This window comes from Helcobacillus massiliensis, assembly GCF_014191425.1.
Taxonomy (GTDB): domain Bacteria; phylum Actinomycetota; class Actinomycetes; order Actinomycetales; family Dermabacteraceae; genus Helcobacillus; species Helcobacillus massiliensis.
In genome coordinates, this window is sequence record NZ_JACHWP010000004.1 from 57,672 (window position 1) to 114,582 (window position 56,911).

Below are 56,911 nucleotides of genomic sequence, written 5' to 3' on the forward strand. Positions count from 1 at the left end.
ACAGTGTGCGGGCAGTCACTGCGGATTCGCGGATGTTGAGCAGTGCCACGAACACCGCGACGATGATCGGGACGACGATCCAGGTTCCGGCAGGAAGATGCAGGCCGAGCTCGGACAGCATGGCCTCGAAGAAAACCGCACATGCGCCGGCGATGCAGGCGGCGAAGAACAGGTATGTGCCGAGCAGGGCGAAGCCGCCGAAGAACCCAGCACGTGGTCCAAGGGTGACTCCTGCGAGTGCGTACACGGAGCCGGCATGGGTGACGTAGCGAGTGAGCCGAATGAATGCATAGGCGACGAGCAGTGTTCCGATGAAGGACACCACGAACGTGAAGGGGACACCTTTGCCCACAAGACCCGAGACTCCGATTCCGTTGAGGCTCATAGCCATGACCGGCCCCATGAAGCCGATGGAGATGGCGGAGACCTCGAGCGGAGAGAGCTTTCGGCGTGTGGAGAGTTGGCCTTCCTTGCCTGTTTCTGACGTCTGGGGACTTACCGATGATGCATGAGGCGCAGTTGTTCGGGTTGTTGGACGCTCTCGGTGAGCGCTGACGGATTCGGACATGGTGAGGGCCTTTCCGATGGACGGCGGGGGCGATGACTGCCCTGCCGATGGGGTCCGCGTTCGTGAGTGTAATGCAGGTTACATAAAGTGCCGGACGATGGCTAGTGGTGTCATGAATATTTCGGAGTCTGGTCGGCGGGGATGCGGGGACGGGACCGGTACCCTCGAAGGCACGTTGTGCAGGCAGGAGGAGAAGCGAATGGGCGCAAGTGACGGCGCTATGACGGGTGCCAGCGAGGACGGCGCCGCCGGAAGCAGCACCCGTAGCGTTGCTGAACATATCCGGAGCGTGATGCCGGATCTGACGCCGTCAGAGCGCAGCATCGCTCGCGCGCTGCTTGCCGCGTACCCAACGTTGGGGTTGGACACGGTGGCGAGTTTGGCAGCTCACGCGAAGGTGTCCGCTCCGACAGTGGTCCGCTTTGCTCGTCACCTCGGCTTCGACGGTTTTCGCAGTTTGCAGCGCGCGTTGCGCGAGGAATTGGCAGTGAAGAACCAGTCCAACCTCTCGCAGGCTGAAGCTCGAGGGGGCGAGCGGACCACTTTTGACCATGCGCGAGATGCCTACTTGACGGGCATAACCAGCACCTTTGCGGACAATGATCCGGCTGAGCTCGAAGCCGTTGTTGGCCTGTTGGCGGACGAGGGACGGCCCCTGCTCGCCGTGGGGGGTGCGTATTCAGGTGCGGTGACACGAACGCTGATTGCCCAATTGGCGCCAGTGCGGAGGAACGCTCGGGTGCTGGAGCCTCATGTGATTCTGTCGTCAACGGAGATGGCGGACGCTGCTGATCGGGGAGTCCTCGTCGTTGCGGATGTTCGTCGTTACGACCCTGAACTTGCCAAGCTTGCCGAGGCGGCCCATGGACAAGGGATCACGGTGGTTCTCCTGACGGATCCGTGGTTGTCGCCGATCTCCGCTTTTGCAGAGCGGCTGTTGACGGCGTCAGTAAAGGCTGCTGGGCCTTCCGATACCTTGGTGCCGATGTTGGCACTGGTAGAAGGCGTCTGTGAGCTGGTGGTGGAGGCGCGCGGAAAGTATGGCCTGGAACGTCTGCAGAGGGTTGAACAGCTCCGCTCCCATCTCGCGTGACCTCCCCACGCCCCGCGCTGATCCCGGCCCCGTGGGGTCCTCTTTTCGTTCCGGCCCCCTCCTTCCTGACCTTGCCCTGGGCGGGTCACGGTGCCCGGGCCACGGACCGTGTGCACTTTCCGACCATAATCGCCCTCCAACGCGCTGAATCCCGCGCTGCAGGGGTTTTTCGGTCGGAAAGTGCACGGCCGCTCTTCTCTCGCCAGCTTCGCGCCTCTCGCCCGCCCCTTCGGCCGGGACGGGAGGGCAGGAACCGGGCACCCCCTGGGCCGGGACGGGAGGGCAGGAACCGGGCATCCCCTGGGCCGGGACGGGAGGGCAGGAACCGGGCATCCCCTGGGCCGGGGGCGCGGGCGCGGACGACCCTGGCATGCGGAATACTGTTGGCATGTCTGAGCGTGAGTCACCGAGGCCTGCCCCGCCGATCTCCCGCCGCGCCGCACCGAAGCTCACCGATGCCCGCAAACGCGAACTCGCCGAGGCGTACCTGACGCAGGGCGCCGCCTACGATGCGCTGCGCCCCGGCTATCCGGACGCGGCCCTCGACCTCCTCGACGCCACCGCCCCAGACTCTTCCCGAGCCGCTGAAAGCCCGGCGCTGAGCCCGAGCCCGGCCGCCGCCCCAGACCCTTCCCGAGCCGCCGGCACAGCCCTGGACCCCGCAAAGCGCGCGGTCGACCTCGGCGCCGGCACCGGCAAACTCACCACCGCCCTCCTGAACCGCGGCTGGTCCGTGACGGCGGTGGATCCGAGCGCGGCGATGCTTGAGCTCATCTCCGACCCGGCACCCGGCCCCGCCTCCCCGGCCCACTCTGACCGTCCCGCCCTCACCCGCGTCACCGCCCCAGCCGAGGCCACGGGCCTGCCGGACGCGTCCGCCGATCTCGTGGTCGCCGCGCAGGCATGGCACTGGTTCGACTCGGCCGAAGCGACCGGGGAGGTCCTGCGGATCCTCGCGGCCGGCGGCACGCTCGGCCTGATCTGGAACACCCTCGACGTGACGATCCCGTGGGTGCACCGCTACTCCCGGATCATGCACGCCGGGGACATCCTGCGCGAGGGCTTCCGCCCCGAGGTCGGCCCGGGGCTCACACTGACGGGCCAGCACGTCATCACCTGGGAGGATCCGCGCAGCACCGACGAGATGATCCGGCTCGCTCTGACCCGCAGCTATACGGCGACGGCGGGGGAGGAGCGCCGGGCGCGGGTGCTCAGCAACCTCGACTGGTACATCCACGACCACCTGGGCCACGAACCCGGCTCCATGGTCGGCATTCCGTACCGCACGGACCTGTTCCTGTACCGCCGCGCCTGACCCGCCGGGTCACTTCAGCGCGATGCCGGTGACCTCCCAGGCCTTCTTCTCGGTGGAGTACTTCAGCGACACCGTGACCTCGCCCTTCGAACCGGGGTTCACGTGGCCCTCGTACTGCGGGTCGTCGATGAGAATGGACTTCTTCTCCGTGAACGGCGATGTGACCGTCGCGGTGTGGGAGGCGGTGGGGTCCCCGTCGGCTTTCTTCACTTCGGCCTTCGGGTCGGTGAGGGTGATGTCGCCGCCCACAACCCAGCCGCCCGCCTGGTGCAGCTGCGCGGAGTTCTGCATGAAGGCGCCGCATTCCTTGCATTCGGGGGCGATGATCTCGCCCCACTGGGAGACGTCGCCGGTGGCGATCATCGGCGGATAGGCGGCGAAGAGGTAGTCGGTGGTGGCGAGGGCGCCGGCGTCGGTGGGCTGCGACATGGCGGCGGGCGCGGCGGGCTTCTTCGTGGCGGTCGGCTTCGGCTGGGACGCCGGGTCGACCTTCTTCCGGCCGGCGTTCGGGTCGGCACTGGGGTCCTGCTGGCCGGCCTGCCCGCCCTGGCCGGAGCCGCTCGGGTCAGCGGGGGCCGACGGGTTCTGCTCGCCCGACGGGTCCGCGCCGCCGTTCAGGTTGGAGAAGCCGACGAGGCCCACCGGCACCACGAGGGCGAGGGCGCAGATGAGGATCACGATGCGCTGGGCTGATTTGCTCACTGCACCACAGTAGCGCCCGCAGGAGCAGGACAGGAGCCCGGGTTCCGCTGCCGGGGGCGTACAGTATCGCGGTGCACAGAATAGAATCAGCGTCATGACGCTCGTCCGACTCATCGCAGCGCACGCCCGTCTGTACCTCTCCTTCGTCATCGCCGTCATCGTCCTGCAGCTGGTTGCTGTGCTGGCGGCCCTGTACCTGCCCACGATCAACGCGGACATCATCGACGACGGCATCGCCCAGGGCGATGTCCCCACCATTTGGCGCCTCGGCGGCTGGATGCTGGCCGTCACGGTGGTGAACATCCTCGCGATGGTGGCGGCCAATTGGTGCGCCGCCCGCGTCGGCATGAGCGTGGGCCGGGACCTGCGCTCCGCGGTGTTCCACCGGGTGCAGGGGTTCTCCCGCCGTGAGATGGGCTCCTTCTCCACGGCGTCGCTGATCACGCGGTCCACGAACGATGCGCAGCAGGTGCAGATGCTCGTGTTCTTCGGCCTGAACTTCATCGTGCAGGCCCCGATCACCGGCATCGGCGGCGTGGTGCTGGCGCTGAACCAGGAGCCCGGGCTCGCGTGGCTGATCGCGGTGATGGTGCCGGTGATGCTGCTGGTGATCGGCGGCATCGTGTGGAAGAGCGTGCCGCTGTTCCGGCAGATGCAGGAGCGGATCGACGAGATCAGCCTCGTGCTGCGCGAACAGATCACGGGCATCCGCCCGCTGCGCGCATTCGTCCGCGAGGACTATGAGCGCTCCCGGTTCGAGGAAGCGAACCTCCGCTATGACCGGGTGAACAAGCAGGTGGGCAACCTGATGGTGCTGATCCAGCCGACCATCATGTTCCTGCTGTCGTTCTCCTCCGTGGTGGTGCTGGCGGCGGCGGCCGGCCCCGTGGACCGCGGGGAGATGCAGATCGGGTCGATCACCGCGTTCATCGCGTACCTGATCCAGATCCTCATCGCGGTGATGATGGCGACCTTCATGACGATGATGATTCCGCGGGCGATGGTGTCCGCGGAGCGCATCACGGAGGTGCTGCACACCGAACCGGCCGTGCATCCGCCGTCGGCCGACGAGATCGAACGCCCCCTCGACCCGGCCGACGGGACCCGCCAGGCCGACGGATCCGGCCCCGCCGACGGGGCCCGTCCCGCGGACCGGGTCACCCTCGAGTTCGACGACGTCTCCTACACCTTCGACGGCGCCGACCGCCCCGTGCTGAACCGCGTCTCCTTCACCGCCCACGGCGGACAGACGGTCGCGATCATCGGCGGCACCGGCGCCGGCAAGAGCACCCTGCTCGGCGCCATCACCCGCGCGTTCGACGTCACCTCCGGCGCCGTCCGCATCAACGGCGTGGATGTTCGCCGCGCCGACCCCGCGATGATGGACCGCGCCTTCGGGTACGTCCCGCAGCGCCCGTACCTGTTCTCCGGGACGGTGCGCTCCACCGTCGGCTTCGGCCGCGACGGCACAACCGACGAGGACATCTGGCATGCGCTCACCGTGGCGCAGGCTCGGGACTTCGTGGCGGCGATGCCGCAGCAGCTGGACTCGCCGATCTCCCAGGGCGGCACGAACGTGTCCGGTGGGCAGCGGCAGCGCCTGTCGATCGCGCGGGCGCTGGTGGGCCGGCCCCCGATCTACCTGTTCGACGACTCGTTCTCCGCGCTGGACCTGAGCACGGATGCGCGCCTGCGGGCGGCCCTCGAACCGGAGACGCGGGACGCGCTGGTGGTGATCGTGGCGCAGCGCGTCTCCACCATCGTGGACGCGGACCTCATCCTGGTGCTGGACCACGGCGAAGTGGTGGGCCGCGGCACCCACGAGGAGCTCATGGCCGACAGCGCCACATACCGAGAGATCGTCGAATCCCAGGGCGGGATCGACGGCGCAGGCGAGAGCGAAGAGGTGCGCGCATGAGCGCCGACGAGAAGGACACGACGCGGGGCCTGCGCCCGGGCCAGAAGTCGAAGAACTTCCTCCCCTCGGCGAAGCGGCTGCTCGGACAGATGCGGTCGGAGCGCCCCATGCTGATCGCCGCGATCATCACCGCGGTCGCGTCGGTCGCGCTCGCGGTGGTGGGCCCGAAGATCCTCGGCCGCGCCACGGACATCATCTTCTCCGGTGTGATCTCCAAGCACCTGCCGCCGGGCACCACGAAGCAGCAGGTGATCGAGCAGGCCCGCGCCGCGGGCAACGAGAAGTTCGCGGACATGCTCGGCGGCATGGAGCTGAACCCGGGCCACGGCATCGACTTCTCCGTTCTGTGGGCGGTGCTCGGCCTGGTGACGGCCCTGTATGCGGTGTCCGCGGTGCTGAACTGGCTGCAGGGCATCCTCCTGGTGCGGGTGGCGCTGCGCGTGGTGAAGCGCCTGCGCCGGCAGACGGAGGAGAAGATCCACTCGCTGCCGCTGTCGTACTTCGACCGCACCTCGCGCGGTGATGTGCTCTCGCGCGTCACCAACGACATCGACAACATCCAGCAGACCCTCATCCAGACCATCGGCGGCATCGTCACGAGCCTGCTGACGGTGATCGGCACGATCGCGATGATGCTGTGGATCTCCCCGCTGCTGACTCTGATCGCGATGATCGTGATCCCGCTGGCCGGTGTGATCACCGCGGTGGTGGGCAAGCGCGCCCAGAAGCTGTTCGCTGAGCAGTGGGATGCGACCGGCAAGGTCAACGGCGAGGTGGAGGAGGCGTTCTCCGGCCATGACGTGGTGTCCGTGTTCGGCCGGGAGAAGCAGATCGCCGACGAGTTCGAGCGGGAGAACGCGGAGCTGTTCCGCGCCAGCTTCGGCGCCCAGTTCGTGTCGTCGCTGATCATGCCGCTGATGATGTTCGCGGGGAACCTGTCCTATGTCGCCGTCGCTGTGGTGGGCGGTCTGCGCGTTGTGAGCGGCCAGCTCACCCTCGGTGATGTGCAGGCGTTCATCCAGTACTCGCGGCAGTTCACGCAGCCGCTGAGCCAGCTGGCGTCGATGGCGACGATGCTGCAGTCCGGTGTCGCCTCCGCGGAGCGCGTGTTCGACCTGCTCGACGAGCCCGATGAGATCAGCGACGCCGCCACCGCCGAACTCGCTGCCCGCGCTGCGGTGTCCGCGCCGGCTGCGCCTGCCCCGTCGGCCACCGGCGCCGAGGCGGGGGAGGGGCCGACGGGCTCCACTGCGGTCACCGCCCTGGACGCCGACACTGCCCCCGCCGACCAGGTGGGCCGCGGCCGGGTCGAGTTCCAGCATGTTGCGTTCTCGTACGCGAAGGACCGCCCGCTGATCACGGACCTGTCGCTGACGGCGGAGCCGGGCACCACGGTCGCAATCGTGGGGCCGACGGGTGCCGGCAAGACGACGCTCGTGAACCTCGTGATGCGGTTCTACGAAGTGGATGCGGGCCGGATCCTGTTGGACGGCGTGGACACCCGCGCCCTGACCCGCGCGGACCTGCGCTCGCGCACCGCGATGGTCCTGCAGGACACGTGGCTGTTCGGCGGCACCGTGCGGGAGAACATCCGCTACGGCCGCCTGGATGCGACCGACGCCGAGGTGGAGGCCGCGGCGAAGGCGGCGTGCGCGCACGAGTTCATCATGCAGATGCCCGGCGGGTACGACTGCGTCCTGGAGGATGAGGGAACCACCGTCTCTGCGGGGGAGAAGCAGCTGCTGACGATCGCGAGGGCGTTCCTCGCAGAGCCCGAGCTGCTGATCCTCGACGAAGCCACCTCGAGCGTGGACACGCGCACGGAGGTCCTGGTGCAGGAGGCGATGAGCCGTCTGCGGTCGGGGCGCACCGCGTTCGTGATCGCGCACCGGCTCTCGACGATCCGCGACGCGGACCTGATCCTGGTGATGGAGCACGGTAACATCGTGGAGCAGGGCGACCACGACTCCCTGATGGCCGCCGGTGGGGCATACTCACAGCTGCACCGCTCGCAGTTCGAAGCGCCCGCCGTTGACCTCGACGAGCAGGAGGCCGCCGAGGAGCCCGACCACGGGCCGGCCGGTGACACCGCCGCGGCCGCGGTGCCCGGCAGCGTCGAGGACCCGTCGGCCGGTGGGACCCCGACGCCCGGAGCCGGTCCGGGCCGCGCACCGGAAGGGGACTGAGCCGTGCAGTCACTGGTCGGATTCACCAACAGCACCAACCTCATCGAGGTGCAGCTGGTGCTGGCCTCGTTCTTCTTCTGCTCCCTGATCGGCATTGAGCGGCAGGTGCGGCAGAAGGCGGCGGGCTACCGCACGAACGTGCTGGTGGGAATGGGCTCGTGCGCGTTCACGCTGATCTCCGCGTACGGCTTCGCGATGGTGCTGGGCAATGATGTGACGCTGGACCCGTCGCGCATCTCAGCGCAGATCGTGTCCGGCATCGGCTTCCTCGGCGCCGGCGTGATCTTCAAGGGCCGCAACGTGGTGCGCGGCCTGACCACCGCCGCGACCGTGTGGGTGTCCGCCGCGGTCGGCATGGCGTGCGGCGCCGGCATGCTCAGCCTCGCCGCCGTGGTGACGTTCCTGCACCTGTTCACCCTGTTCGTGGTCGCGCCGATTGTGAAGCGGATCCCGGACCCGGACCGGAAGCGCCAGCTGTTCGTCTCCTACCGCGACGGTGAGGGCGTTCTGCGGGATGTGCGCGCCACGGCGACCGACATGGGGTTCTCCTCCTCCATCATCTGCTCGCGCCGCATCGATGATCCGAACGGTCGGCGCATCGACATGGACATCCAGTTCCACGGCCAGCGGCCGCAGCAGCACCTGATGGCGCCGCTGATGGAAGTGGATGGGGTGCTGCAGGTCAGCATCGGCACCGACTCCGAGGGCAACCGCGACGACGACGAAGCCGACTGAGCGTCAGCTCAGAGGAGGTCGCCTTCGGCGAGGGCGAGCAGGTTGCCTTCGGTGTCGAAGAACCGCTGGCCACGGCTGCACAGCGCCAGGTGGACCACACCGCCCACCAGTTCGCCGCCGTGGCGGGTGACGGCGTCGGAGGCGGCGTCGAGGTCGTGCACCCCGATCACGAACTGCGGGAAGTTCCACCCCTTATGCCGGTTGTACGGCTGCTGCGTCATGGCGCGGGCGGGGCGCTGCTGGGCGACGCCGTCGATCCCGGGGGAGCCGGGGCCGGTGGTGATGCCGTAGAGGGGGCTGCCGTACCACTCCGTCCAGTCCTCGAAACGCCAGTTGAACAGGGCGGTGTAGAACGCGCTGAGCCGGTCGAGATCGTGTGCGGAGAGGTGGAAGCGGGCCACGCGGTTGATGGAGCTGTTCGGCCTGGGAGCGGGCCGGGGAGGGCATTCACAGGTGTGCGAGGCGTGCTCGGAGCACGGCAGATAGTGGGTCATCACAGGTCCGCTCCCTCAACCAGGATGAGACCGTTGCCGTCCGGGTCGCGCAGGCGCTGGCCCCGCGGGAACGGTTCCACGTCGACCAGGTCCCCATCGGGGACGGCCCCGTTTCGGATTGCGATGCGCATCGTCTCCTGAATGCTCTCCACAGCGATCATCAGGTGCGAGAAGTCGATGGCGTCTTCGGGCTCGGACTGGGTCTTGAACAGGTCGTGCCGGGGGATGAGGACTCCGTCGACCCCGGAGGTGCCGCTGCCGGTGCGCACACCGAGACAGGGAACGGTCGAGTACTCGGACCAGTCCTCGAAGGTCCAGCCGAACACTCGGGCGTAGAAATCGGCGAGGATCCGTGGCTCGTCAGCGAGCAGGATGAACCGCGTGACACGGTTATGGGCGTTGCGCGCTGTGCCGGGGTGCGTACTGTTCATGGTGCTCTCGCTTCAGAAGCGGATCGATGGGCGTTGTGTCGATCCTGGCAGAGCCGACCGCCCGTACCCCCTCATTCGACCGCAATGTCCGAAATCGGGGACGCCATTCACGCTGTGGGGCGAGATCGACGATAATCTGTGTCACCCATCCCACACCGGCGTGGCAGCCATGTCGAGCGCTTCGCACCGATCAGTCGGCGAAACCGCCTGCTCAGGCCATGTGCGGCCCTCAGATCGCGACCAAAGTCCCGATTGGGCGCGCCGTCGGCCCGCGCCGGCCTCCTGCGCCGCCCGCCCCGTTGACAGGAGAGCACCGTGCCCCACCGCCCAGCCACAGCCCCGCTGCGCGAGCTCACCGCCGACGCCCTGGTCATCGGCCATGGCCTCGCCGGCCTCGCCGCCGCCGCTGAGCTCGCCGATGCCGGCCGCAGCGTGGTCCTCCTCGACCAGGAGGGCGAGCAGGACCTCGGCGGGCAGGCGTTCTGGTCCTTCGGCGGCCTGTTCATGATCGACACTCCCGAACAGCGGCGCCTCGGCGTGCGCGACAGCCCGGAGCTCGCCCACCAGGACTGGATGGGGTCCGCGCAGTTCTCCGCCGCGACGCATGATGTCCGTCCTCGGCAGTGGGCCGAGGCGTACCTGCACTTCGCGCACGGCGAGAAGCGCGCCTGGCTGCGCCAGATGGGCCACCGCATCTTCCCCGTGGTCGGGTGGGCGGAGCGCGGCGGCACCTCCGCTTCCGGCCACGGCAACTCCGTGCCCCGCTTCCACATCACCTGGGGCACCGGCGAGGGCATCGTAGAGCCGTTCGAACGGCGCGTCCGCCAGCACCGGGAGGCCGGCCGCATCCGCTTCGCCCACCGGCACCGCGTGGAGCACCTGGAGGTCTCCGGCCGACGGGTCCTCGGCGCAGCCGGGTCCGTCCTCGCGGCCGACCGTTCCCGCCGCGGCGCGGCCAGCACCCGCGAAGTCATCGGCGAGTTCACCGCCCGCGCGGACGCGGTCGTCATCGCCACCGGCGGCATCGGCGGAAACCCGGACCTGGTGCGCGCCCTGTGGCCCGCGGACCTCGCAGACATGCCCCGCCACCCCGTGATCGGCGTGCCCGCCTACGTGGACGGCTCCGGTTTGCAGGTCGCGGAGGCCGCCGGCGCGCACTGGATCAACAAGCAGCGGATGTGGCACTACACCGAGGGGATCCGCAACTGGAACCCGATCTGGCCCGGCCACGGCATCCGCATCCTGCCCGGCCCCAGCGCCCTCTGGCTCGACCACACCGGCCACCGGCTCGACACACCCGCCTACCCCGGCTTCGACACCCTCGCCACGCTGCGCCAGCTGCGCGAGCGGGGCGGTGAGCACTCCTGGTTCATCATGACCCGCGCCATCGCGGAGAAGGAGATCGCACTGTCCGGCAGCGAACAGAACCCGGACATCACCGGGAAGTCCTGGGCGAAGGTCGCCCAGCGCATCAGGCCCGGCGCACCCGACCCGGTGCAGGCGTTCCTCGACCGCGGGGAGGACTTCGTGCAGGCCACCGGCCTGGAGGAGCTGATGGATCTCATGGAGCCGCTGAGCGACGGGCCCCTGGACCGCGCTGCGATCACCGCCGCCGTTCATGAGCGCGACAACCAGATGGTGAATCCGTATGCGAAGGATCCGCAGGTGGTGGCGATCCGGGGTGCGCGACGATTCCTGGGGGATCGGCTCGTGCGCACCGCGTCCCCGCACCGCCTGCTGGATGCGTCGGCCGGCCCGCTGATCGCGATCCGCCTGCACACCCTGCTGCGCAAGACCCTCGGAGGTCTGGAGACCGATCTGGGCGGGCGCGTGCTGGGGGCCGACGGGGCCGTGATCGACGGGCTCTACGCCGCCGGCGAGGCGAGCGGGTTCGGCGGTGGCGGCATGCACGGACTGAATGCGCTCGAGGGGACGTTCCTGGGCGGGTGCCTGTTCAGCGGACGTGAATCCGGTCGCTCTGCGGCCCGCGACATCGCCTGATCGGGGCGCGCACTGCATAGACTGCCGACGCAACGAAAAACTATGCCACCAAGTGAATGACTATGTGGCGATGTTGGCAGGAGAGAAGCGGTGCCCCACCCCACCATCACCGGTGCGTCCCCATCGCGCCGCGCCCTCATGCGCGGCCTGATCGGCGCCGCCGTCGGCCTGCCCGCCGCCGGGGCCGTCACCGGCTGCACCACCGCCTCCGTCACCCTCGCGAAGGAGACCAACGCCGTTCCCGAGGTGGACCTCAGCCCCATCGCCGAGGTCCCCGAGATCGCGGCCCTCGTTCCGGAGCACATCCGCTCCAAGGGGACCCTCGTCAACGGCTGCGCCGCGAACTACGCGCCCGGTGAGTTCCTCTCCAACGGTGAACCCGTCGGCTACGACATCGACGTCTTCAACGCCATCGGCCGAGTCCTCGGCATGGGAACCCGCACCGACAACGCCGTGTTCGCCCAGATCATCCCCGCGATCGGGTCGAAGTACGACCTCGGCATGTCCGGCTTCACGATCAACGCCGAGCGCCTCGCCGCCGTCAGCATGATCTCCTACTTCGAAGCCGGCATCTCCTACGCGGTCGCGACCGGCAACCCCTACCGCATTGATCCGTCGGCCCTGTGCGGCACCACCCCCGCCGTCCAGGTGGGCACGTACCAGGAGGAGCTGGTGCGCGCCGCGGACCAGGAGTGCCGCGATGCCGGCGCCGACGGGCTCCGCATCCTCGCCTACGAGTCCAACAACGACGCGGTCACCAACGTGGCCGGGAAGAAGGCGGACATCTTCATCGCCGATTCCCCCGTCACCTCCTACGCCATCGCCCGCTCCCGCGGCACCCTGGAGCAGATCGGGGACATTCAGGAGTCGGCGCTGAACGGGATCGCCGTGGCGAAGTCGGAGCCGGAGTTCGCCGAAGCGGTACGAGCCGCCGTGCAGCACCTCATCGACTCCGGGCACATGCTGCGCATCATGCAGGCGTGGGGCACGGAGTCCGGCATGATCGACAACGCCGAGATCAACCCCGCAGACGCCGGATGACTATGCACCGCCCGGGGCCGCACCACCGGCCCGCAGCCTCCCGACCCGCCACCGACTGGAAGTGACCACCGCATGACCACCCCCGAGCAGGCGCCCGCTGATCGCGCCGGGACCGCCGACGCGATCCCCGGCCGCATCCGCGCCCGCGAAGCAGCCCGCCCCGGCACCTGGATCGCGGCGGTGATCGTCGCACTGATCGCCGCCGCACTGATCAACTTCCTCATCACCAACCCCGTGTTCGAATGGGGCATCGTGGCGCAGTACATCCTGGATGTGAAGATCATCCAGGGCGTGGGCTGGACGCTGCTGCTGACGTTCACCTCGATGCTGCTGGGCACCGTGGTGGCGCTGATCGCCGCGGTCATGCGCCGCTCCGATAACCCGGTGCTGCGCCTGGTGAGCTGGGTGTACATCTTTGTGTTCCGCGGCACCCCCGTGTACACGCAGCTGGTGTTCTGGGGCCTGTTCACGGTGATCGTGCCGAAGATCGCGGTGGGTGTGCCGTTCGGGCCGGAGCTGTTCTCGTTCTCCACCCGCGACTACTTCACCGGGTTCCTCGCCGCCGTCCTCGGCCTCGGCCTGAACGAGGGCGCGTACCTCGCGGAGATCGTCCGCGCGGGCCTGGGGTCGGTGAACCGGGGGCAGACCGAGGCGTCGAAGGCGCTGGGGATGTCGAATTCGCTGATCCTGCGGCGCATCATCGTGCCGCAGGCGATGCGGGTGATCATCCCGCCGCTCGGCAACGAGACGATCGGCATGCTGAAGACCACCTCACTGGTGCTGGCGGTGCCGTTCACCCTGGACCTGACGTTCGCCTCGAACTCGATCTCCACCATGCTGTTCAAGCCGATCCCGCTGCTGATCGTGGCGGCCCTCTGGTACCTCGCGGTCACCAGTGTGCTGATGGTGGGCCAGTTCTACCTGGAGCGGTACTTCGGCCGCGGCTTCGATGACCGTGCCCCCTCCCGCTCGCGGCAGAAGAACATCAACCGCGCGAAAACGACCCCGAAGGACCCCCTGCCCCAGGTGGAGCTGTGATGACTGAGAATCCCAACACCCCCGCTGCGTCCGAGCCGCAGCAGCGCCCCCTGGTGGAGCTGCGCGGCGTCCACAAGGAGTTCGGCTCCCTGCCTGTCCTCAAGGGCTGCGACCTGACGGTCCGCGAGGGCGAGGTGACCGTCCTGATCGGCCCGTCCGGCTCCGGCAAGTCCACCCTTCTGCGGTGCGTCAACCAGTTGGAGATCCCCACGGCCGGCGCCGTCTACGTGGACGGCGTGCTGCAGGGCTACCGTGAGCAGCCGCTGGCCGACGGGCGCCTGCAGCGTCTGAAGCCGAAGGAGATCGACGCGCAGCGCTCCCGCATCGGCATGGTGTTCCAGCGCTTCGACCTGTTCCCGCACCGCACTGCCCTGCAGAACGTGATGGAGGCGCCGGTGCACGTGAAGGGCATGCCGAAGGCCCAGGCGCAGGCGCAGGCCCGCGACCTCTTGGCTCGTGTGGGCCTGGCTGAGCGGGCCGATCATTACCCGAGCGAGCTGTCCGGTGGTCAGCAGCAGCGGGTGGCGATTGCGCGTGCGCTGGCGATGGAGCCGGAGGTGATGCTGTTCGATGAGCCCACCTCGGCGCTCGATCCGGAGCTGGTGGCGGAGGTGCTGCAGGTGCTGAAGGACCTCGCGCAGCAGGGCCTGACGATGATCGTGGTGACGCACGAGATCGGGTTCGCCCGCGAGGTCGCCGATTCGCTCGTGTTCATGGACGACGGTCAGATCGTGGAGCAGGGGCCGGCGCGTCAGCTGATCGACGCTCCGCGCTCAGAGCGGCTGAAGGACTTCATCCAGTCGGTTCTGTGAACCGCTTCGCCATCTCGTTGAAGTGCAGGCCGTCCACGAGGGGGCGGTTCGCGCCGAGGGCGGGCGGGAACGCCGTGCGCTTCCCGGTGGCGGTGAAGCCGAGCCGCTCGTACCAGGCCTGCAGTTCGGGCCGGTGGTCGAGGATGTTCAGCACCACGCCGGGGAAGCCGCGTCGGCGGGCCTCGTCCTCCAGGGCGGCGACGAGGGCGCGGCCGATGCCGTGCCCCTGGGCCGACGGGTCCACCGCGAACAGGCCGAGCTCCGGCATGTCGTGGCCGGGGTGCATCTCCAGCATGATGCAGCCGTCGATCGAATCCGCCCTCGCGCCGGTCGTCGCGGATTCGGCCGCGGCCCCGTCGGCGCGGGCCTCCTCGCCGGCCCGCCAGCGGTAGCCGCGCGCCAGGAGCAGGCGCATGGTGGGATCGGCGATGAGGGCACGGACCTCCTCGGCGTTGGTGCGGTCGCCCTCCACGAGGCCCTGCTCGGTGGTCCAGGAGCCCTCGAGCTGCAGCCGATAGGCGCGCACCACCATCGAGGCGATGGCGTCGGCGTCGCTCACCTCGGCGGGCACGATGCGGCCGCGGGGCTGCTCGCCCGCGCCGGCGGTCCCCGCCATCACTTCTCCGTCCTGCCGTCCGGCAGCAGACCCCGGTCGCGCAGGCGCGTCACCAGACCGAACCCGGTCGCGGAGCTGATCCACGGGATCCGGCGCTCAGCGAGGACGCCGCGGGCCTCGTCGGTGGGCTGGGCGTCGGGGGAGCGGCCATCACCGGCGTCCTCTGCGGCGCGGGCCTCGGCCGCCACCTCACTGGTGCCGTGCAGGGTGTGGTGGTCCTCTGCGCGCTGCTGATCATCGGCATGATCGGCGCCGTCCTGGGCGTCGTCGCGGATCTGGGTGCGCATCGCCGAGGGGTGCGGCAGCTTCGGAATGAGCGACAGCAGTGAACGGCCCGCGGCACCGACGGCGCGCAGCGGGTGCCGCCCGCCCTCGGCGAGCTGGTGCTGGTCGGTGGACAGTTCGCGGATCAGCACGGCCTTCACGTGGTCCGGGTGGGTCGCCACGAAGTGGGAATACGTCTCGGGGTCGTGCTGGCCGTCGTCACCGATGAGGATCCACTGCATGGTCGGGAACATCTCCGCCAGATTCGCCAGCGATCGGCGCTTGTGCTGCGAACCGGACCGGAAGAACCCGGTGTTGGTGGGGCCCCAGTCGGTCAGCAGCAGCGGGCCCACCGGGTAGCCGTTCTTGAACAGGAAGCGCGCCAGCACCGGTGCCACGTTCCACGCCCCGGTGGACAGATACACGAACGGCAGGCGGGTGCCGGGCGTGGTCGCGCCGATGCCGGGCACGGACCCGGCACCGGGGCCGCGGTCATCGCCCTGCGAGATCGAATAGGTGCGGCGCAGCAGCTGGTACAGCACCGGCATGCCGGGCACCACGCGGCGCGCGGTCTGCTGCACCACGAACGCGTTCCAGGCGGCGAGCAGAGGGCGCGGCAGCAGCGTCACCATGACGGTGTCGTCGATGTCGGAGACCACGCCGAGGCGCTGCTGGGAGTCGTCGATCACCGTGATGGTGGTGGTGACGGTGTTGTCCCGCAGGGCGGGACGCTGCGTCTGGTGGGAGCCCTTCGGGGCAGCCGACGGGTGCGCCGACCGCATCCGGATCTCGTGGATGCCCGGCTCCAGTTCGGCGGGGAGGGTGGCGTCGATGATGCCGGAGCGGTCCGCCACGACGGTGACCGTCTCCACGCCGGACACCGTCGGCAGATCGATCTCGACCGCGTGGTGCGCCATCGGCTGGCCGAGGAAGTTGCGGAAGCCGCGCACCGCGAGACCGCGCATGTCCTGCACCGGTTGGTCGTGGTGGTCGGCGCCGGTGCCGGCGCGGCCGTACAGGACCTTCCCGAGGATCCGCACCTGTGTGAGGGACCCGTAGCCGTCGTACGGCTGCAGGCGCGGTTCGAACCCGGCGCGATCGAGCACACGACCGACCACGCGGTTCTTCGCGTCCTCCAGGCGGGCGGCCCAGAAGGGGCGGACCTCACCGGCGCCGTCAGCGGGAACAGGGGTGGGCGTCATCGTGATGGTCGGGGCGGCGTTCTCTCAGGCAGACGGATCAGAGGGGGCGGGCCATCTTGATCCACGCGGACTTCGGGTCGTCCTCCGAGACGGTCCAGCGGTCACCGGTGTCGGTGAAGCCGAGTGCCTCGTACATCTTCACCGCCGGGTTCGACGGCGACACGTACAGCGTCACCACCGAGGCGCCGTCGTTCGCAGCCCACTCGAACACGGAGTCGGCGAGCTCACGGGCGACACCGGACTTGCGGAAGTCGGCCTGCACCCACATAGCCTGCAGTTCGCGCTCCTCCTCGGGGGAGTCCGCTTCGTGGCGGGTGGTGACAACGCCGATCGGGTCACCCTCTTCGAGGGCGAGGAACCATGCCGATTCGGCGACGCGCTCCTGCCACACCGAGTCGGGGTAGGCGGATTCGGTCTCCCAGGACTGGCCGAAGGCGTAGGGGTCGGCGCTGAGAGCGCGCAGTCGGATCTCGCGGACCCGCGGCCAGTCGGTGTCCTGGGCGTGAATGATCTCCGGCATGGGCGGCCTTCCTGGTGTTCGTGCTGGTCTTTCGTATCCCAGCCAGTGTACGGGAGAAGTCCGCGAGCACCAGGAGTTCCAGGGCCGGCAGGGTCTCTTTTGGGCATCGACTCCGTGAACACCGGACGGCGCCGGGTCGACCGGGGAGGGACGCCGAGGCAACACCGCCGGGACTTGGGGCGTCGCGCGGCGGCGGGGCGTCTGGAACAATGACCGGATGAACAGGTTCCGGGTCCTCACCGTGTGCACGGCGAACGTGTGCCGGTCGCCGGCCGCTGCCGCCGTGCTCGCAGCCGCGGTCGATGAGGCAGGGCTGTCCGACAGTGTCGAGGTCGGGTCCGCCGGCACCACCTGGGAGGCCGAGGGCATGCCGATGGATGATCGGACCGCCGCGGCTCTTCAGCGGGCCGGTCACCGCGCGGACCTGCACGCGGCGCGAACGGTGCACGTCAATGAGCTCGCCCAGTGGGATCTGGTGCTGGCGATGACCCTGAACCATCGCGAAACCCTGCAGCGGCAGGTGGAGGCGGCGCCGGAGCTGTGCGCAGGCACCGAGGTTCGGATGTGGGGAGCGTTCGATCCGGCGATGCCGGAGGGCGCCACCGGCAGTGACCTGGACGTGCCGGACCCGTGGTACGAGGATGATCCGGCGTTCGATGAGATGGTGGCGCGCCTGGAGCGCGCTGTGCCGTCGCTGCTGGACGCGATCCGCAGCCGCCTCGACTGAGCATCCCGCACCGCCCCGGGTGCGAGCCTGTGCTACTTGCGGCGCGCCCGCAGCGTCATATAGGCCGTGGTGCCGGAGACGAGGAAGCCCAGACCCACGGTGGACAGCATGATCACGCGCACCTGACCGAACCCGTTCTTCTGGGTGGCCCAGGAGTTGATCAACCGGTCGAAGGCATTGCCCTCATCGGTGCTCGGCACCGCCACCACCCCCGACGGTGCGATATCGGCGGTCGTGTCAGGGCGCGGCGCCTCAGCCTCCGCGGGCTCCTGCGGCGCGGCTGGGGGCTGGCCCGGGCCGCCGTCACCCGCGGCGACGCCCGCCTGTGCCTGGGAGTCGTCCTGATTGCGCTGGAACTCTCCGCTGCGGGCCGCCGGTGCCTGCTCTTCAGCGGCGCGCTGACGGGCCTGCTGCTCCCGCTCCTGCGCAGACAGAGTGCGCTCCGGGCTCGGCTTCGCCGCGTCCCCCTGATCGCGGGGCTGACGCTCCGGCCGCGCCTCCTCCGGCTTCTGCTTCGGATTCCGAGTCGGCGCCTCCGGCTGCGGCTCCGCCGTGGGCGTCTTCTCCGGGGCGAGCTTCGTCGGCTTCTCAGTCGGCTTGTCCGTCGGGGACTCGGTGGGCTTGTCGGTCGGCTTTTCGCTCGGCTTTTCGGTGGGGTCCGACGGGGCGGGCTTCGTCGGCGTCTCAGTCGGCTTGTCGGTCGGGTCGGACGGGCTCGGGCTCGGCTTGTCGGTCGGGTCGGACGGGCTCGGGCTCGGCTTGTCGGTCGGGTCGGACGGGCTCGGCGTGGGCGTCGGCGTGGTCGTGGGATCCGACGGGCTCGGAGTGGGCGTCGGGCTCTCCACCGGGTCGCTGTCCGGGCTGGTCTGCTCATCCGGAGGAGTCGGAGTCGGCGACGGCGACTCGATGGGCTCCGCGGGCACCAGGTCGATCCACGGGATCGAGGTCGGTTCCTCGCCGGCCGTTGAGTCGGAAGTGGACGGCGTCGGGGTTTCCGTAGGCTGTGGCGTCTCCGGTGCGCTCGTTCCTGGACGCTTCTCGTTGTTCCGCCCGCGGTCAGAGTCCCCAGAATCGCTGATCTTCCCGCTCACAGTGGGACCGTCCAGCGCAGTCGAGCGGTTCAACGATGCCTCCACTGCGGCAGCGGGCCGGTGCTCTGCAGGCCCAGGAGCCTCTGCAGAGGCTGTGGTGGGCACGACCAGGGCGCCCAGCGCCGCAGCGGACACAGACACGTGCAGGGCCGCTTTTTGGGTGCGGTGACGCGCAGCATCGTGGTTCATACGAACCCCCTTCGCGCGCGGAACGCACCGATCGTGGACGACTGCTCTACCGCTCCAGCCTAGGGGCTGGGCTCGGACATGTCACGGGGTGATGGTCTCGACCGTGCCTCAGGACACCGCCACCGGCGGCACCCGTCGGCCCCTCCGGTCAGCCCTTCAGCGCCCGATCCACCACGTCCTGCGCCGCGGCCTGCACCTGCTGCAGGTGCTCCTCGCCGCGGAACGACTCGGCGTAGATCTTGTAGATGTCCTCCGTGCCCGACGGGCGCGCAGCGAACCACGCCGACTCGGTCAGCACCTTCACGCCGCCGATCGGGCCGCCCGCCGGAGCCTCAGTCAGCACCGTCTCCACCGGCTCACCCGCCACCTCGGTCGCGGTCACGTCATCCGGCGACAGCTTCTTCAGCTTCGCCTTCGCCTCGCGATCCGCCGGCGCCGACAGGCGACCGTAGGCCGTCTCACCGAACTCCTGAACGAGCTCCAGGTAGTGCTGATGCGGGTTCCTGCCCGTCACCGCGGTGATCTCCGACGCCAGCAGCGCCATGATGATCCCGTCCTTATCGGTGGTCCACACGGAGCCGTCGCGCCGCAGGAACGACGCGCCCGCGCTCTCCTCACCGCCGAAGCCGACGGACGCTTCCAGCAGCCCGGGCACGAACCATTTGAAGCCCACCGGAGTCTCCCGCACCTGACGGCCCAGGCGGCCGCCCACCCGGTCGATCAGCGAGCTGGACACCAGGGTCTTCCCGATCGCCGCCTCCGCCGGCCAGTCCGGTCGGTTCGAGAACAGATAGTCGATCGACACCGCCAGGTAGTGGTTCGGGTTCATCAGCCCGCCGTCCGGGGTGACGATGCCGTGCCGATCCGAATCGGCGTCGTTGCCGGTGGCGATGTCGAACTGGTCCTTCTTCTCCAGCAGCGACGCCATCGCCTGCGGGCTGGAGCAGTCCATCCGGATGATGCCGTCCGCATCCAGGGTCATGAAGCCCCACTGCGGATCCACCTGCGGGTTCACCACCGTCAGATCCAGATCGTGCATCTCCGCGATCTGCGCCCAGTAGTCCACCGCGGCGCCGCCCAGCGGGTCCGCGCCGATCCGCACCCCAGCACGGCGGATCGCCTCGATGTCCACCACGTTCGGCAGGTCCTGCACATAGTGGAACAGGTAGTCGTGCTTCTGCGCTGTGTGCAGCGCCTGCGCACGCTGCATCCGCTTCACGTCCTTCAGACCGCCCGCGATGAGCTCATTGGCGCGGTCCTGGATCCAACTGGTGGCATCCGTGTCCGCGGGGCCGCCGTGCGGCGGGTTGTACTTGAAGCCGCCGTCGCGCGGCGGGTTGTGGCTCGGGGTGATGACGATCCCGTCGGCCCTCGAAGGATCGCTCGCGCCCTTGCCGCGGTTGTGGGTGAGGATCGCGTGCGACACCGCAGGGGTGGGGGTGTAGGTGCCGAGCGCGTCGATCAGCGCGGTCACGCCGTTGCCGCCCAGCACCTCCAGAGCCGTATCGAACGCCGGCTGGCTGAGTGCGTGCGTATCGCGACCCACGTACACCGGGCCGCGGATGCCCTGCTGGGCGCGGTACTCCACGATAGCCTGCGTGGTCGCGGCGATGTGGTCCTCGTTGAAGGCCGTATCGAACGAACTTCCGCGATGCCCGGAGGTTCCGAAGGCGACCCGCTGATCGGGGTTCTCCGGGTCGGGGTGCTGGTCGAAGTATGCGTCGATGAGGGCTTCGACATCGATGAGGTCGCCTGCTTCGGCGACCCTGCCGGCGCGAGGATGCATTCCACTCTCCCTAGAACGTCAGTGCTCCCTACGGTACCCACCGTCGCCGCCCTACGGTGAGCAGGGTGCACGGTATGAGACGGCCCGGCCCGGTCCCCGCGCAGGGAACCCGACCGGGCCGTCGGATGCTGTGATCAGGCAGCGGCCTTCGAGCGGCCGGCGGCGCGCACGATCATCACGATGATGCCGGCGATCAGCAGGCCCACACCCAGCAGGCCCACACCGATCGCACCGAGCAGGAGGCCACCGGCCCCCATGAACGAGCCGATGCCCACCGGGCCGATCACCATGATCGGCTCCGTGACGCCGGAGCAGGTGACCGTCATGGAGGACCCGTCCTCGGAGAAGAACGCCTGCTTCGCGGTGGAGTACTCCACGCCGCCGACCTCGCCGATCGTCTCCGTGTTCGAATCGGTCTGCGGGGCGATATCGTTCCCGTCCTGGTCAACAGCGGTGCAGGATGCGGTGGAGAGGTCCTTGGTGGCCACCGCCGGCATCACCACAGCCATGCCGTCGGTCGTGACCGTGTAGGAGCTCTCGCCGCCGGACACGGCCGAGCCGTTCACCGTGTCACCGGCGAACTGGTCCGCCATGGAACCGATCGAGTTGCCGAACATCACGAGCGACACGATGAACATGGCGATGCTCGCCAGCGTCAGCACACCGCCGATGATCGTCAGGATGATGCCCACCGGCTTCTGCTTCTTGCGCGGGCCGCCCGGGCCGCCCGTCGGCAGGCCGGTCGGGCCCATGCGGTGGTCGGGGTGCGCCGGAGCGTACTGGCCGAACGGCGAGGTGGAGTTCTGTCCGAACTGCGAGGCGGACGACTGGCGGAAGCCGTGGGCCGACGACCCGGCGCCGCTCGCCGGCGCCGAGGACCCGAACTGGGACGCGGACGACTGGCCGAACTGGTGATCCATCGAGCCGGAGAAACCGTCGAACCCCTCACCGGAGGCCGACGGGTGCGATGCCGACCCGGAGAAGTCCGGCTCACCACCGTTCGCCGACGGCTGGGACGGGCCGGGCAGGCCGAAGGAAGGACGGCGGGACTCGTCGTCCTGGGGGCCGAACTGGTTGCTGGACATGGGCTTCTCCTCAGACAGCGGAACGGGATGCGCAGGCCGCTCACCGGCCGCGCGAACACCGCGAGTCTAGGTGATGCCGACGGCGCCGGCCGTCCTCCGAAAGTAGGGTGAGCGGTCCGCTGGTTCAGACCAACGGTGCCACCAGGCCGGCCCCCAGCAGCGCCGCCAGGAAGCAGAACCCGGGGGTCAGCACCCAGAACGCCGCAATCCGCATGAACAGGCCCCAGTTCACCTGGCGCCTCGACACCGCCATCGCACTTCCCGCGATCGACGACGTGATGGTCTGCGAACTCGACACCGGCACCTGCATACCGAACGCCACCACGTACAGTACGAGCGCCGTGGACGTCTCCGCTGCCAGCCCCTGCGGGGTCGACAGGTCAGTCAGGCGCCGCCCCAGTGTGCGGATGATGCGCTTGGCTCCGGCCAGCGTTCCCAGGGCGAGGAACAACGGCACCGCCACCATCACCAGCAGCGGGACGCGCATCTCCCCGTCTGCCACCACATGATCGATCGGGGTGCCGCCGTGCGCCGCCAGCGCCACCAGGATGATCCCCATCGGCAGGCGGCCGTTGTTGATGCCGTGGCCCAGCGCCACGGTCGACGCTGACAGGGTCTGCAGCAGTCGCAGATGGCGGGTGCGGCCGATCTCCCGGCTGGTGAAGGACGCGAGGACGTGCGTCAGCGCGAAGGACAGGGCCATGCCCATCACCGGTGCGAGCAGCAGAGGCGCCACGAAGAGCGCCACCGCCAGTGCATCAACGCTGCGATGGCCGGTGGCGACCATGGCGCCGAGCAGGCCGCCGAAGATCGCATGCCAGGACGACGACGGGATCCCCGCCAGCCACGTGATCACGTTCCACAGGATCGACACCAGCACTGCCGAAGCCAGTACCAGCCCGAAGTGCGGGCCCGCGTTCTCCATGAACGCGGGCAGGCCGGCTATCGACACCAGCGTGGTGTCCACGGTGATGAGGAATGCGACCCCGAGAACCGCGCCGAGGCCGTTGAGGACTGCGGCGATCCGCAGAGCGGTGTGCTCCGGAAGGTTCTTCGTGACGATCGTGGTGGACATGGCGTTCGGGGCGTCGTGGAAGCCGTTCATCCACGCCATCGCGAGCGCACTCGCAATGACGACCCCGAGCATGCCGAGGGTCACGAATCCTTCACCCTCAGCAGGTCGACGGTCTGGGCCACTGCCTGGTGGGCGTGAGCGATCTCCTCCATCGCCGCAATGATCTCCCGCGTGCGCAGAACCCCCAACAGGTCCGGTGTTTCCATGGTGGATGTCGACACGCTGCCCACGTTCGGGGCGCCCTGCGCGGCACGGGCCCCCGCCTGTTCGTTCTCCGGCGGCGAGGGGCGCAGCAGATCAGTCAGGGCACGGCGCAGCAGCTCCTGCACGTGGGTGTCCATGCGGCGCATCTCGTCGTAGAACGTGGACAGCGCCGCCACATCGGACATCTCCCAGGTGGCCTCCACGGTGTGCCCGGCGGCGCGCTCCAGCACCGTCGCCGCATCGAGCAGGCGCGGCGGCAGCGACCCCATGCCGAGGCGCACGGTCAGGTCTGCGGTGCGATGGATCTGCGCCGCCACGTTCGACATCCGGTGCGACAGCTCGTGCAGGACCTCCGCTTCGAACGGAGTGATGAGGGAGACCGCGAGGATGTTCGCGATGCGGCGGGTCACCTTCGCGGCGTCCGCGGCGCCCTTCTCGATCGGTCGGATCAGGGCGGGCCGCTCCGAGGGGGCCTCACCGAACGCCCGCGACAGGGCCTCGCTGCTGACCACGAGGATCTGGGAGAGATCGCCGAAGAGGTCGTAGATCGATTTCTGGTGCTTCGGCGCGAACAGACGCATGGAATGTCCAGTCTGCAGTCGGGGCGATGCGGCGCCGCCGGCCACTGCTTCGTGGTGCACGCGCGATGGCGGGGCTCGGCGGAGTGATCGGCGGTCGGGGAGGATGACGTTGACGCGTCGGGCCGGGAGCGCCTGTCGGCGCGAAGGCCGCTCGAAGCGGCAGAGGTTGGAGCCCGGGGCTGCCGCGACCCGACGCGATTCCACTGTACAACAGGCCCATCGCGTGGGCCCAGCCCGGTCCCAATTCTGCGCAACGGCGTTGTGCCAGGTCAGAGGATTTCTTGGGCGGGCAGTGGAGTTACATGTCGGTAACGTTCAGGTGATGGTCAGGTGACCGGCCGTGACGTCAACGGAAAACGTGGTCTCTGCTCAGAAGAGGGAGCCGCCGGCCGCTGCCCGGCCGGCCGCCTCCAGGTCCTCGCCCAGACGGTGCAGACGGTCCGCCTGCATCGTGATGCGGCCCGCGCCGTCGGCTGAGGGGTCGTCGGCCCCGGAGCCCGGTGCGTCCGCGAGGTGCGCTGTTCCGTAGGCCGAGAGCATCGCGACCGCGGAGGCCCGCAGCAGCGCCATCGACAGGTCGCCGGTGAACGCGCCGCGCAGGATCTCGTCCAGAGTGCGGCGCATATCGTCCAGGTCCGGCGGGTTCGCGATGCCGGAGCGGTAGCGCAGCCCCGGAGCGGACTGCGTCCCGATCTGGTAGCGCCGCCGCACCTCCGCCGTCTGCTGCTGCACCCACGTGTGCAGCACGTACAGCCGCCACAGCGCACCCGGCAGTGACACCGCCGGCGCGCCCGACCACAGCGCCGCCATGTCGTCCAGGCCTTCGCTCTCGGCGAGGCGGAGGATCCGCTCCACGGCCGACGGGTCCACGGTGCCGCGGGTTTCGCGCAGCAGAGCAGCCGCCGAATCGTGCGCGATCTGGTCCTTCAGAGCGGGATCCGTGCCGCCCTCGATCTGTTCCTGCTGGGCGGGGGTGAGCGATGCGGGTCTGCGGAACTGTGCCATGCCGCCACACTACGCCCCGGGGCCCGGGCTCACTAGGGCCGGTGGGCCCCGTCGGCTGGCGTCGAACGGCGGAGCCCGTCGGTCCTCCGGGGAGGGCGGACCCCGTCGGCCCGGCCCCGCGCCCCTCCCACCGCGTGGCTACACTGAACGCGAATCGCTCCACGACGAAAGCGAGGCGCCATGGAAGCGCTGATGATGACCCTCAGCTCCGGTGCCGTCAGCGGTATCCGCCCCTACCTGATGCTGTTCATGCTCGGCATCGCCGACCGGTTCTTCCAGGTCGGCGTGGTCCCGGACGTCATGGGCCGCACTGATGTCCTCGTCATCACAGGGATCCTGCTCGTGGTGGACTTCCTCGCCGACAAGGTCGCGTTCCTCGACTCCGTGTGGGACGCCATCCACACCGTGGTGCGCCCCATCGCCGGCGGCGCGATCGGCTTCCTGCTGGGCGGGGAGACCGACACCGCCAACGCCGTTGTCCTCGCGGCCGTTGGCGCGTTCTCCGCGCTGAGCGTCCACGCCGCGAAGGCCGGCACCCGCGCCGTCGTCAACGCCTCCCCGGAGCCGGTGTCGAACGTACTGGTCAGCACCGGTGAGGACATCGCCGCTGTGGTCCTCGCCCTCGTCGCGGTCCTGCTGCCGATCCTCGCCGGCGCGGTCGCGGTCATCGTGATCATCGGGGCGATCGCGGGTGCGTTCCTGCTGTTCCGCACCGCCCGACGGATCCGCGAACGCTTCCGCGGCAGCGAAGCCCCCGCGGCGCGCACCGCCGAAGCGTGCATGCGCTGACGGTGCGCGCCTCGCGGCCGCAGGGTCAGGCCTGGACGTCGGCCTCCGGCTTGATGAACGTGCCGGACCACCAGGTGAAGTGATTGAGGATGTCGTGCGCGATCTCCTCCTCGCTCCACCCCATGATGTTGTAGACACCGCCACCGGGCACCAGCGTCTCCACCTCGTAGGTGGTGTCATCCGCTTCGATCATGCCGCGGCCGTAGGTCGGTGCGCGCATCTCACGGATCTGCACCCGGTACTCGAAGTGCTCATAGCCCTCCTCCGCCGCCGGCACCAGCAGGGTGACGGCCTTGACCACGGACTCCAGGCGGATCTCCTCATGGTTGATCGCGACGTCCACGCCGTGGCCCTGGAGCTCGCTGCGGACCTCCTCCATGGCGGGGATGACCCGGGCGGAGAGCTCGGCTTCGGCTTGGCGCTGGGTGACGGACCCGAACTGCCGCGCCAAGCGGCGCTTCCAGGACCCGCCCGTGCTGTTGCGGTCCTGCGCAGCGATGCGCCCGACCACCGCTCCGCGCACGGAGCGCTGGTAGGCGAGGCTGGTGCGCTCCTCTTCGCTGAGCGCCCGGTGCAGGCCCAGCATCACCAGCACCATCACGATCGCGAACGGCACACCCATCACCACGGTCGCGTACTGCAGCGCGGTGATGCCGCCGACGATCAGCATCGCGATCGTGATGACGCCGGTCGCCGCGGCCCAGAAGATCCGCAGCCACGGCTTCGCATCCGCCTCCGCGTGGGGGAGTTCGGAGCACAGGTTCGCCATCACCAGGGCGCCGGAGTCGGCACTGGTGACGTAGAACAGCAGACCCACGAACGTCGCCACTGCGATCACCGCCGGCGCCAGCGGCACCTGGCTGAGCAGTTCGAAGAACCCGGACTCGGGTGAATCGGCGGCGACCTGACCGAACGCGGTGTCGCCGTCGGTGATGCGCTTGATGGTGGCATTCCCGAACACCGTCACCCACATGAGGATGTAGGAGAACGGGATCAGCAGGGTGCCGATCACGAACTGGCGGATGGTGCGGCCGCGGGAGATGCGTGCGAGGAACATGCCGACGAAGCTCGCCCACGCCACCCACCAGGCCCAGAAGAACAGGGTCCAGGAGTTCATCCAGAGGGCGTCGTAGTCGTACGCCATCGTGTTGAGGGTGAGGCCGGGGAACATGGACACGAAGTCACCCACGTTCATCACCGCGGCGCGCAGCAGGTACGTGGTGTGGCCGGTGACCAGCACCCAGCCGGCGAGGACGAGCGCCAGCGCCACGTTCAGCTGCGACAGGATGCGGATGCCCTTGTCCACACCGGTCGTCGCCGAGATCGTCGCCATCGCGACCGCGAGGACCACCAGGCCCACCTGCACCGGCACCCCCTGCTCGAACCCGAACAGGACCCCGAGGCCCACGTTCAGCATCACCACGCCGATGCCGAGCGAGGTGGCGACGCCGAAGATGGTGCCGAGCACCGTCGCGATGTCGGCGGCGTGACCGACTGCGCCGTGGATCCGTCGGCCCACCAGAGGGTAGAGGGCGGAGCGGACCGCGAGCGGGAGGCCGCGGCGGTGCGCGAAGTAGCCGAGCGCGATGCCCATCAGTGCGTACATGCCCCAGCCGGTGACGCCGTAGTGGAACAGCGGCCACACGACCGCTTCGCGCGCCGCCTGCACGGTCCCCGGCTCGCCGCTGGGCGGGCTCAGGAACTGGGTGGCGGGCTCGGCGACGGCGAAGAACATGACGTCGGTGCCGATGCCGGCGGCGAACAGCATGGACGCCCATGCGAACGTGGAGAACTCCGGCCGGTCGGTGTCCTGGCCGAGGCGGACCCGGCCGAAGCGGATCGCCAGGTAGATGACGAACGCGAGGACCACGGTGGCCAGCGCGATGTACGCCCAGCCCACCCAGTCGCCGATCACTTCGACCGCGGCGCCGAGGACGCCCTCGGCGTTGGCGGGGGCGAACAGCGCCCAGCCGGACACCACCACGGTGAACACGGCGGCGACTCCGAACACGAGCCACTTCGGGCGCGGCTCGTTCACCACCGGGAGGTCAGAGGTGTAGGTGCGGGCCATGGCTCAGCGCTCCTCAGCGCCGGCACCGGTGTTGGCGAAGCCGCGGCGGGCGAGTCCGTCGAAGTCCTGTGCGGCCATCGCCTCGAGCGCGGTCGGCACACCGTCCTTCGCGTTCCAGGCGTCGTTGCGGGGGTCGCCCTCCGGGTAGAGGGGCATCCCGGCGTTCGCGCGGTACACCGGAGGGTTCTCGGGGGTGAGCATCGTATTGCCGGCGATCGCGTCGGCGGCCTTCTCTGCAACCATCATGACGGGAGCATAGATGTTGCCGTTGGTGACCGACGGGAACACGGACGCATCCACCACGCGCAGACCCTCGGTGCCGTGCACCTTCATGGAGTGCGGGTCCACCACGGCCATGTCGTCCACGCCCATCTTCGCGGAGCACGAGGGGTGCAGTGCGGTTTCGGCGTCGCGCGCCACCCAGTCGATGATCTCCTCGTCCGTCTCCACGTCCGGTCCCGGGGAGATCTCGCCGCCGCTGAAGGCATCGAACGCGGGCTGCGACAGGATGTGCCGCGCCGCGCGGATCACCTCGACCCATTCGCGGCGGTCGTTCTCGGTGGAGAGGTAGTTGAACAGGATCGACGGGTGCTGGCGCGGGTCGCTGCTGGTGATGTGGAGGCGGCCGCGCACATCGGAGTTCATGGGGCCGATGTGCACCTGGTAGCCGTGGTCGTGACCGCCGCCGGAGCCGTCGTAGCGGACCGCGAGCGGCAGGAAGTGGAACATCAGGTTCGGATACTTGACCTCATCGTTCGTGCGGATGAAGCCGCCGGCCTCGAAGTGGTTGGTGGCGGCGGGGCCCTGGCGGTTGAACAGCCAGTCCGCACCGATGAACGGGGCGCGCCACTTCTCCAGCGCCGGCATCATCGACACCGGCTGGGTGGAGGCGTGCTGCAGGTACACCTCGAGGTGGTCCTGCAGGTTCTCACCCACACCGGGCAGGTCGATGCGGGGCGTGACGCCGGCCTTCTTCAGCACCTCCGGGTCGCCGACTCCGGCGAGCTCCAGCAGCTGCGGGGTGTTGAACGCGCCGCCGCACAGGATCACCTCACCGGCGGTGACCGTGTGACTGGAGCGGCCGCGGGTGTACTGGACGCCGGTGACGCGGTTGCCCTGCCAGATCAGGTCGGTGACGAACGCGAGCGTGGTGATGTCGAGGTTCCTGCGGCCCCGGATCGGCCACAGGTAGGCGCGGGAGGCGGACCAGCGACGGCCGTTGTTGACGTTGCGGTCGAACTTGGCGAAGCCCTCTTGACGGTAGCCGTTGACGTCATCCGTCGGCGCGTAGCCGGCCTGCTGGGTGGCTTCGAAGAACGCCTGGAAGAGCGGGCTGTCGGCGGGGCCGCGTTCGAGGATGAGGGGGCCGGAGCCGCCGCGCCACGCATCCGCGCCGGCGCGGGTGGTCTCCATGCGCTTGAAGTACGGCAGGCAGTGGGCGAAGTCCCAGTGCTCCATGCCCTCGTTCTCGGCCCACTTCTCGTAGTCGCCGGGGTTGCCGCGCTGGAAGATCATGCCGTTGATGGAGGAGGAGCCGCCGAGGACCTTGCCGCGGGTGTGGGAGACGCGGCGGCCGCCCATATGGGGTTCGGGGTCGGTCTGGTACCGCCAGTCGTACAGGGGGTTGCCCGAGGGGTACATGAGCGCGGCGGGCATGTGCACGAACGGGTCGAACACGAAGTCGCGGCGGCCCGCTTCGAGGACGAGCACGCTGGTCTCGGGGTCGGCGGAGAGCCGGTTGGCGAGGACGGATCCGGCGGATCCGCCGCCGACGATCACGTAGTCGTAGTGGGTGCGGTTGGACATGCGGGTCTCCTTCAGTCGTGGGGGCGCCGGGTCGGCGCGAAGAGCAGGGGGACCGACGGGTTCGCGGCGTCCGTCGGCCCTGACAGGTCAGCAGCTGGTGTTCGGCATGACGGACGGGGTGTCGCCGTCGGCGAACCAGTTCGCGCGGGCGGGGGAGGTGTTGTGCCAGATGTGCTTGATCTCCTGGTACTCCTCCAGGCCCACGCGGCCGAGTTCGCGGCCGAAGCCGGACTGCTTGAAGCCGCCCCACTCGGCCTGCGGGACGTACGGGTGGAAGTCGTTGATCCAGACCGTGCCGTGGCGCAGACGCTTCGCGACCCGCTCGGCGCGGCCGGCGTTCTTCGTCCAGACAGCGCCGGCGAGCCCGTAGATCGTGTCGTTGGCGATGCGCAGCGCCGCCTTCTCCTTCTCCTCGTCGCTGTCGCCGGTGAACGTCTCGATGGTGACGATGGGGCCGAAGGACTCCTCCTGCACGGCGGCCATCTCGGTGGTGCAGTCATCCAGGACGGTGGGCAGGTAGAAGCAGCCCTTCGCGAGGTCGGTCGAGCCCTGCGTGCCGGTGGCGCGCTGCCCGCCGACGAGCAGGGTCGCGCCCTCCGCCACGGCGCTGTCCACGAACGCGGCGACCTTCTGCAGGTGCTCCTCACTGATGAGCGCACCGGTTTCGGCGTTCTCGTCATAGATGCCGCCCAGCTGGATGTTCTTGGTGCGGCGCACCAGTTCCTCCACCACCTGATCGTGCACGGACTCCTCGACGATGAGGCGGGATCCGGCGGAGCACACCTGGCCGGAGTCGAGGAAGATCGCGGTGAGGGCGTTGTCGATGGCGGCATCGAGATCGGCGTCGGCGAAGATGATGTTCGGGTTCTTCCCGCCCAGTTCCAGCGCCACCTTCTTCACGGTCGTCGCCGCGTTGGCCATCAGCAGGCGCCCCGTCTCCACACCGCCGGTGAAGGAGACGAGGTCGATGTCCTCGTGGGTGGACAGCGGCGCACCCGCGTGGGCGCCCCGGCCGGTGATGAGGTTGCCGACTCCGTCGGGCAGGCCCGCTTCCTTCAGCGCGTCCATCAGCCACATCGCCGACTGCGGGGTCAGCTCAGCGGGCTTGAGGACGAACGTGTTGCCGGCCGCGATTGCGGGCGCGATCTTCCACGCGGTCTGCAGCAGCGGGAAGTTCCACGGGGTGATCAGGGCGCACACGCCGACCGCTTCGGTGACGGTGCGCGAGGAGATCGTGGGGTCACCGGTGTCGATGGTGCGGCCGGATTCCTGCCCGGCGATCTGCGCGAAATGGCGGAACACACCGACGATGTCGTCCATGTCGCCCAGCGACTCCACGTAGCGCTTGCCGGTGTCCTCCGCCTCCATGCGCGCCACCTCGCGGCGGTCGCGTTCGAGGAGGTCGGCGAGGCGGTTCAGGATCTGCGCCTTCTCCTGGAAGGGGACGAACTGCCAGTCGGTGTCGTCGAAAGTGCGGCGGGCGGCGGCGATCGCCTTCTCGGTGTCGGCCGGGTCGGCTTCGGACACGGTGAGCACATGGCGGCCGTCGGCGGGGCAGGTGATGTCCCGGGTGGCGCCGGAGGCGGCGGGCAGCCACTGGCCGGCGATGAAGAGGCTGGCGGGGGCGCCGTCGGCGGTGGTGCGGTGGTCATGGGATGTCGGGGTGAGGGCCAAGGCGTTCTCCTTCGTCGATGGCGGGGCGATGGGGATGGCGGCGGACGATCGTGCGTGGGCTGGTGGAGGCGCGGGCCGATGGGGCAGCGGTCAGAGGGGGTGCTGGGCGAATCGGCGCGGGTCGGAGCGGTCGGTGGTCACGGGTCGCTGCGGAAGCGTCATCGACAGCACGATAACGCTCGCTATACCTGCCGGCAATAATGTGCGTTATAGGTGTGAGGTCTGTGACCCAGCGGCGCCCCACCCTTGGACCGACCTGCGGCCTGGACGGCGTACAGTTGCCTCGACACCGTCGGCCGCCCACCCCAAGGAGGACCTGTGGCCGCCACTCGATCGACGCAGCAGTCCCCAGACCCCGCCGAGGGCCGCACGCGCACTGCCAAACCCGTCCGCGAACGCCTCCTCGACGCAGCCGACGCGGTCCTGTTCGTCGACGGGGTCCCGTCGGCCCCCGTGGACCGCATCCTCAAGCACGCCGGCGCCTCCCCGCCGAGCCTCTACACCCATTTCGGCAACAAAGAGGGCCTGCTGGTCGCGGCACTGAAGCGTCGGCTCGACGTCTGGCGCGAGGAATGGACCGCCGCCATCGCCGACGCCGCCGACGACGAAGAGCGCCTCCTCTGCCTCTGGAGCGCGACCCGCACCTACCAGCGGGTGCGGCTCACCGAACGGTGGTGCGCATTCAGCGGCACCGCCGCCTCCATCGACGATCCGACGCCTGAACTCCAGGCCGTCCTCGATGAGGAGACCGCCATGCTCTACGACCGCACGTACGAGCACGCGCTGCCGCTCGTCGGCCACGACACCGAAGCCGCGCGGCAACTCAGCGAACAGCTGGTCGTGGTGTACCTCGGGTCGCTGGCGCTGATGCTCCGCCGCGAATACGAGGAAGCCCTCACCGCGGGGGAGAGGACAGCCCGAACCCTGGTGCGCGCCTTCGGTTCAGCCCACGGCGCGCAGTCGTCGCGCTAGGCCGCGACCGCTCGCCGCGTGGTGGACGATCCTTCGTCCCTTTCGGGGATATTCGACTGGGAAATCCCGCATGCGCAGACGGATCGAACGTGCCGCGGCGGAGCGCGAAGCATCGCTGCGAAGAGAGGGTGCTCGGTACCGCGGAGAACGGGCCACTCAGCGCCGCCATCCCTGCCGCCGCAGTTCCTCCGCCACGACCGTCACCGCCGGGCACGTGGCGAGCCGACGCATCACGCTCTCATCGCTCTCCCCGGGGATCGGCCGCGGCAGATCATCGCGGAACAGGTGGAGATCGATCAGCCCGAGCCCGCGCAGGCGGATCGTCCGACGCTGCCCCCGCTGAGCCGCATCCCCCTCGAAGTGCACCGCACCGTCGTACTCCACGACGACGCCGAACTTACGGAACGTGAAATCGGTCTGCGCCACCACTGACCCATCGTCGGCAAGGTGCCGAGCGTTCAGCTCCGGTTCCGGCAGCCTGCCGAACCGGAAGGCGAGCCGGCAGCGCGTCTCCGCTGGTGAGTCTGCACCGACCCGAGCGAAGGACAGGATCTTCCGGCCGCGTTTCGCCCCCGCGCGGCCCCGGCACCGCCGCAGCAGATGCTCGAGGGACTCCCGAGTGGCATAGGGCCGGGTCCGCCGCTCGAACTGCTCGCGCGGGATGCGCAGCAGATGATCTGCCTGCGCCACCGCCCAGTCCAGTGGCAGTGAGCGCGTCAGATCGAACCAGGTGCGCGACCGAGACGTCACCCGAAGGATATAGCGGTGCTTCTCGTCGTTCGGCACCCAGCCGCCGTATCCGCGGGTCCCATCGACGTGCACCACATCATCATCATCCAGACCTCCGTAGTGCCACGTGATCAGCTCGGTGCTGCGCATGCGTCGCCCCGGCGGCGCCATCAGATGGATCGGCATCCCCGGCCGCCACGCGTCCCGGCTGTGCTCCATCGGCATGCCCCACAGACGCCCGGCCGAATCGTGCGACACCACGGCCCCCGGATACTGCCGACACAGCGCCGCAGCCAGGAGATATTCACTGATCTGCGTGCGCGACCATGCGTAGAGTCCGCGACCCACCCGTTGAAAGTCATTGCACCGCAGGCGGTCGCGGCTCACCCCCAGGGCGAGCGCCTCACCCACGAGGAATACGCCATGCCGAAGGCGCTGCGGAGAATCGTCTCGAACCATGCGCCCCAGCGTTACCTCCCCTCCCGCGCAGGTGAACCGGCGCGGGGTGATTGGGGACAAGTGGTCGGCGCTAGGCGCGGCTCCCACGCCGGGGCCCGATCCGTCTGCAGTTTCGGGAAAGATCGGCGGAAAAATCCCGAACGTGCAGACGGATCGGTGCTTGGGCGGCTCAGGCGAGGCCGCGGCGCTTCAGCAGCGGCTCGATCCGCGCCTCACGGCCCGTCATCGCACGGAACGCCTCCGGGATCGGGGCGCTGCCGCCGATCGCGAGGATGTGGCGACCGAACGCGTCACCGCAGCGACGGATCGCCTCCAGCTGCGCGTCAGCGTCATCGTCACCGCGGGCCCCGTCGGCCCCGGCGCCGTTCTCGCCGTACCAGGCGACCGTGTCCGCATCGAAGACCTCTGCCCACAGGTACGAGTAGTACCCCGACTCGTAGCCGCCGGAGAACGAATGGTTGAGGTAGCTGGTGCGGTAGCGCGACTCCACCAGCGGATGCATCAGCCCCGCATCGGTCAGCGCGTCGTTCTCGAACGCGACCGGGTCCTGGACCGGCTGCGCATCCCGCGACGCCGGCAGGCGGTGCCAGCGCCAGTCGAGCACGGCGGCGCGCAGGTACTCCACGGTGCCGAAGCCCTCGCCCCACTGTTCCGCGGCCTGCATCTTGTCGATCAGCTCCTGCGGCACCACCTGTCCCGTGTCGATGTGGCGGGCGTAGTTCGGCAGGATCGCCGGGTGGTAGATCCACATCTCGTTGACCTGCGACGGGTACTCCACGATGTCCCGCTCCACCGACGTGCCGGACACCTCCGCGTAGTCCACGTCCGAGAGGAGGCCGTGCAGGGCGTGCCCGAACTCGTGGAAGAGCGTGCGGACGTTGTCCTGCGTGACGTACGCGGGGGCGCCCTCAGCCGGGGGAACGATGTTGAGGTTGTTGACGATGACGGGGCTCGTGCCGCTCTTCTTCGACTGGTTGACCAGGGGGTTCATCCAGGCGCCGCCGCGCTTGGTGGGGCGGGTGAAGAAGTCGCCGAGGAACAGGCCGATGCCCTCCCCATCGGCTGAGAAGACTTCCCAGATCCGCACCTCCGGGTGGTAGCCGACGAGGTCCTCGCGCTCGCGGAAGGATATGCCGTACACCATGTGCGCGGCGTAGAACACGCCGTCCTCCAGGACCCGGTCGAGGGTGAAGTAGGGGCGCAGCTCCTCCGGGTCCACCGCGAACTCCTCGGTGGAGATGAGATCGGAGTAGTACGACCAGTCCCACGGCTTGAGCTCGTCGATGCCGTCCTGCTTCGCGCGGTCGGCGATCTTCGCCGCTTCGCGGTCGGCGTTCCTCATCGCCGGCGCGACCGTCTTCTCGAACAGGCCCTCCACGGCCTCGGGGGTGCGGGCGGTGCGGTCCGCGACGGCGAGGGAGGCGAAGTCCTCGAAGCCGAGCATCGCGGCCTTCTTCGCGCGCATCGCCGCGATCTCAGCGGCGAGCTGCCAGTTCGAATCGCCGCGCTCCACGGACGCGACGTGCAGCATTTCGCGGACCTCACGGTTCTCCAGGTCCGCGAGCAGCGGCTGCATGGTGGGGAACTGCAGGGTGAGCATCCAGCCCTCATCGTGCCCGGCCGCCTGGGCGTCGGCACGGGCGGCGTCCTTCTGCTGCTGGGAGAGGCCCGCGAGCTCCTCCTCGGCGTGGATGAGCACGCCGCCGTCGTTCATGTCCTCGGTGACCTGCTGGCTGAAGCGGGTCTGGGCGTCCGCGATCCGCATGTTGAGGTCGGCGAGTTCGGCGCGGTCCTCGTCGCTGAGGGCGGCGCCGCTCAGGGTGAAGCGCAGGTGCAGCTTCTCCAGGATCCGCAGCTGTTCGGCGGTGAGGTCGAGCTGGTCGCGGCGGGAGTGCAGGTCATCGAGGCGGCGGAAGACCGCCGGGTTGAGGACCATGTCGTTGTCGAGTTCGGTGAGGGCGGAGACGATGTCTCCCTCCACGGCGAGGCGCTCCTCGGTGCCGTCGGAACCGGCGATGTTGAAGTAGGTGATGGCGGCGCGCTCCAGCATCGCCGATGGCGAGATCAGCACCTCCACCGTGTTCTCGAAGGTGGGCTCGTCGGTGGCGTCGGCGATGCGGGCGAACGCCGCGCGGGCCTCCGCCACGCCCTCCTGGACGGCGGGCAGGTAGTGCTCGTCGCGGATGGCGGAGAAGTCGGGGAGGTTGTAGGGGAGCGTGGACGGCTCGGCGAACGGGTTCGCGGCGGTGGGGTTCTCAGTCATGGGCCCAGGCTATAGAGATGGGTGCGGGCCCGTGGGGCCTTTGACCAAGTCGTGACCGTCGGCGGATCGGCCGGCCGGGGGGCGGCGAGGGCGCGGCGGGTACCGCGGGGTAGGGGCCGACGGGCGCCGAGGAATCCGTCGGCCCCCGACGCTTACACTGGGGCGATGATGCTCAAGCAGTCCTCGAAGCTCCGGAACGTCTCCTACGATGTGCGCGGTCCCGTGCTCGAAGAGGCGGCGCGGATGGAGGCGGAGGGCCACCGCATCCTCAAGCTCAACATCGGCAATCCCGCCCCGTTCGGGTTCGAAGCGCCGGATGAGATCCTGGTCGACTTCATCAAGCAGCTGCCCACCGCGCAGGGGTACAGCGAGTCGAAGGGGATCCCGTCGGCCCGCCGTGCGGTCGCTCAGTACTACCAGAAGCAGGGCCTGCCGGACGTCTCCGTCGAGGACGTGTACCTCGGCAACGGCGTCAGCGAACTGATCCAGCTGCTCGCGCAGGCGCTCGTGGACAACGGCGACGAGGTCCTCGTGCCGATGCCGGACTACCCCCTGTGGACCGCCTCGGTCACCCTCGCCGGCGGGAAGGCCGTCCACTACGAGCTCGACGAGGACGACTCCTGGTTCCCGAACGTGGAGGACATCGCCGCCAAGGTCACCGACCGCACGAAGGCGATCGTGGTGATCAACCCGAACAACCCCACCGGCGCGGTGTACCCGAAGGAGCGCCTCGCGCAGATCGCGGAGGTCGCCCGCGAGCACGACCTGCTGATCCTGTCCGACGAGATCTACGACAAGATCCTCTACGACGACGCCGAGCACCACACCATGGCGTCCATCGCCCCGGACCTGCTCACCATCACCTTCAACGGCCTGTCCAAGGCGTACCGGGTGGCCGGCTTCCGCGCCGGCTGGATGATGCTGTACGGCCCGAAGGACCATGCCGCCGACTTCATCGAGGGCCTCACGATCCTCTCCAACATGCGACTGTGCGCGAACGTCCCCGCGCAGCATGTGATCGCGACCGCGCTCGGCGGGTATCAGACCATCGACGACCTGGTGCTGCCCGGCGGGCGCCTGCGCGAGCAGCGCGATGTCGCCTACGAGGGCCTGATGGAGATCCCCGGAGTGAGCGTGAACAAGCCGGCCGGGGCGCTGTACATGTTCCCGCGTCTGGACCTCGAGCAGTACCCCGTGGAGGATGACGAGCAGCTCGCGTACGCGCTGCTGCGGGAGAAGAAGATCCTCGTCACCCAGGGAACGGGCTTCAACTATCCGCGCCCTGACCACTTCCGTCTGGTGACGCTGCCGGATGCGGACACAATCGCGAACGCGCTGGACCGCATCGGCGACTTCCTCGCCGGCATCCGCCGCTGACGGCACCTGTCGGCCCTCGAGTCCGAAATGTCGGACGCGAAAGCGATCAGTAGGGCTTGGGTCACCCAGAAGTCGACGGTTCGGACTGTGGTGGAGGCCACTTTCACTGTACTCTTCGGGGCATGAAGATTCGCACCCTTGCATCCCTGACCGCCGCTTCGGCGCTCCTGCTCACCGCCTGCGGCGGCAGCGGAGGCGGCGACAACCCCGACGGCATCGACCTCGTCCAGGACGGCACCCTGACCGTCTGCGGCGAAGCACCCTACGAGCCCTTCGAAATGGAGGACAAGAACGCGCCCAGCGGCTACACCGGCTTCGATGTGGAGCTCACCGAACAGGTCGCCAAGAAGATGGGCCTGAAGTACGTCTACAAGGACACCGCGTTCGACTCCCTGCAGTCCGGTCTCGCCCTCAACTCCGGTGAATGCGACCTCGGCGCCTCCGCCATGACCATCACCGAGGACCGCAAGAAGAACCTCCTGTTCACCGACGGCTACTACGACTCCAAGCAGTCCCTGCTCGTCGCCGAGGGCTCCGACATCAAGACCAAGGATGACCTCAAGGGCAAGACCGTCGGCATCCAGACCGGCTCCACCGGCGAGATCTACGCCAAGGAGAACCTCGACGGCGCCGAGCTGAAGAGCTTCCCCGGTGACGCCGAACTGTGGCAGGCCATCCAGGCCGGCCAGGTCGACGCCGTCCTCCAGGACCTCCCCGTCAACATCCCCCACACCAAGGACGGCAAGTTCGCCATCGTGGAGGAGTACGACACGGGTGAGCAGTACGGATTCGCAGCCAAGAAGGGCAACGACAAGCTGATCGAGGAGTTCAACAAGGAGCTCAAGGCCATGCGCGAAGACGGCTCCTACGACAAGCTCTACGACAAGTACTTCTCCACCGACAAATGATCCGGGCGCGGGCCGCTGAATCGGCGGCCCACTCCTCTTCCCCCTTGACGAAAGCCATCCCGTGACCCGTACCCAACGCAGGCGGGCGATCCACTGGTCGCTCTACGCCCTGTTCATCCTCCTCGTCATCGCCGCGATCGCACTCGCCGACTGGCCCGCCATCGCCGACAACTTCTTCCTGCTCGACGGCATCGCCGAAACCTGGCCCACCATGCTGCTGATCGGCGCGAAGAACACGATCCTCTACACGATCATCTCCTTCACCGGCGGGTTCGTCTTCGCCCTCGTCCTGGTGCTGATGAAGCTCGCACCGGTGGCGCCGTTCCGCTGGCTCGCCACCGCCTACATCGAGCTGTTCCGCGGTCTGCCCGCCCTGATCGTCATCCTGTTCATGGCGTTCGGTGTGCCGATCGCGTTCGGGTGGCGCGCCCCCGGCGGTCCCGTCGGCGCGGGCCTGCTCGCCCTGATGATGGTGGCCGCCGCGTACCTCGCGGAGACGCTGCGCGCCGGCATCGAAGCGGTCCCGCCGGGCCAGATCGAAGCGGCCCGCTCCCTGGGCATGTCCCCGGCGCAGACGATGGTGCAGGTGACGCTGCCGCAGGCGCTGCGGATCGTGCTGCCGCCGCTGACGAACGAGCTGGTCATCCTGATCAAGGACACGTCCCTGCTGTTTGTGATCGGCATCGCCGCGAGCGAGAAGGAGCTCACCATCTTCGCCCGCGACATGATGAGCTCCGGCCCCACCGCCGGCACCGCCACGTCCCTGACGATGGCCGCCGTGTTCTACCTGGCCATCACACTGCCGCTGACCCGCATCGTGTCGCGCATGGAGAGGAAGCGAGGCGGATCCCGATGAGCCGCACGAACACCCACAAGCCCCTGCATCCCACGCAGGAGATGGACCCCGTTGCGCCGGCGATCGAGGTGCGGGGCCTGCACAAGTCGTTCGGTGACAAGAAGGTGCTCACCGGCATCGACTTCCATGTGGACCACGGACAGGTGGTGTGCGTGATCGGCCCGTCCGGGTCCGGCAAGTCCACGCTGCTGCGCTGCGTGAACCGCCTGGAGGAGCCGACGAGCGGCCAGGTCCTCATCGAGGGCATCGACATCACCGACCCGGAGACGGAGCTGGACCGTGTCCGCTCCCGCATCGGCATGGTGTTCCAGGGGTTCAACCTGTTCAGCCACCTGGACGTGATGGAGAACCTGGTTCTGGCGCAGCGGAAGGTGCTGGGCCGCTCCAAGGAAGACGCGCGCAAGGTCGCGCAGGCGAACCTGGACCGTGTGGGTCTGGGGGAGCGCGGCCAGGCGATGCCGAGCCAGCTGTCCGGTGGTCAGCAGCAGCGCGTCGCGATTGCGCGGGCGCTCTCGATGGAACCGGACATGATGCTGTTCGACGAGCCGACCTCCGCGCTCGACCCGGAGCTCGTCGGCGATGTTCTCGGGGTCATGCGGGAGCTCGCCGCCGAGGGCATGACCATGATGGTGGTGACGCACGAGATGGGCTTCGCCCGCGAGGTGGGCGACAAGCTGGTCTTCATGGCCGACGGGGTCATCGTTGAGGAGGGCGACCCCGCGACCGTGCTGGCCGATCCGCAGCACAAGCGGACGAAGGACTTCCTCTCCCGCGTGCTCTGACGGTCCGGCCGGCCCGCTACGGGAAACAGCGGCGGCAGCGCCGGGTCGGGATCAGGCGCTGGCGTCGGCCTTCTTCTCGCGGGACACCCGGACCATCTCGTCACGGTCCACGACCTTCACGGACGGGCGGGCGTTGCCGTCGGCGTCCTGTTCGGCGGCGCCGAGCGCGACCTCGTGGTCGTGCAGCTGCATCCAGCCGTCCCAGTCGGTGTACTCGATACCGCGGTCCTCGAGCATCCGCACCACGGAGTCAGCGGAGCGGTCGGCGCACGGGGTGAGGGCGCCGGACTCGATGTCCTCCAGCATGTGGGTGACGGTCTCGAGGGCGTCGGACTTGGTGGCGCCGATGAGGCCGACGGGTCCGCGCTTGATCCACCCGTTCGCGTACAGGCCGGACTGCACAGCACCCTCAGCGTCGGTGACGCGGCCGCCGGTGTTGTGGATGACGCCGCGGTCCGCGTTGTAGGGGACGTCGGCGAGTTCGGAGCCGAAGTAGCCGACAGCGCGGTACACCTGGCCGAGCTCGTAGTCCACGTACTCGCCGGTGCCGATCAGCTGCTCATGCTCGTCGAACGCGGTGCGCTCGAAGCGCATCCCGGTGACGTGGCCGGTGGGCTGGCCGTCCTCGTCCTTCTCGCCGGAGCCGAGGACCTCAACGGGGCGGTGCCAGAAGTGCATGTGCAGGCGGACCTTGACCTCGCCTCCGTGGGCATCCGTCGGCTGCTCGCCGCTCTCTTCGCGCTCCTGCTGGTCGGCCAGCCAGCCCTCGAAGGTGCGGACGATCTGGTCCGTGCGCTTGTCGGCGCGGATCTTCTCCCACTCGGCGTCGGTGATCTGCTCCATGTCGCGCGGGTCCATGACGACCTGCACGCCCTTCGGGTGGGCGAGTTCGCGCGCCTCCAGCGGGGTGAACTTGGTCTGGGCGGGGCCGCGGCGGCCGAACACGTGGACGTCGGTGATCTTCGAATCCTGCTTGCCGAGGTACACGTTGGCGGGGATCTCGGTCTTGAGGAGTTCGTCGCCGCTCTTGGAGAGCATGCGGGCCACGTCGAGGGCCACGTTGCCGTTGCCGATGACGCCGACGGATTCGTGGTCGAGCGGCCAGGTGCGCGGGTAGTCGGGGTTGCCGTCGTACCAGGCGACGAAGTCGGCGGCGCCGTAGGAGCCGTCGAGGTCGATGCCGGGGATGTTCAGCTGGGCGTCCTTGAGGGCGCCGGTGGAGAACACGACGCCGTCGTAGTGCTCGCGGAGGTCCTCGAGGGTGATGTCGCGACCGAAGACCACGTTGCCGAAGAAGCGCATGTCGCCGCGACCGAGGATGCGGTGGAGGGCGCGGATGATCCCCTTGATGCGCGGGTGGTCGGGGGCGACGCCGTAGCGGATGAGGCCGAACGGTGCGGGCAGGGCGTCGAACAGATCGACCTCGACGGCGAGGCGGCCGCTGGTCACCTGTTCGCTGCGCATGAGCGTTTCGGCGGCGTACACGCCAGCGGGGCCGGCGCCGATCACGGCGAGGCGGAACGGGGTGGTCTCAAAGGTTTCGGTCACTGACTTCCTCATCGGTTGCGCAGGGTGGTGGGCCTGTTGTGGTGTGCGCGGCGGGGCGCGAGGGGCGTCCACGGGGCGCGACGAGTTTTGACAAGGCCGCAGTTGCGTTAACTGTATCGCTCGGGCGGGCACTGCCCAATGAAAAGCGGGCCCCGTCGGCAGGACTTCACACAACCTCCCCGCGCAGGCCGACAGATTCTGGGCAGACCGAAGGGGCGCCGCGCGAGCGACGCCCCTTGCTCCACCGGGCCCGGTGCCAGCGGACCCGACGGGTGGACGGAGGGAGAGAGTCTGTGCGCCGTCAGCTGGTGGTGACGACGGGCGCACCCTCGGACGGCTGCACGACCACGAAGCCGGGGCCGTGGAAGCCGAGCTGGAACGATTCGCCGGAGCCGCGGCCGATGAGGGAGCCCATCTTGAAGTCGTTCTTCACCTGCGGGGTGAGGTTCGCCGACCAGCACACGGCCGCCTGCGGATCCACGTAGGTGGGCTGCTGGGAGCAGTCGAGCAGGAGCGGAGGGCCGTCGGAGGTGACGGCGACCATGCCCTGGCCCTGCAGGAAGAGGTTGAAGAACCCGCCGGCGAAGAAGCCGGCGCCGGCGCTGCCGAGGGAGCGGATGTCCCACTCGATGGAGGAGTCGAACGCAAGCAGGCTCTTGGTGTTGAGGGTGATGGCGTCGCCCTCGAGCTGGATGAGGAACACGTGCTCGGCCTGGTTGGCGAAGAACACCTCGCCCTGGCCGCGCACGCGCATGATGTTGGCGCCTTCGCCGGTGGCCATCTTCTTCAGCAGCTTCATGCCGCCGCCGGAGCCCTGGTAGGCGAAGTCCATCTGGCCCTGGTACGCGACCATGGCGCCGGCGCGCGCGATGATCTCAGGGGACTGCGGGCCGAGGGCGCAGCGCAGCAGGCGGTCGGACTGGAGGGCCCAGCGTTCGTTGGTCTGGATCTCTTGGTTCTTCTGGTCGAAGATTGCTGATCGCATCGCATTCCTTCAGGTCGAGGGGCGGGGAGTCGTGGATCACGCTAATGGATCCCGCCTGCATGATCGACGGGGAACGAGGGGGAGCGGTCCCCACCGGCGCCACAGGCGGGGCCGGCGGTGCGGAGTCGTCAGTCGGCGATGAGGGTGTAGGCGTCGCCGGCTTCGCCGATGGCCTCGCGAAGAGCGTCGGCGGAGACGGGCTCAGCGGCGTCGAACGTGAGGGTCGATTCGCCGCCGACGTTCAGGTCGACGTTCACGTTGCTGACGCCGGTGATCTCGCTGACCTCGTCGGTGATGGCGGCGGCGCAGTGGCCGCAGGTGAGGCCGGTGACGGCGTAGGTCTGGGTGGTCATGGATCCTCCTCGGTTGGGAACAGCAACGCACCCATCGTATACCCCTCAGGGGTATGGGGGTGTTCAGCTCGCACAGAGCCGCGGGCTGTGCGGCGTCGGCAAGGAGGCGCCCTCGGTGTTGACGACCAGCGGATGAGGCCATGGGGAATTCTCCATACCCGAGGATGGGGGGCCGGTAGGCACCTGCTGGCTAGCATGGAGGGCATGTCGCCATCTTCCTCAGCGCTCAGCGAATCCGGGTACACGATCCTCCGCAAGATCGGGTCCGGCGGCATGGGCATCGTGTACCTCGCCGAAGACGGCGCCGGTAACGATGTCGCCCTCAAGCTGCTGCGCCCCGAGGTGGCGAGCGACGAGAACGCCCGCACCCGCCTCCGCCGCGAGGTCGCGGCCCTGCAGCGGGTCAGCTCTGACCAGATCGCCCGCCCCCTGGACGCCGAACTCGACGGCGACGGCGCCTTCATCGTCACCGAGTTCATCCCCGGACCCACCCTGGACGAGGCGGTGCGCCACCACGGCGCGCTCCACCTCGAAGTCGTCCGTGAGATCGGCGTGGTCCTCGGCGAAGCACTCCAGGAGATCCACGCCGCCGGCATCATCCACCGCGACCTCAAGCCCTCGAACATCATGATCCGCGGCGCCCGCCCCTCCGAGCTCACGGAGTTCTCGGCCGACGGGTCCCGCATCGACCCCGTCATCATCGACTTCGGCATCGCGCAGGCGAGGGAGGACTCCCGCCTCACCTCCACCGGCCTCATGATGGGCACCGCCGCCTACCTCGACCCAGAAGTGGTCCGCACCAACGAGACCGGCCCCGAAGTGGACTGGTGGGCGTGGGCGGGCCTGATCGCATTCGCCGCGACCGGCCGCGACCCGTTCGGCTCCGGCCGCCCCGATGTGGTTTTTCTGCGCGCAGAGCGCGGCGAGGTCGACGTGGACGGTCTGCCCGCTCAGCTCGCTGACTGGCTGCGGGACGCCCTGCAGCCCCGTGTGCAGGACCGCCCCGATCCGGAGGATCTGATCCACCGCCTTGCCCGCCTCGACCTCGATCCGGCGACCGCGGTGGATGCCCCCGCGAAGGGCGGCAGCTCCGCACTCGGCGCTGGTGGCTCACGCGATGCGCGGCCCGTGCATCCGACCGTTGAGCGGCCCCAGCGTCGGGACGAGCCCGCCGCGGATCCGATGGCCACGGCGCGGCTCGACGCTCTCGACGACTCGGCAGGCGATCCGGCCGCCGAGAACGCTGGCGAGGCGGCTGACGAGGCGCCCCGCACCGAGGTGCTGCCTGTCTACGGCTACGAACAGCACCCCACGAAGGCACTGCCGGTGGTGCCGCTCGAATCGCCCAGCGCACCGTACGGTGCGAACGGCGGGGTGCCCCACGGCGGCCCCGTCCCGACCCAGCCGATCCACCACCAGCAGCAGTTCCAACAGTCCTACGCCCAGCAGGCCCAGTTCCAGCAGGTGCAACCGGCTCAGCAGGTGGCGCCGGCCCCGGCGTACGCACCGCCGCAGCACCGGCCCGTGGCCGCGCCCGACCACCTGCGGCAGGGCTACGAGCTGCAGCACTACCCGAACCCGTCGGCCCACCCGGGGATGGCGGCCCCGATGCTGCCGCCCCGCCGGCCGTGGCTCGTGTGGCTCGGCATTGTGCTGATGACAGCGCTCGGCGCCATCGCCCCCTTCACCGCCATCATCGTCTTCCTGCTGGTCAGCGCCTTGGCCCGCACGTGGCAGCGCACCTGGGAGTCCGGCGAACGGGCCCGTGCCCGCAGCGGCCGCAGCGGGGGAGCGGGCGCCGTGATGTTCGCGCTGCCCAGGTTCGCCGTCGCCCTGCTCGAATCGATACTGCTGGCGATGTTCCCGTTCATCCTCGGGCTGGTCTTCGTGCTCGCGATCGACGCGGTCGCCTTCTACGGCTTCCATGCGCACCTGCCGCTGTCCTGGTACGGCGCGGGGATCGTCGGCTTCACGATCCTGCTGTGCTGGATCGGTCTGTCCAGCCGCCTCACCCGCAACGGCGCCCACCGCGTGGTCGATGCGGCCGCGCCCGATGGACTCTGGACGATGATCATGGCGTTCCTGCTGCTGGCGCTGCTGATCGCCGTGGGCGTCACCATCCTGGCGCGCGGCGGCACCATCGACTACTTCCCGTTCACCGGCATGCCGACGTTCGACACCCTCGCCTTCTGGCGGCGCTGACCGCCGGACCGTGACGTCCGCCCGAAGGACTAGGAGGCCGCCGCCCCACCAGGCTTTAATGACACGGTAGGCCCCACCAGCCCCACATCGTCGAGGAGTTCGAATGTCGTCACGTGCCAGCGGACAGGCCACCAGCCGCGATGCCCAGCGGGAGCGTCTGCGCAAGCAGCGCCAAGCCGAGCTGAAGCGCCAGCGGAACATCCGCCGAGCCGTCATCGCCGTGGTCACGATCCTGGCCCTGCTGCTCGCCGGCGGCATCGGCTACGGCATTTGGAAGGCCACCGCGGGCAAGGATGATCCTCGCGCGAAGGTCATCGAGACCACCAAGCTGGATCCGAAGGACCCCGCTCTCGTGGTGGGTGCTGAGCCCGGCTCCGCGCCGAAGGTCGATATTGTCCTCGACTTCAACTGCCCGTTCTGCGGCGAGTTCGAGAAGATCAACGGCGAGGACCTCAACGAGCTGGCGAAGAACGGCGAGGTGACGCTGCGCTACAACGTGCGCACCGGCCTCGACGGCGCCTCCGCAGACTTCTACTCCAGCCGCGCTGCCGGCGCCGCTGTCTGCACCTATGAGGAGTCTCCGGACCTCTTCATGAAGTTCCAGCTCGAACTGTTCAAGAACCAGCCCGAGGAGACCGGCCCCGGCCTCACGAACCAGCAGATGGTGAAGTACGCCAAGGACGCCGGCGCCTCCAAGGAGACGCAGCAGTGCATCTCCTCCAACAAGTACCAGGGCTGGGCATCGAAGTACGCCGAGCCCGCAGGCAAGGACCTGTCCCGCGCCACCCCGGCCGTGTTCATCAACGGTGAGGAATGGCAGGGCAACTGGACTCAGCCCGGTGAGCTGAAGAAGGCGGTCCAGGGCGCGGACGCCCCCAAGGAGTGATCGCAGCCGACGGGTTCCAGCGCGCCCCGATCGCCAGCGATTGAGGGTCGGATCCGTCTCGTGACCCCGCCCATGCAGTGCCCCGCTGGGTGCTGGGGGCGGGGTCGCGATCGGCTACACTGAGGCGCGATGTTCGGCCGGCCGCGCTGGCCGATCCATCCCCGCTGGAGTGGCGCAACGGTAGCGCACCTGTCTTGTAAACAGGTGGTTGCGGGTTCGATTCCCGTCTCCAGCTCTCGCACCGCCCCGTCGGCCCACCCGGCGGGGCGTTCTGCTGCCCCGCCCCGTCTCGCGCGCCCTCGCCGCCTCCGGTGCCGCCGATCGGTCTGCGGATTCGGGAGCGCCGGCGCGACAAGACCCGAATACGTCGATGGATCGGTCGTGCGCGGGCCGCGGATAGGGTTGGTCCCATGCCCGCACCGACTCCCGACTTCTGGCACCCGGACGCCCCGAACACGGTGGTCAGCGCCGACAACCTCGAGGTTCTGCGCACTCTGCCGGACGCGTCGTTCCAGCTGATCTACATCGACCCGCCGTTCAACACGGGCCGGCGGCAGCAGCGGCAGTCGATCACCACCACCCGATCAGCCCTCGGCACGGCGGGCTCACGCGTCGGGTTCAAGGGGCAGAGCTACGACACCGTCAAGGGCACCCTCTACGGCTACAGCGACACCTTCGCCGACTTCTGGGACTTCCTCGAACCTCGCCTCGAGCACGCCCGCCGCATCCTCACCGACACCGGCACCCTCTACCTGCACCTCGACTACCGGGAAGCGCACTATGCGAAGGTTCTGCTCGATGTTCTGTTCGGCCGCGACTGCTTCCTCAACGAGATCATCTGGGCGTACGACTACGGCGCCCGCACGAAGCGGCGCTGGCCCGCCAAGCACGACACGATCCTGGTGTACGTGAAGAACCCGTCGGCCTACTCCTTCAACTCCGAGGATGTGGACCGCGAGCCGTATATGGCGCCGGGGCTGGTGACGCCGGAGAAGGCGGCGCGCGGCAAGCTCCCCACGGACGTGTGGTGGCACACGATCGTCTCGCCCACGGGCCGGGAGAAGACGGGGTACGCCACGCAGAAGCCGGAGGGGGTGCTGCGCCGGATCGTGCAGGCGTCCAGCCGGGAGGGCGACTGGGTGCTGGACTTCTTCGCCGGCTCGGGCACCACGGGCGCGGCCGCGGCGCAGCTGGGGCGGCGGTTCGTCCTCGTGGATGAGAACCCGCAGGCGATCGAGGTGATGCGTGAGCGGTTCAGCCGCCGGCATCCGGAGGTCGAGGTGGAGTTCCGGTCGGCGGATCGGCAGGGGCGTCAGTCGGGCGTGTAGGGGCTGCGAGCGTCTGCCGCGGTCCACGGGTGGCGCTGCTGTCCGCTCTCCGGGTTGTACAGCTCCTGCCCGGACTTCACGGCGGCGTCCACGAGCTGCGGGATGAACTCCTCGAACGAGACGTCGCTGGGGTCCACGAGGCGGAGCCCGGTGAAGCTCATCCAGCCGTGCAGGCTGACCCACATCGCGGTGACGACGTTGCAGATGAGCTCCTGCTGCTCCGCGTCGTCGATGCTGGAGGGGGAGTCGGGGGTGAGCTCGGTGCCGAGGATGGCGGCGTAGGACGCCTGGTGGAACGGGACGGTGGCCTTGCGGATGCCGGCGGAGACAGCGGGCAGCGGGGCCCCGTCGGTGCCGCTGTCGCGGGTGAACATGGCGGCGTACAGTTCGCGGTTGTCGCGGGACCAGCAGCGGTAGGCCACGCCGAGGTCCCGCAGTCGACGCTGCGGGTGGGGGTCGAAGTCGATGCTGGTCAGGGCGGTGGTGAGGCGCTCCCAGCCTTCGTCGATGACGGCATCGATGAGCTGCACTTTTCCGCCGAACAGGGCGTAGATGGCGGTGGTGGAGGTGCCGCACGCGGCGGAGACCTCCCGCAGCGACAGCGCGTCCGGTCCCCGGTCGGCGAGGCGGACAGTGGCGGCGGCGACGAGGTCGGCTCGCAGTGCCTCATCATGCGGACGCGGCTGCGTCATCGGCGTCTCCTTCGGCGGCGGTGGTGGTCAGTGGGCTCATTACTATCACTGTTCCCGGCCCGGACCCTGACTGGGGCCACCACGTGGCTGCTCGGTCAGGAGAGTGCCCAGTCGATGGGGTGCGCGCCCTGCTCCTGCAGCAGACGGTTCGCGGTGGAGAACGGCCGGGACCCGAAGAACCCGCGCCGCGCCGACAGCGGTGACGGGTGCGCGGACTCAACAGTCGGCGTGTCGCCCAGCAGCGGCTTCAGTGAGCGGGCGTCGCGCCCCCACAGAATCGCCACCAGGGGCTCCTCGCGGGCTACGAGCGCGCGGATCGCCGCATCGGTGACCTCCTCCCATCCCTTCCCGCGGTGACTGGCGGGTGCGCCGGGCTGCACGGTGAGGCACCGGTTGAGCAGGAGCACGCCCTGGTCCTGCCAGGCGCTGAGGTCGCCGTGGTCGGGAGTGGGGACGCCGAGGTCGTCCCGCAGCTCCTGATAGATGTTCACGAGCGACCGCGGGATCGGCCGCACGTCCGGGTTGACCGCGAAGCTCAGCCCGATCGGGTGGCCGGGGGTGGGGTAGGGGTCCTGTCCCACGATCAGCACCCGCACCTGTGGCATCGGCGTGGTGAAGGCGCGCAGGATCGCGTCCCCGGCGGGGAGGAAGCCGCGCCCGGCGGCCTGCTCGGCGCGCAGGAAGTCACCCATGCGGTGCACGACGGGTTCGACGTCCGCGAGGGCGCGGGCCCAGTCGGGGTCGATGATCTCCCTCAGCGGCTTCGGGGCGGGCGATGCACCGGCGGCGGGCTGAGTGGGCGGCTGGGGTTCGTGGTCAGGCATGCCGTCAGGCTAGCGGGGCCGGCTGGTCGGCCAGCCGGGGCGGCCGACGGGTTCTGCATCCGTCGGCCCCTAGACTGCTGCGCATGACCGACGCCCCCGACCCCACCGAGCCCGGCGAGCCCACCGGGCTGTCCGACGACGCGCGCGCCCTGATCGACCTCGAATCGCGCACCTTCCGATCCGTTGGCGCAAAGGAGAAGCGGATCCGCGACGAGCTCGGCCTGACCAGCATCCAGTACCACGTGCGGCTCAACCGGCTGCTCGATGACCCGGCGGCTCTGGCGTATGCGCCGGCGCTCATCAACCGACTGCGGGAGCGGCGCCGGTAGAGCTGCGGGAGCGGCGCCGGTAACACGGAGCGTCGCCTCACCCGCGATCAGGCGTGGTTCGCGTTAGTGTAGGACCGTGGCAGAGACTGATTACCCCTACCCGGCAGACGAGTTCGACCGGGAAGCAGCGAACGCGCCCCTGCGCGGATCGCACCGCGCCGATGAACCGTTCTGGAAGTCCAACCTGAACTACATCGTGATCGCGGCGATCGCCGTTCTCGCCCTCATCGGTGCCCTGCTGCTGATCAGCCAGTTCACCGGCGAGAAGGACACCTACACCCGCTCCCCGGACCCCGCCCCGCAGACCACCGCATCGGCCGCACCCAGCGACGAAGCATCGGCCGACCCCACGGAGGAGGAGCAGAGCGTGGACCGCACCATCAAGGTGCGCGTCAACAACGCCTCGAAGACCAACGGCCTCGCCGGCCAATGGACCGAAGTGCTGCGCGAGAAGGGCTGGGAGAACGTCACCTCCGGCAACGGCAAGAAGATGGATGAGACAACCGTCTTCTACCGTGACGACGCCGACCTGCCGGCCGCGAAGGCCCTCGCCGCCGACGTCGGCGCCGGTGACCCGGTGAAGTCCGAGGACTACCAGACTCCGCTCGTCGTCGCTGTCGTCACCGAGCCGTGACCTGGGACTGATTCCCCGCCCCAGCGGAGCCGCCCATGCGCGCCACCCTCACCGCTCTGCAGCGTCCCGCAGCGCTGATCGCCCTCGCCACAGCGGGCGTCCTCGCCCTCGGCACCACGCTGCTGATGATGCCGTTCTCCTCCAAAGGGGAGCCCCCGCCGTTCATCGACGCCCTGTTCACTGCCACCTCCGCCCTCTGCGTGACCGGTCTGGTCACCCTCAACACGGACGAGCAGTGGACCGCGGGAGGGCAGGTCGTGCTGCTGTTCCTCATGCAGATCGGCGGCCTCGGCGTCATGATCCTCGTGACGATGCTGGCGCTGCTGACCGCCCGGCACGTCGGCATCCGCGACCGCCAGGTGTTCGATACGGCCACCGCCTCCGGCGCCGGCAGCCACGTCCGCTCCACACTGCGGATGATCGCCCTGGTCACCATCGCCGTGGAAGGCGCGGTCGCGGTCCTGCTCACGCTGCGCATGCACACCCACTACGAGATGGGGTGGGGGAAGTCCGCCTGGTACGGCATCTTCCACGCCGTGTCCGCGTTCAACAACGCCGGGTTCGGGCTGCGCTCCTCATCCCTCATCGACTTCGGCACCGACCCGTTCGTGCTGCTGCCCATCGCCGCCGCCATCATCCTCGGCGGCATCGGCTACCCCGTGATCCTGGAGGTGCTCCGCCGCCTGCGGCCCCACCGCATCCTCACCCTGCACTCCAAACTGATGCTGATCGGCACGCCCGTGCTGCTGTTCGGAGGCACCCTCGCCGTGCTGGTGCCCGAATGGTCCAATCCCGCCACGCTCGGCCCGATGAACCCGGCGCAGAAGGTGCTGGCCTCGTTCTTCCAGTCCACTACGTCCCGCACCGCCGGATTCAACGCCCTGGACATCTCCCAGATGCACCCGGAGACCTGGTTCGGCACCGACATCCTCATGTTCATCGGCGCCGGCCCCGCCGGCACCGGTGGCGGCCTGAAGGTGACCTCCGCGGCGGTGGTGCTGATCGTCATCCTGTCGGAGCTGCGCGGTGACACGGGCGTGCGCGCGTTCCACCGGGCGATCCCGTCGGCCGTGATCCGCCAGGTCGTGACCGTGATGGGCCTGTACGGCCTCGCCGTGGTGGTGGGCACGGGCCTGATCCTGCTGCTGGAGCCGGTGGAACTGGACCGGGTGCTGTACGAGGTGATCTCCGCGATCTCCACCACGGGCCTGTCCACCGGCATCACCGCGGATCTGTCCACCACCAGCCGCATCGTCCTCATCGTGCTGATGTTCCTGGGCCGCGTGGGCCCCGTGACGCTCGGCACCGCGCTCGCGCTGCGCGCCCGGCCCCTCGCGTACACCTCACCCGAAGAAAGGCCGATCATTGGCTAAAGCACCCCGCACCGACTCCATCCGCATCTCCACCGCCCTCGTCCTCGGCCTCGGCCGCTACGGCGAAGCGGTGTGCCGAGAGCTGAAGGCCCTCGGCGTCTCCGTCCTCGCCGTGGACCAGGCGCCCGCGCGCGTGGACGCGCTCAGCGACACCCTCAGCCGCGTCATCGTCGGCGACTTCACCAACCCCGAACTGCTGGAGCAGGTTGGCGCGGACGACTTCGACCTGGTCGTGGTCGCGACCTCCGGTGACCTGGGGGCGAACATCCTCGTCACCTCCCACCTGCTGCAGATGGCGACCGGGCAGCTGTGGGTGAAGGCCGCGACCGACCAGCACGAGGTGATCCTGCAGCAGCTCGGGGTGGAGCACATCGTGCACCCTGCCCGCGACATGGGGCGCCGCTCCGCCCACCGCATGGTGTCCCTCGCCCGCGACTGGATGTCCCTCGGCGCCGGGGCCGCCGCGGTGACGATGGCGGCGCCGGACATGCTGCTGGAGCGCTCCGCACCCGAAGCGCGCCTGGAGAAGACCTACGGCGTGACCGTGGTGGCGCGCCTCCCGCTGAACTCCGACCGGTGGGAGAACGTCACCCACACCTCCACGTTCGCCGCGCGCGACACCATCCTCGTGATGGGCAGCGAACGCGACCTGGAGCGGTTCGCGACTCTGACCTGAGGGGCCGACGGATGCCGCAGCGCCCGCCGGACCCCTACACTGGTGGCCTATGGCTGAAGTGATCGCGGGCCGCGTTGAACTGCTTGAGCCCGTCGCGCAGGGCGCCAGCGGGTGGGTGTGGCGAGCCCGGGACCTCAAACGCGACCGCGACTGCGCCGCGAAGGTGCTGCAGCAGCGCGACAGCGCCAACATCCTCCGCTTCGTCCGCGAACAGTCGGTGCGCAACCACGCGCTCGCCGCGCACCCGCACGTCATCGCGCCCTACTCGTGGGTCGCCGAGGATGACGCGGTTGCGATCCTGATGCCGCTGGCGCGCGGCGGCACCCTGTCCGATGTCCTCGCCACCAACGGTGCCCTCAGCCCCGATCTGACGTTCGCGCTGCTGCGCCAGCTGTGCGACGCCCTGGCCGCGATCCACGCCGCCGGCTGGATCCACCGCGACGTGAAGCCCGCGAACATCCTGTTCACCGCGCCGTGCTCCGGCCTGCCGGAGGTGCGGCTCGCTGACTTCGGCATCGCCCTGCAGAACGACGACCACCGCTTCACCGCGACCGGGTTCGTCAACGGCACCCCCGGGTTCATGGCACCGGAGCAGGTGACGGAGGGCGCGTTCTCCGCCGCGGTCGATGTGTGGGCGGCGGCGTCGGTCGCGCTGGACTGTCTGGCGCCGCGCCAGCGCATCCCGAACTCGGCGCAGACGTCGTTCGACGCCCTGAGCCATCACGTCGGGTCCATCATGCGGCCCGCGGGGGCGAGCAGCGAGCAGGCCGCGCTGATCATGGCGATGCTGGACCCGGATCCGCTGCGGCGCCCGTCGGCCGCGCAGGTGCGGGACGCGATCCCGCCGATGCCGCCGGAGCTGGCCGCGCAGGCCCGCACCGCGACCGGGGCTGTCGTGCAGGTGGGCTCACCCGCGGCGGACGACACCACCGTGCAGTCCCGGGCCGCGCAGCCGACGGGCGCCACCTCGGCGCAGCCCAGCGCGCCGACGGCCCCCTCCGCCATCGAGTCCGCGCCCGGTGGAGGCGCGGCGGGCGGCAACCGCGCAGAGGCGCTCGGCGCTGCGGCGGCCGCGCAGGCGGCGCGTGCGCGCCAGCAGGACGCTCCGACGGCCCAGAGCAGTCCGACAGCCGCGGACAGCCCGACGGTCCTGAACAGTCCGACGGGCGCCACGCAGATCGTCGACGACAGCGCGGGCCGCACCCGCACGCCGGTTCTCCCGGTCGATCAGACCGACGCCCGGATCGGCCTCGGGTCCACTGCCGCCCCGGCCGCCACGTCCGCGCCGGCCTTCAGCCCCGTCGCCGGAGCAGGGTTCGCCCCCATCACTGCGGCGCCGCGCGGGCCGCGCCGTCTCGGGCTCGGCATCGCGCTGGCACTCGCGGCGGTGCTCGCCCTCGCTGGGGCCATCACGATGCTGGTGGTGGGGCTGACGATGAACCCCGGCGACGCCGCGAACGACGCGCTCGCCGTGCAGGCGGCACCGGTCAGGAGCGTCGGCGCAGCGCCGTGATTGCGGCGATGCCCGACCCGACGGCGACCAGACCGAGGACGCCCGCGCCGACGAACAGGCCACGGCGCAGCCATGTCGCCCGGCTGACCGCCTGCTCCTGTTCGGCGCGGGTCTTCCCGTAGTCCACGTCCGCGTTCTCACCGGCGGTGCCGTCCACCGCGAGGGTGAGGACCACGCGGCGCGGCTTCGCCGTGTTCGGTTCGTCCTCCGGGTCAGCCTTCGTGCTGAGCTGCAGGGTGTGGGTGCCGCCCAACCAGTTCGAGGCCTGCTCCTTGTCCGCATCCGTCCTCTGGTTGCCGAGCGTGACCGGGGTGGGCATCGCGCTGCCCCGGTAGTCGTCGGTGCTGGAATCGAGGTTGACCGTGGTGGACGCGTTCTCGTCCGGGTCGTACACCTCCTGGCCGAGAGGATTCAGCATCATCACCTCGACCTCGTCCCACGTTCCCTCGACCTCGCCGGCGTCAAGCGGCGAGATCGACCAGGACAGGCGCTGCCCCTCGTTCACGTCCACGCCGGCGAGCCGTGTCTCACCGGGCCGCAGTTCGATCACGTAGGAGCCGGGCTTCAGGATCGGGGCGCTGTTGCGGGAGCGGCCCAGCGCTGTGACGTCGTCCTTCGCGGACCCGGCCGTGGGTGCGGGAACGGCCGGCTCGTCGTCCCACTCCGGTTCGGGCGGCATCGGGCTCGGCGCGGGTGCCTCGACGGCGAACACCAGCTCCATCGGCATCGTCTCGGACTGCTTGAGGTTGCCTTCGCGCGTCACCTTCGCGACGAACTCACCGGGTTCGCACTCACCGTCCTCACCGGTGCCGGCAACGGTCGAGACAGCAGTGGCGCGCTGGGGCGCATCCGCGATGTTGGGGAAGCTGAACCCGTTGCTCGTCCACTTCGCGCAGTCGTTGCCGTGCCCGTCGGTCAGTTCGATCGTGGACTTCACACTGTCCGAGGTCGTCGGCGTCGCCTTCGGGCTGGGGGTCGGCACGAGCGCGCCGGTCACAATGAGGCGCTCACCCTTCTTCAGCGTGACCCGGTAGTGCTTCGTCTCCTTCATGGTGCCCCAGCCCTGGTCCTTCCCGGCGGTGAAGGAGTCGAGGTATCGGCCGGGCTCGACCGAGGGCGCGCCGGCGAACGAGGACCCACCGGAGATGGGGGAGCCGTCGGCCTCATACCCGCGGTCGTCCGCGGCGGGTGCGTCCTTCGCGGAGCGTGCAGCCGGTGCGCTGGGCGCAGAGGCGGAGCGGGGCGCCGTGGTCGGGGCTGCGGCGGCGGGCAGCGCGGAGGCGGTCGCCAGGACGAGGGCGGCGGTCAGCGCAGCGGCGGGCCGACGGGTGATGGGCGGCCGATGGGAACCGGGCTGCGACATGGACGCTCCTCAGTGGCTCGGAAGTGTGCCCTCTCAGGGTGCCACTGATCACCCCGCCGTGTCGCGTTGGGACGGTGGGGAGAAGTCCGACGGGTGCCGCACGCAGCCCTGCGCTGGCGCCCCCGTCGGCCCGTGTGCGCCCCGCGGATCGGCGTGTCCGCTGACAGCGCAGAGGAGGCCCCCGGGAAGCATTAGCACTCTCAGCGTGCGAGTGCTTATGATGGCCTGGCACTCATGCCGAACGAGTGACAGGATCCGCCGGGTGGAACCGGGGGCGCTGCACCCGTCGGCAGGAGATCCGGCAGCGGTGAGATGCCGCCCGAGCGTGACCAGAACGCCCCGGGCGCCATCGTCCGTCGCGGGCATCGCTCCGGAACCAGAACAGAACACGGGAGAATTTCCACATGGCAAAGCTCATCGCCTTTGACGAGGAAGCTCGCCGCGGTCTCGAGTCGGGTATGAACCAGCTCGCAGACGCCGTGAAGGTCACCCTGGGCCCGAAGGGACGCAACGTCGTCCTGGAGAAGTCCTGGGGCGCCCCGACCATCACGAACGACGGCGTGTCCATCGCGAAGGAAATCGAACTCGAGGATCCGTACGAGAAGATCGGCGCGGAGCTCGTCAAGGAAGTCGCGAAGAAGACCGACGACGTCGCCGGTGACGGCACCACCACCGCCACCGTCCTCGCCCAGGCACTCGTCCGCGAGGGCCTGCGCAACGTGGCCGCCGGCGCCAACCCGATCGCTCTGAAGCGCGGCATCGACAAGGCCGTCACCGCGGTCACCGAGAAGCTCGTGGGCCAGGCCGTGGAGATCGAGTCCAAGGAGCAGATCTCCAACACCGCCGCCATCTCCGCTGCTGACCCGGCCATCGGCGAGCTCATCGCCGAAGCGCTCGACAAGGTCGGCAAGGAAGGCGTCATCACCGTTGAGGACTCCAACACCACCGGTCTGGAGCTCGAGCTCACCGAGGGCATGCGCTTCGACAAGGGCTTCATCTCGCCCTACTTCGTGACCGACGCCGAGCGTCAGGAAGCGGTCCTGGAGGACCCGTACATCCTGCTCACCTCCGGCAAGGTCTCCAACATGAAGGACCTGCTGCCGATCCTGGACAAGGTCATCCAGTCCGGCAAGCCGCTGCTGATCATCGCTGAGGACGTGGACGGCGAAGCCCTCCCGGCCCTCGTGGTGAACAAGCTGCGCGGCGTGTTCAAGTCCGTCGCTGTGAAGGCACCGGGCTTCGGCGATCGCCGCAAGGCGATGCTGCAGGACATGGCCACCCTCACCGGCGGCACCGTCATCTCCGAGGAGGTCGGCCTCACCCTCGAGGGTGCGGACCTCGACTCCCTCGGTCGTGCCCGCAAGGTTGTCGTCACCAAGGACGAGACCACCATCGTTGAGGGCGCCGGCGACGCCGACCAGATCTCTGGTCGCGTCAACCAGATCCGTGCTGAGATCGAGAACTCCGACTCGGACTACGACCGCGAGAAGCTCCAGGAGCGCCTCGCGAAGCTCGCCGGCGGCGTCGCCGTCATCAAGGCGGGCGCAGCCACCGAGGTGGAGCTCAACGAGCGCAAGCACCGCATCGAGGACGCCGTGCGCAACGCCAAGGCCGCTGTCGAAGAGGGCATCGTCGCCGGTGGCGGCGTGGCCCTTCTGCAGGCCGGCAAGGAAGCCTTCGAGACCCTGGACCTCCAGGGCGACGAGGCGACCGGCGCGAAGATCGTCCAGGTCGGTGTTGAGGCACCGCTGAAGCAGATCGCCGTCAACGCCGGTCTCGAGGGCGGCGTCGTGGCGGAGAAGGTCAAGGGCCTGCCCGTGGGCGAGGGCCTGAACGCTGCAACCGGCGAGTACGAGAACCTCATCGCGGCTGGTGTGCTCGACCCGGTGAAGGTGACCCGTTCCGCTCTGCAGAACGCCGCCTCCATCGCCGGCCTCTTCCTCACCACCGAAGCCGTGGTCGCGGACAAGCCGGAGAAGGTCGATCCGGCTGCTGCCGCAGGCGGCATGGACGGCATGGGAGGCATGGGCGGCATGATGTGATCCCCTGAGGGTCACCGCCGCTCCAGCTGACACGCTGAGCAACAGGAACCGCCCGGTTCCGCCCCGATACGGGGTGGGCCGGGCGGTTTCGTTTCCGCGGGCATCGGCGTATAGCGGCACACCAGGCCGCTATACCGAACAGGCTGCTCCTCTACGCCGACGGCCGAGCAGCCCCGTCGAGCGCCCACCCACCTCGAGCGCCCACCCACTCCGAGCGCGATTGGTCTGCCGATAGCGCCGGTGCCATGGACGGCGCGATGAAGAAGCTCATGGAGCTGCCGGCCGGGTCGGTCCTGCTCGGAGCGATCGCGGTCAGCCTCGCCGCCCCTTTTCACTGTCATCGGGTGTGGTGAACGGTCGCCAGTGCTGACGCGAGCCGCGGCAGCATCGCGCTGAAGGCCCCGTCGGCCGGCCGGGCGAGCCCGAGAACGATCCCCGCACCGCCCACGCCGCCCACAGCAGCGGCTGGGGAGGGGTCGACGGGTGCCGCCTGCGACTCGGCGCCCCACGCCGCCGACAGGCGCCCCACCGTGATGCCCGCGTCGGCGCACGCCGCCACCGCCCGCGCCTCCGGGTCGGCGCCGGCGCGGCCGCGGTGGCTGCCGGCGGTGTCGAACCGGATCACCGCGTCGCTGCCGCCGTGCATCGGCAGCACCCGCACCCCCGGAACGTCGAGCATCGCAGCGAGCAGTGCCTCCCGCCGTCGGCCCAGCCGCAGCCGCTCCGTCCGGGTGTGCCGGCGCACCGTCCCATCCGCCAGCAGATGCGCCACCGCGTGCTGCGTCGTCGCCGAGACGC

At 69.3% G+C, this 56,911-nt stretch carries 50 protein-coding genes and 1 tRNA gene (2 of these 51 only partly in view); 26 read left to right on the forward strand and 25 right to left on the reverse strand.

What is annotated here, in order from left to right:
* Positions 1 to 568, reverse strand: partial view of an APC family permease gene (locus tag FHX50_RS08020; protein WP_183376426.1) — the beginning only. The gene continues 944 nt to the left of window position 1, outside the view; the window shows 568 of its 1,512 coding nt (coding positions 1-568); it begins with the start codon at positions 566 to 568; the stop codon falls past the left edge of the window.
* A 199-nt stretch (positions 569 to 767) separates the two neighbouring features.
* Between FHX50_RS08020 and FHX50_RS08025 the strand changes: the two genes are divergently transcribed.
* Entirely contained in the window at positions 768 to 1,661 is an 894-nt protein-coding gene (locus tag FHX50_RS08025; protein ID WP_183376428.1) for a MurR/RpiR family transcriptional regulator, read from the forward strand.
* Positions 1,662 to 2,049: 388 nt separating this feature from the next.
* A complete protein-coding gene (locus FHX50_RS08030; RefSeq protein ID WP_183376429.1) occupies positions 2,050 to 2,976 on the forward strand; it encodes a class I SAM-dependent methyltransferase in 927 nt (308 codons plus the stop codon).
* 9 nt (positions 2,977 to 2,985) lie between these two features.
* Here FHX50_RS08030 and FHX50_RS12275 read toward each other — a convergent pair whose 3' ends face one another.
* Complete coding sequence (locus tag FHX50_RS12275; protein WP_183376430.1) at positions 2,986 to 3,678, reverse strand: DUF6318 family protein; 693 nt, start codon at positions 3,676 to 3,678, stop codon at positions 2,986 to 2,988.
* A 94-nt stretch (positions 3,679 to 3,772) separates the two neighbouring features.
* Between FHX50_RS12275 and FHX50_RS08040 the strand changes: the two genes are divergently transcribed.
* From FHX50_RS08040 to FHX50_RS08050, 3 genes are read left to right on the forward strand one after another with little or no spacing between them, the layout of a single operon-like run.
* A complete protein-coding gene (locus FHX50_RS08040) occupies positions 3,773 to 5,596 on the forward strand; it encodes an ABC transporter ATP-binding protein (protein WP_183376431.1) in 1,824 nt (607 codons plus the stop codon).
* A complete protein-coding gene (locus FHX50_RS08045; protein ID WP_221187285.1) occupies positions 5,593 to 7,782 on the forward strand; it encodes an ABC transporter ATP-binding protein in 2,190 nt (729 codons plus the stop codon). Before FHX50_RS08040 ends, FHX50_RS08045 begins: the two co-directional genes overlap by 4 nt.
* A gap of 3 nt (positions 7,783 to 7,785) precedes the next feature.
* On the forward strand, positions 7,786 to 8,517 hold the full coding sequence (locus FHX50_RS08050) for an MgtC/SapB family protein (protein ID WP_183376432.1): 732 nt from the start codon (positions 7,786 to 7,788) through the stop codon (positions 8,515 to 8,517).
* 8 nt (positions 8,518 to 8,525) lie between these two features.
* Here the strand turns inward: FHX50_RS08050 and FHX50_RS08055 are convergent, their stop codons facing one another.
* On the reverse strand, positions 8,526 to 9,011 hold the full coding sequence (locus FHX50_RS08055) for a VOC family protein (RefSeq protein WP_183376433.1): 486 nt from the start codon (positions 9,009 to 9,011) through the stop codon (positions 8,526 to 8,528).
* Positions 9,011 to 9,442, reverse strand: coding sequence for a VOC family protein (locus FHX50_RS08060; protein WP_183376434.1), 432 nt, complete (start codon positions 9,440 to 9,442; stop codon positions 9,011 to 9,013). Before FHX50_RS08060 ends, FHX50_RS08055 begins: the two co-directional genes overlap by 1 nt.
* A 315-nt stretch (positions 9,443 to 9,757) precedes the next feature.
* Between FHX50_RS08060 and FHX50_RS08065 the strand changes: the two genes are divergently transcribed.
* The 4 genes from FHX50_RS08065 (at position 9,758) to FHX50_RS08080 (ending at position 14,334) form a co-directional block, all read left to right on the forward strand.
* A complete protein-coding gene (locus FHX50_RS08065) occupies positions 9,758 to 11,443 on the forward strand; it encodes an FAD-binding dehydrogenase (protein ID WP_343064068.1) in 1,686 nt (561 codons plus the stop codon).
* A 90-nt stretch (positions 11,444 to 11,533) separates the two neighbouring features.
* Positions 11,534 to 12,484, forward strand: a complete 951-nt coding sequence (locus tag FHX50_RS08070) for an ABC transporter substrate-binding protein (RefSeq protein ID WP_343064069.1) — start codon at positions 11,534 to 11,536, stop codon at positions 12,482 to 12,484.
* Positions 12,485 to 12,556: 72 nt separating this feature from the next.
* Positions 12,557 to 13,522, forward strand: a complete 966-nt coding sequence (locus FHX50_RS08075; protein ID WP_183376435.1) for an amino acid ABC transporter permease — start codon at positions 12,557 to 12,559, stop codon at positions 13,520 to 13,522.
* A complete protein-coding gene (locus tag FHX50_RS08080) occupies positions 13,522 to 14,334 on the forward strand; it encodes an amino acid ABC transporter ATP-binding protein (protein ID WP_183376436.1) in 813 nt (270 codons plus the stop codon). The genes FHX50_RS08075 and FHX50_RS08080 overlap by 1 nt, the downstream gene beginning before the upstream one ends.
* Here the strand turns inward: FHX50_RS08080 and FHX50_RS08085 are convergent.
* From FHX50_RS08085 to FHX50_RS08095, 3 genes are read right to left on the reverse strand one after another with little or no spacing between them, the layout of a single operon-like run.
* Entirely contained in the window at positions 14,315 to 14,950 is a 636-nt protein-coding gene (locus FHX50_RS08085; protein WP_183376438.1) for a GNAT family N-acetyltransferase, read from the reverse strand. The genes FHX50_RS08080 and FHX50_RS08085 overlap by 20 nt on opposite strands.
* Complete coding sequence (locus tag FHX50_RS08090; protein ID WP_221187286.1) at positions 14,950 to 16,416, reverse strand: App1 family protein phosphatidate phosphatase; 1,467 nt, start codon at positions 16,414 to 16,416, stop codon at positions 14,950 to 14,952. The genes FHX50_RS08085 and FHX50_RS08090 overlap by 1 nt, the downstream gene beginning before the upstream one ends.
* Before the next feature lie 37 nt (positions 16,417 to 16,453).
* The gene (locus FHX50_RS08095; protein WP_183376440.1) at positions 16,454 to 16,936 is read right to left on the reverse strand and encodes a GNAT family N-acetyltransferase; all 483 of its coding nucleotides are present in this window, start codon (positions 16,934 to 16,936) and stop codon (positions 16,454 to 16,456) included.
* A gap of 217 nt (positions 16,937 to 17,153) precedes the next feature.
* Between FHX50_RS08095 and FHX50_RS08100 the strand changes: the two genes are divergently transcribed.
* Positions 17,154 to 17,663, forward strand: a complete 510-nt coding sequence (locus tag FHX50_RS08100; protein ID WP_183376442.1) for an arsenate reductase/protein-tyrosine-phosphatase family protein — start codon at positions 17,154 to 17,156, stop codon at positions 17,661 to 17,663.
* A gap of 32 nt (positions 17,664 to 17,695) precedes the next feature.
* On the opposite strand, the gene FHX50_RS08105 is transcribed toward FHX50_RS08100, so the two are convergent.
* The 6 genes from FHX50_RS08105 to FHX50_RS08130 all read right to left on the reverse strand — a co-directional run bounded on the left by FHX50_RS08105 (position 17,696) and on the right by FHX50_RS08130 (position 24,679).
* A complete protein-coding gene (locus FHX50_RS08105; protein WP_183376444.1) occupies positions 17,696 to 18,586 on the reverse strand; it encodes a hypothetical protein in 891 nt (296 codons plus the stop codon).
* A gap of 505 nt (positions 18,587 to 19,091) precedes the next feature.
* Complete coding sequence (gene pgm, locus FHX50_RS08110; protein ID WP_183376446.1) at positions 19,092 to 20,729, reverse strand: phosphoglucomutase (alpha-D-glucose-1,6-bisphosphate-dependent); 1,638 nt, start codon at positions 20,727 to 20,729, stop codon at positions 19,092 to 19,094.
* A gap of 134 nt (positions 20,730 to 20,863) precedes the next feature.
* Positions 20,864 to 21,814 carry a hypothetical protein gene (locus FHX50_RS08115; protein WP_183376448.1) on the reverse strand — a complete coding sequence of 317 codons (951 nt, stop codon included), beginning with the start codon at positions 21,812 to 21,814 and terminating at the stop codon, positions 20,864 to 20,866.
* Positions 21,815 to 21,938: 124 nt separating this feature from the next.
* Complete coding sequence (locus FHX50_RS08120) at positions 21,939 to 22,973, reverse strand: inorganic phosphate transporter (RefSeq protein ID WP_183376450.1); 1,035 nt, start codon at positions 22,971 to 22,973, stop codon at positions 21,939 to 21,941.
* Positions 22,970 to 23,674: a DUF47 domain-containing protein gene (locus FHX50_RS08125; RefSeq protein ID WP_183376452.1), complete on the reverse strand. Its 705-nt coding sequence runs from the start codon at positions 23,672 to 23,674 to the stop codon at positions 22,970 to 22,972. The genes FHX50_RS08120 and FHX50_RS08125 overlap by 4 nt, the downstream gene beginning before the upstream one ends.
* A 369-nt stretch (positions 23,675 to 24,043) precedes the next feature.
* The gene (locus tag FHX50_RS08130; protein ID WP_183376454.1) at positions 24,044 to 24,679 is read right to left on the reverse strand and encodes a hypothetical protein; all 636 of its coding nucleotides are present in this window, start codon (positions 24,677 to 24,679) and stop codon (positions 24,044 to 24,046) included.
* 192 nt (positions 24,680 to 24,871) lie between these two features.
* Between FHX50_RS08130 and FHX50_RS08135 the strand changes: the two genes are divergently transcribed.
* Positions 24,872 to 25,468: a DUF4126 domain-containing protein gene (locus FHX50_RS08135; RefSeq protein ID WP_246370893.1), complete on the forward strand. Its 597-nt coding sequence runs from the start codon at positions 24,872 to 24,874 to the stop codon at positions 25,466 to 25,468.
* Positions 25,469 to 25,493: 25 nt separating this feature from the next.
* Here the strand turns inward: FHX50_RS08135 and betT are convergent, their stop codons facing one another.
* The 3 genes from betT to FHX50_RS08150 form a co-directional block, all read right to left on the reverse strand.
* Entirely contained in the window at positions 25,494 to 27,539 is a 2,046-nt protein-coding gene (betT, locus tag FHX50_RS08140) for a choline BCCT transporter BetT (RefSeq protein ID WP_183376458.1), read from the reverse strand.
* Positions 27,540 to 27,542: 3 nt separating this feature from the next.
* Entirely contained in the window at positions 27,543 to 29,345 is a 1,803-nt protein-coding gene (gene betA / locus FHX50_RS08145; RefSeq protein WP_183376465.1) for a choline dehydrogenase, read from the reverse strand.
* An 87-nt stretch (positions 29,346 to 29,432) separates the two neighbouring features.
* Positions 29,433 to 31,019: an aldehyde dehydrogenase family protein gene (locus FHX50_RS08150; protein WP_183376467.1), complete on the reverse strand. Its 1,587-nt coding sequence runs from the start codon at positions 31,017 to 31,019 to the stop codon at positions 29,433 to 29,435.
* A gap of 318 nt (positions 31,020 to 31,337) precedes the next feature.
* Here FHX50_RS08150 and FHX50_RS08155 point away from each other — a divergent pair, with 318 nt between their 5' ends.
* Positions 31,338 to 31,991, forward strand: a complete 654-nt coding sequence (locus FHX50_RS08155; RefSeq protein ID WP_183376469.1) for a TetR family transcriptional regulator — start codon at positions 31,338 to 31,340, stop codon at positions 31,989 to 31,991.
* A 156-nt stretch (positions 31,992 to 32,147) separates the two neighbouring features.
* On the opposite strand, the gene FHX50_RS08160 is transcribed toward FHX50_RS08155, so the two are convergent.
* Both FHX50_RS08160 and FHX50_RS08165 read right to left on the reverse strand, forming a co-directional pair.
* Positions 32,148 to 33,179: a PDDEXK family nuclease gene (locus FHX50_RS08160; RefSeq protein WP_183376471.1), complete on the reverse strand. Its 1,032-nt coding sequence runs from the start codon at positions 33,177 to 33,179 to the stop codon at positions 32,148 to 32,150.
* A 169-nt stretch (positions 33,180 to 33,348) separates the two neighbouring features.
* Positions 33,349 to 35,442, reverse strand: a complete 2,094-nt coding sequence (locus FHX50_RS08165) for a M3 family metallopeptidase (protein ID WP_183376473.1) — start codon at positions 35,440 to 35,442, stop codon at positions 33,349 to 33,351.
* 165 nt (positions 35,443 to 35,607) lie between these two features.
* Here FHX50_RS08165 and FHX50_RS08170 point away from each other — a divergent pair, with 165 nt between their 5' ends.
* From FHX50_RS08170 to FHX50_RS08185, 4 genes are all read left to right on the forward strand, one after another.
* Positions 35,608 to 36,819: a pyridoxal phosphate-dependent aminotransferase gene (locus tag FHX50_RS08170; protein ID WP_183376475.1), complete on the forward strand. Its 1,212-nt coding sequence runs from the start codon at positions 35,608 to 35,610 to the stop codon at positions 36,817 to 36,819.
* A 122-nt stretch (positions 36,820 to 36,941) separates the two neighbouring features.
* Positions 36,942 to 37,727 carry a basic amino acid ABC transporter substrate-binding protein gene (locus tag FHX50_RS08175; protein ID WP_183376477.1) on the forward strand — a complete coding sequence of 262 codons (786 nt, stop codon included), beginning with the start codon at positions 36,942 to 36,944 and terminating at the stop codon, positions 37,725 to 37,727.
* A 61-nt stretch (positions 37,728 to 37,788) separates the two neighbouring features.
* Complete coding sequence (locus FHX50_RS08180; protein WP_183376479.1) at positions 37,789 to 38,583, forward strand: amino acid ABC transporter permease; 795 nt, start codon at positions 37,789 to 37,791, stop codon at positions 38,581 to 38,583.
* Positions 38,580 to 39,365, forward strand: coding sequence for an amino acid ABC transporter ATP-binding protein (locus FHX50_RS08185; RefSeq protein ID WP_221187287.1), 786 nt, complete (start codon positions 38,580 to 38,582; stop codon positions 39,363 to 39,365). Before FHX50_RS08180 ends, FHX50_RS08185 begins: the two co-directional genes overlap by 4 nt.
* Before the next feature lie 51 nt (positions 39,366 to 39,416).
* Here FHX50_RS08185 and FHX50_RS08190 read toward each other — a convergent pair whose 3' ends face one another.
* From FHX50_RS08190 to FHX50_RS08200, 3 genes are all read right to left on the reverse strand, one after another.
* Positions 39,417 to 40,925, reverse strand: coding sequence for an FAD-dependent oxidoreductase (locus tag FHX50_RS08190; protein ID WP_183376481.1), 1,509 nt, complete (start codon positions 40,923 to 40,925; stop codon positions 39,417 to 39,419).
* Between the two features lie 289 nt (positions 40,926 to 41,214).
* The gene (locus tag FHX50_RS08195) at positions 41,215 to 41,898 is read right to left on the reverse strand and encodes an AIM24 family protein (RefSeq protein WP_183376483.1); all 684 of its coding nucleotides are present in this window, start codon (positions 41,896 to 41,898) and stop codon (positions 41,215 to 41,217) included.
* Between the two features lie 128 nt (positions 41,899 to 42,026).
* Positions 42,027 to 42,251: a heavy-metal-associated domain-containing protein gene (locus FHX50_RS08200; RefSeq protein ID WP_183376485.1), complete on the reverse strand. Its 225-nt coding sequence runs from the start codon at positions 42,249 to 42,251 to the stop codon at positions 42,027 to 42,029.
* Positions 42,252 to 42,455: 204 nt separating this feature from the next.
* On the opposite strand from FHX50_RS08200, the gene FHX50_RS08205 reads away from it, so the two are divergent.
* The 4 genes from FHX50_RS08205 (at position 42,456) to FHX50_RS08220 (ending at position 46,667) form a co-directional block, all read left to right on the forward strand.
* A complete protein-coding gene (locus FHX50_RS08205) occupies positions 42,456 to 44,453 on the forward strand; it encodes a serine/threonine-protein kinase (protein WP_246370897.1) in 1,998 nt (665 codons plus the stop codon).
* Between the two features lie 103 nt (positions 44,454 to 44,556).
* Entirely contained in the window at positions 44,557 to 45,339 is a 783-nt protein-coding gene (locus tag FHX50_RS08210) for a DsbA family protein (protein ID WP_183376489.1), read from the forward strand.
* A gap of 163 nt (positions 45,340 to 45,502) precedes the next feature.
* Positions 45,503 to 45,574: transfer RNA gene (locus FHX50_RS08215), tRNA-Thr, on the forward strand.
* Positions 45,575 to 45,749: 175 nt separating this feature from the next.
* Positions 45,750 to 46,667, forward strand: coding sequence for a DNA-methyltransferase (locus FHX50_RS08220; RefSeq protein ID WP_183376491.1), 918 nt, complete (start codon positions 45,750 to 45,752; stop codon positions 46,665 to 46,667).
* Here the strand turns inward: FHX50_RS08220 and FHX50_RS08225 are convergent.
* Together FHX50_RS08225 and FHX50_RS08230 are read right to left on the reverse strand one after the other, a co-directional pair.
* Complete coding sequence (locus FHX50_RS08225) at positions 46,652 to 47,359, reverse strand: TetR/AcrR family transcriptional regulator (protein ID WP_183376493.1); 708 nt, start codon at positions 47,357 to 47,359, stop codon at positions 46,652 to 46,654. The two genes, FHX50_RS08220 and FHX50_RS08225, sit on opposite strands and share 16 nt — an antisense overlap.
* A 95-nt stretch (positions 47,360 to 47,454) precedes the next feature.
* A complete protein-coding gene (locus tag FHX50_RS08230; protein ID WP_183376495.1) occupies positions 47,455 to 48,183 on the reverse strand; it encodes a uracil-DNA glycosylase in 729 nt (242 codons plus the stop codon).
* Positions 48,184 to 48,266: 83 nt separating this feature from the next.
* On the opposite strand from FHX50_RS08230, the gene FHX50_RS08235 reads away from it, so the two are divergent.
* From FHX50_RS08235 to FHX50_RS08255, 5 genes are all read left to right on the forward strand, one after another.
* Positions 48,267 to 48,512: a DUF3263 domain-containing protein gene (locus tag FHX50_RS08235; RefSeq protein ID WP_183376497.1), complete on the forward strand. Its 246-nt coding sequence runs from the start codon at positions 48,267 to 48,269 to the stop codon at positions 48,510 to 48,512.
* A 76-nt stretch (positions 48,513 to 48,588) separates the two neighbouring features.
* Entirely contained in the window at positions 48,589 to 49,146 is a 558-nt protein-coding gene (locus tag FHX50_RS08240; protein WP_183376499.1) for a LytR C-terminal domain-containing protein, read from the forward strand.
* Positions 49,147 to 49,181: 35 nt separating this feature from the next.
* Complete coding sequence (locus FHX50_RS08245; RefSeq protein WP_183376500.1) at positions 49,182 to 50,519, forward strand: TrkH family potassium uptake protein; 1,338 nt, start codon at positions 49,182 to 49,184, stop codon at positions 50,517 to 50,519.
* Complete coding sequence (locus FHX50_RS08250) at positions 50,512 to 51,195, forward strand: potassium channel family protein (protein WP_183376501.1); 684 nt, start codon at positions 50,512 to 50,514, stop codon at positions 51,193 to 51,195. The genes FHX50_RS08245 and FHX50_RS08250 overlap by 8 nt, the downstream gene beginning before the upstream one ends.
* A gap of 49 nt (positions 51,196 to 51,244) precedes the next feature.
* Positions 51,245 to 52,708 carry a serine/threonine-protein kinase gene (locus tag FHX50_RS08255; protein WP_183376502.1) on the forward strand — a complete coding sequence of 488 codons (1,464 nt, stop codon included), beginning with the start codon at positions 51,245 to 51,247 and terminating at the stop codon, positions 52,706 to 52,708.
* Here FHX50_RS08255 and FHX50_RS08260 read toward each other — a convergent pair.
* On the reverse strand, positions 52,683 to 54,071 hold the full coding sequence (locus FHX50_RS08260) for a hypothetical protein (protein WP_183376503.1): 1,389 nt from the start codon (positions 54,069 to 54,071) through the stop codon (positions 52,683 to 52,685). The two genes, FHX50_RS08255 and FHX50_RS08260, sit on opposite strands and share 26 nt — an antisense overlap.
* Positions 54,072 to 54,475: 404 nt before the next feature.
* On the opposite strand from FHX50_RS08260, the gene groL reads away from it, so the two are divergent.
* Positions 54,476 to 56,113: a chaperonin GroEL gene (gene groL, locus FHX50_RS08265; protein ID WP_183376504.1), complete on the forward strand. Its 1,638-nt coding sequence runs from the start codon at positions 54,476 to 54,478 to the stop codon at positions 56,111 to 56,113.
* Positions 56,114 to 56,450: 337 nt separating this feature from the next.
* Here groL and pdxR read toward each other — a convergent pair whose 3' ends face one another.
* Positions 56,451 to 56,911, reverse strand: the 3' end of a protein-coding gene (gene pdxR, locus FHX50_RS08270) for a MocR-like pyridoxine biosynthesis transcription factor PdxR (protein WP_183376505.1). Its footprint extends 1,120 nt past the window's final position; 461 of the gene's 1,581 nt are visible here — the last part of the coding sequence; its start codon lies off the right edge, out of view; it ends in the stop codon at positions 56,451 to 56,453.

Bases quoted from the DNA above. Each gene is read 5' to 3' on its own strand.
- FHX50_RS08025 (WP_183376428.1), top strand. From the start codon at position 768: ATGGGCGCAAGTGACGGCGCTATGACGGGTGCCAGCGAGGACGGCGCC.
- FHX50_RS08030 (WP_183376429.1), top strand. From the start codon at position 2,050: ATGTCTGAGCGTGAGTCACCGAGGCCTGCCCCGCCGATCTCCCGCCGC.
- FHX50_RS08040 (WP_183376431.1), top strand. From the start codon at position 3,773: ATGACGCTCGTCCGACTCATCGCAGCGCACGCCCGTCTGTACCTCTCC.
- FHX50_RS08045 (WP_221187285.1), top strand. From the start codon at position 5,593: ATGAGCGCCGACGAGAAGGACACGACGCGGGGCCTGCGCCCGGGCCAG.
- FHX50_RS08055 (WP_183376433.1), bottom strand. From the start codon at position 9,011: ATGACCCACTATCTGCCGTGCTCCGAGCACGCCTCGCACACCTGTGAA.
- FHX50_RS08060 (WP_183376434.1), bottom strand. From the start codon at position 9,442: ATGAACAGTACGCACCCCGGCACAGCGCGCAACGCCCATAACCGTGTC.
- FHX50_RS08075 (WP_183376435.1), top strand. From the start codon at position 12,557: ATGACCACCCCCGAGCAGGCGCCCGCTGATCGCGCCGGGACCGCCGAC.
- FHX50_RS08080 (WP_183376436.1), top strand. From the start codon at position 13,522: ATGACTGAGAATCCCAACACCCCCGCTGCGTCCGAGCCGCAGCAGCGC.
- FHX50_RS08085 (WP_183376438.1), bottom strand. From the start codon at position 14,950: ATGGCGGGGACCGCCGGCGCGGGCGAGCAGCCCCGCGGCCGCATCGTG.
- FHX50_RS08090 (WP_221187286.1), bottom strand. From the start codon at position 16,416: ATGACGCCCACCCCTGTTCCCGCTGACGGCGCCGGTGAGGTCCGCCCC.
- FHX50_RS08095 (WP_183376440.1), bottom strand. From the start codon at position 16,936: ATGCCGGAGATCATTCACGCCCAGGACACCGACTGGCCGCGGGTCCGC.
- FHX50_RS08100 (WP_183376442.1), top strand. From the start codon at position 17,154: ATGAACAGGTTCCGGGTCCTCACCGTGTGCACGGCGAACGTGTGCCGG.
- pgm (WP_183376446.1), bottom strand. From the start codon at position 20,729: ATGCATCCTCGCGCCGGCAGGGTCGCCGAAGCAGGCGACCTCATCGAT.
- FHX50_RS08115 (WP_183376448.1), bottom strand. From the start codon at position 21,814: ATGTCCAGCAACCAGTTCGGCCCCCAGGACGACGAGTCCCGCCGTCCT.
- FHX50_RS08125 (WP_183376452.1), bottom strand. From the start codon at position 23,674: ATGCGTCTGTTCGCGCCGAAGCACCAGAAATCGATCTACGACCTCTTC.
- FHX50_RS08130 (WP_183376454.1), bottom strand. From the start codon at position 24,679: ATGGCACAGTTCCGCAGACCCGCATCGCTCACCCCCGCCCAGCAGGAA.
- FHX50_RS08135 (WP_246370893.1), top strand. From the start codon at position 24,872: ATGATGACCCTCAGCTCCGGTGCCGTCAGCGGTATCCGCCCCTACCTG.
- betT (WP_183376458.1), bottom strand. From the start codon at position 27,539: ATGGCCCGCACCTACACCTCTGACCTCCCGGTGGTGAACGAGCCGCGC.
- betA (WP_183376465.1), bottom strand. From the start codon at position 29,345: ATGTCCAACCGCACCCACTACGACTACGTGATCGTCGGCGGCGGATCC.
- FHX50_RS08160 (WP_183376471.1), bottom strand. From the start codon at position 33,179: ATGGTTCGAGACGATTCTCCGCAGCGCCTTCGGCATGGCGTATTCCTC.
- FHX50_RS08165 (WP_183376473.1), bottom strand. From the start codon at position 35,442: ATGACTGAGAACCCCACCGCCGCGAACCCGTTCGCCGAGCCGTCCACG.
- FHX50_RS08170 (WP_183376475.1), top strand. From the start codon at position 35,608: ATGATGCTCAAGCAGTCCTCGAAGCTCCGGAACGTCTCCTACGATGTG.
- FHX50_RS08175 (WP_183376477.1), top strand. From the start codon at position 36,942: ATGAAGATTCGCACCCTTGCATCCCTGACCGCCGCTTCGGCGCTCCTG.
- FHX50_RS08185 (WP_221187287.1), top strand. From the start codon at position 38,580: ATGAGCCGCACGAACACCCACAAGCCCCTGCATCCCACGCAGGAGATG.
- FHX50_RS08190 (WP_183376481.1), bottom strand. From the start codon at position 40,925: ATGAGGAAGTCAGTGACCGAAACCTTTGAGACCACCCCGTTCCGCCTC.
- FHX50_RS08195 (WP_183376483.1), bottom strand. From the start codon at position 41,898: ATGCGATCAGCAATCTTCGACCAGAAGAACCAAGAGATCCAGACCAAC.
- FHX50_RS08200 (WP_183376485.1), bottom strand. From the start codon at position 42,251: ATGACCACCCAGACCTACGCCGTCACCGGCCTCACCTGCGGCCACTGC.
- FHX50_RS08205 (WP_246370897.1), top strand. From the start codon at position 42,456: ATGTCGCCATCTTCCTCAGCGCTCAGCGAATCCGGGTACACGATCCTC.
- FHX50_RS08210 (WP_183376489.1), top strand. From the start codon at position 44,557: ATGTCGTCACGTGCCAGCGGACAGGCCACCAGCCGCGATGCCCAGCGG.
- FHX50_RS08220 (WP_183376491.1), top strand. From the start codon at position 45,750: ATGCCCGCACCGACTCCCGACTTCTGGCACCCGGACGCCCCGAACACG.
- FHX50_RS08225 (WP_183376493.1), bottom strand. From the start codon at position 47,359: ATGACGCAGCCGCGTCCGCATGATGAGGCACTGCGAGCCGACCTCGTC.
- FHX50_RS08230 (WP_183376495.1), bottom strand. From the start codon at position 48,183: ATGCCTGACCACGAACCCCAGCCGCCCACTCAGCCCGCCGCCGGTGCA.
- FHX50_RS08235 (WP_183376497.1), top strand. From the start codon at position 48,267: ATGACCGACGCCCCCGACCCCACCGAGCCCGGCGAGCCCACCGGGCTG.
- FHX50_RS08245 (WP_183376500.1), top strand. From the start codon at position 49,182: ATGCGCGCCACCCTCACCGCTCTGCAGCGTCCCGCAGCGCTGATCGCC.
- FHX50_RS08255 (WP_183376502.1), top strand. From the start codon at position 51,245: ATGGCTGAAGTGATCGCGGGCCGCGTTGAACTGCTTGAGCCCGTCGCG.
- FHX50_RS08260 (WP_183376503.1), bottom strand. From the start codon at position 54,071: ATGTCGCAGCCCGGTTCCCATCGGCCGCCCATCACCCGTCGGCCCGCC.
- groL (WP_183376504.1), top strand. From the start codon at position 54,476: ATGGCAAAGCTCATCGCCTTTGACGAGGAAGCTCGCCGCGGTCTCGAG.